The sequence below is a fragment of the Pantoea sp. M_9 genome (genome assembly GCF_008631385.1).
Classification (GTDB): Bacteria; Pseudomonadota; Gammaproteobacteria; order Enterobacterales; family Enterobacteriaceae; genus Pantoea; species Pantoea eucrina.
Genome location: NZ_VWUF01000001.1, coordinates 173,015 through 229,281, shown reverse-complemented (window position 1 = coordinate 229,281; position 56,267 = coordinate 173,015). Strand labels below are relative to the sequence as shown.

At 56.0% G+C, this 56,267-nt stretch carries 54 protein-coding genes, 1 tRNA gene and 1 pseudogene (2 of these 56 running past the window's edge); 29 read left to right on the top strand and 27 right to left on the bottom strand.

Going from position 1 to position 56,267, the window contains the following annotated elements; translation table 11 throughout:
• Positions 1-668 carry the 3' portion of an orotidine-5'-phosphate decarboxylase gene (gene pyrF, locus F3I15_RS01000; RefSeq protein WP_150016223.1) on the top strand. The gene continues 40 nt to the left of window position 1, outside the view, so 668 of the gene's 708 nt are visible here — the last part of the coding sequence; its start codon lies beyond the left edge, outside the window; the stop codon is at positions 666-668.
• On the top strand, positions 668-991 hold the full coding sequence (gene yciH, locus F3I15_RS00995; RefSeq protein ID WP_150016222.1) for a stress response translation initiation inhibitor YciH: 324 nt from the start codon (positions 668-670) through the stop codon (positions 989-991). Before pyrF ends, yciH begins: the two co-directional genes overlap by 1 nt.
• Positions 992-1,053: 62 nt before the next feature.
• Here the strand turns inward: yciH and osmB are convergent, their stop codons facing one another.
• Positions 1,054-1,272 carry an osmotically-inducible lipoprotein OsmB gene (gene osmB / locus F3I15_RS00990; protein WP_039384556.1) on the bottom strand — a complete coding sequence of 73 codons (219 nt, stop codon included), beginning with the start codon at positions 1,270-1,272 and terminating at the stop codon, positions 1,054-1,056.
• A gap of 316 nt (positions 1,273-1,588) precedes the next feature.
• Between osmB and araD the strand changes: the two genes are divergently transcribed.
• Together araD and F3I15_RS00980 are read left to right on the top strand one after the other, a co-directional pair.
• Entirely contained in the window at positions 1,589-2,284 is a 696-nt protein-coding gene (araD, locus tag F3I15_RS00985) for an L-ribulose-5-phosphate 4-epimerase (protein ID WP_150016621.1), read from the top strand.
• Between the two features lie 315 nt (positions 2,285-2,599).
• The gene (locus F3I15_RS00980) at positions 2,600-3,466 is read left to right on the top strand and encodes a crotonase/enoyl-CoA hydratase family protein (protein ID WP_039384553.1); all 867 of its coding nucleotides are present in this window, start codon (positions 2,600-2,602) and stop codon (positions 3,464-3,466) included.
• A gap of 15 nt (positions 3,467-3,481) precedes the next feature.
• On the opposite strand, the gene pdeR is transcribed toward F3I15_RS00980, so the two are convergent.
• The 5 genes from pdeR to F3I15_RS00955 form a co-directional block, all read right to left on the bottom strand.
• Positions 3,482-5,464, bottom strand: coding sequence for a cyclic di-GMP phosphodiesterase (pdeR, locus tag F3I15_RS00975; RefSeq protein WP_150016221.1), 1,983 nt, complete (start codon positions 5,462-5,464; stop codon positions 3,482-3,484).
• A gap of 153 nt (positions 5,465-5,617) precedes the next feature.
• Positions 5,618-5,914 carry a YbdD/YjiX family protein gene (locus tag F3I15_RS00970; protein ID WP_039384547.1) on the bottom strand — a complete coding sequence of 99 codons (297 nt, stop codon included), beginning with the start codon at positions 5,912-5,914 and terminating at the stop codon, positions 5,618-5,620.
• Complete coding sequence (locus F3I15_RS00965) at positions 5,907-7,973, bottom strand: carbon starvation CstA family protein (RefSeq protein ID WP_150016220.1); 2,067 nt, start codon at positions 7,971-7,973, stop codon at positions 5,907-5,909. The genes F3I15_RS00970 and F3I15_RS00965 overlap by 8 nt, the downstream gene beginning before the upstream one ends.
• A 179-nt stretch (positions 7,974-8,152) precedes the next feature.
• Complete coding sequence (locus F3I15_RS00960; protein ID WP_150016219.1) at positions 8,153-10,087, bottom strand: exoribonuclease II; 1,935 nt, start codon at positions 10,085-10,087, stop codon at positions 8,153-8,155.
• 124 nt (positions 10,088-10,211) lie between these two features.
• Positions 10,212-12,521: an FdhF/YdeP family oxidoreductase gene (locus F3I15_RS00955; RefSeq protein WP_150016218.1), complete on the bottom strand. Its 2,310-nt coding sequence runs from the start codon at positions 12,519-12,521 to the stop codon at positions 10,212-10,214.
• A 242-nt stretch (positions 12,522-12,763) separates the two neighbouring features.
• Between F3I15_RS00955 and F3I15_RS00950 the strand changes: the two genes are divergently transcribed.
• The gene (locus F3I15_RS00950; RefSeq protein ID WP_150016217.1) at positions 12,764-14,353 is read left to right on the top strand and encodes a PTS transporter subunit EIIC; all 1,590 of its coding nucleotides are present in this window, start codon (positions 12,764-12,766) and stop codon (positions 14,351-14,353) included.
• 723 nt (positions 14,354-15,076) lie between these two features.
• Positions 15,077-15,151, top strand: a tRNA-Lys gene (locus tag F3I15_RS00945).
• A gap of 435 nt (positions 15,152-15,586) precedes the next feature.
• Here the strand turns inward: F3I15_RS00945 and F3I15_RS00935 are convergent.
• On the bottom strand, positions 15,587-15,955 hold the full coding sequence (locus F3I15_RS00935) for a hypothetical protein (protein ID WP_150016215.1): 369 nt from the start codon (positions 15,953-15,955) through the stop codon (positions 15,587-15,589).
• Between the two features lie 159 nt (positions 15,956-16,114).
• Between F3I15_RS00935 and F3I15_RS00930 the strand changes: the two genes are divergently transcribed.
• The 6 genes and pseudogenes from F3I15_RS00930 to F3I15_RS00905 all read left to right on the top strand — a co-directional run bounded on the left by F3I15_RS00930 (position 16,115) and on the right by F3I15_RS00905 (position 19,548).
• Complete coding sequence (locus tag F3I15_RS00930; RefSeq protein WP_370513320.1) at positions 16,115-16,240, top strand: hypothetical protein; 126 nt, start codon at positions 16,115-16,117, stop codon at positions 16,238-16,240.
• A gap of 32 nt (positions 16,241-16,272) precedes the next feature.
• Positions 16,273-16,524, top strand: coding sequence for a bacteriocin immunity protein (locus tag F3I15_RS00925; RefSeq protein WP_150016213.1), 252 nt, complete (start codon positions 16,273-16,275; stop codon positions 16,522-16,524).
• 151 nt (positions 16,525-16,675) lie between these two features.
• The gene (locus F3I15_RS00920; RefSeq protein ID WP_150016212.1) at positions 16,676-17,191 is read left to right on the top strand and encodes a hypothetical protein; all 516 of its coding nucleotides are present in this window, start codon (positions 16,676-16,678) and stop codon (positions 17,189-17,191) included.
• Positions 17,192-17,445: 254 nt separating this feature from the next.
• Complete coding sequence (locus F3I15_RS00915) at positions 17,446-17,697, top strand: bacteriocin immunity protein (RefSeq protein WP_150016211.1); 252 nt, start codon at positions 17,446-17,448, stop codon at positions 17,695-17,697.
• A 408-nt stretch (positions 17,698-18,105) separates the two neighbouring features.
• Positions 18,106-18,351: pseudogene (locus F3I15_RS00910) on the top strand (terminase); the annotation flags it as partial.
• Between the two features lie 300 nt (positions 18,352-18,651).
• On the top strand, positions 18,652-19,548 hold the full coding sequence (locus F3I15_RS00905; RefSeq protein WP_150016210.1) for a LysR family transcriptional regulator: 897 nt from the start codon (positions 18,652-18,654) through the stop codon (positions 19,546-19,548).
• Here F3I15_RS00905 and F3I15_RS00900 read toward each other — a convergent pair.
• The 10 genes from F3I15_RS00900 to F3I15_RS00850 form a co-directional block, all read right to left on the bottom strand.
• Positions 19,539-20,660 carry an oxidoreductase gene (locus F3I15_RS00900; RefSeq protein ID WP_150016209.1) on the bottom strand — a complete coding sequence of 374 codons (1,122 nt, stop codon included), beginning with the start codon at positions 20,658-20,660 and terminating at the stop codon, positions 19,539-19,541. The two genes, F3I15_RS00905 and F3I15_RS00900, sit on opposite strands and share 10 nt — an antisense overlap.
• A 194-nt stretch (positions 20,661-20,854) precedes the next feature.
• On the bottom strand, positions 20,855-21,643 hold the full coding sequence (fabI, locus tag F3I15_RS00895; protein ID WP_039384517.1) for an enoyl-ACP reductase FabI: 789 nt from the start codon (positions 21,641-21,643) through the stop codon (positions 20,855-20,857).
• Between the two features lie 141 nt (positions 21,644-21,784).
• Positions 21,785-22,588 (bottom strand): putrescine export ABC transporter ATP-binding protein SapF, encoded by an 804-nt coding sequence (sapF, locus tag F3I15_RS00890; RefSeq protein WP_039384515.1) that lies wholly within the window; start codon positions 22,586-22,588, stop codon positions 21,785-21,787.
• The gene (gene sapD, locus F3I15_RS00885; RefSeq protein ID WP_150016208.1) at positions 22,588-23,583 is read right to left on the bottom strand and encodes a putrescine export ABC transporter ATP-binding protein SapD; all 996 of its coding nucleotides are present in this window, start codon (positions 23,581-23,583) and stop codon (positions 22,588-22,590) included. Before sapD ends, sapF begins: the two co-directional genes overlap by 1 nt.
• The gene (sapC, locus tag F3I15_RS00880; protein WP_150016207.1) at positions 23,583-24,473 is read right to left on the bottom strand and encodes a putrescine export ABC transporter permease SapC; all 891 of its coding nucleotides are present in this window, start codon (positions 24,471-24,473) and stop codon (positions 23,583-23,585) included. The genes sapD and sapC overlap by 1 nt, the downstream gene beginning before the upstream one ends.
• Positions 24,460-25,425, bottom strand: a complete 966-nt coding sequence (gene sapB / locus F3I15_RS00875) for a putrescine export ABC transporter permease SapB (RefSeq protein WP_150016206.1) — start codon at positions 25,423-25,425, stop codon at positions 24,460-24,462. Before sapB ends, sapC begins: the two co-directional genes overlap by 14 nt.
• A gap of 3 nt (positions 25,426-25,428) precedes the next feature.
• Positions 25,429-27,045: an ABC transporter substrate-binding protein SapA gene (gene sapA / locus F3I15_RS00870; protein WP_150016205.1), complete on the bottom strand. Its 1,617-nt coding sequence runs from the start codon at positions 27,043-27,045 to the stop codon at positions 25,429-25,431.
• Positions 27,046-27,722: 677 nt separating this feature from the next.
• On the bottom strand, positions 27,723-28,310 hold the full coding sequence (locus F3I15_RS00860) for a hypothetical protein (protein WP_150016203.1): 588 nt from the start codon (positions 28,308-28,310) through the stop codon (positions 27,723-27,725).
• 232 nt (positions 28,311-28,542) lie between these two features.
• Positions 28,543-29,049 (bottom strand): hypothetical protein, encoded by a 507-nt coding sequence (locus tag F3I15_RS00855; RefSeq protein ID WP_150016202.1) that lies wholly within the window; start codon positions 29,047-29,049, stop codon positions 28,543-28,545.
• Positions 29,025-29,756 carry a hypothetical protein gene (locus F3I15_RS00850; RefSeq protein ID WP_150016201.1) on the bottom strand — a complete coding sequence of 244 codons (732 nt, stop codon included), beginning with the start codon at positions 29,754-29,756 and terminating at the stop codon, positions 29,025-29,027. The genes F3I15_RS00855 and F3I15_RS00850 overlap by 25 nt, the downstream gene beginning before the upstream one ends.
• Positions 29,757-30,046: 290 nt before the next feature.
• On the opposite strand from F3I15_RS00850, the gene F3I15_RS00845 reads away from it, so the two are divergent.
• Complete coding sequence (locus F3I15_RS00845; protein ID WP_150016200.1) at positions 30,047-30,409, top strand: hypothetical protein; 363 nt, start codon at positions 30,047-30,049, stop codon at positions 30,407-30,409.
• A gap of 17 nt (positions 30,410-30,426) precedes the next feature.
• On the opposite strand, the gene pspF is transcribed toward F3I15_RS00845, so the two are convergent.
• On the bottom strand, positions 30,427-31,428 hold the full coding sequence (gene pspF, locus F3I15_RS00840) for a phage shock protein operon transcriptional activator (protein WP_150016199.1): 1,002 nt from the start codon (positions 31,426-31,428) through the stop codon (positions 30,427-30,429).
• Positions 31,429-31,592: 164 nt separating this feature from the next.
• Between pspF and pspA the strand changes: the two genes are divergently transcribed.
• The 7 genes from pspA to tyrR all read left to right on the top strand — a co-directional run bounded on the left by pspA (position 31,593) and on the right by tyrR (position 37,403).
• Entirely contained in the window at positions 31,593-32,258 is a 666-nt protein-coding gene (pspA, locus tag F3I15_RS00835) for a phage shock protein PspA (RefSeq protein WP_071668851.1), read from the top strand.
• Between the two features lie 59 nt (positions 32,259-32,317).
• Positions 32,318-32,542, top strand: coding sequence for an envelope stress response membrane protein PspB (pspB, locus tag F3I15_RS00830; protein ID WP_039384488.1), 225 nt, complete (start codon positions 32,318-32,320; stop codon positions 32,540-32,542).
• Positions 32,539-32,886 carry an envelope stress response membrane protein PspC gene (pspC, locus tag F3I15_RS00825; RefSeq protein WP_150016198.1) on the top strand — a complete coding sequence of 116 codons (348 nt, stop codon included), beginning with the start codon at positions 32,539-32,541 and terminating at the stop codon, positions 32,884-32,886. The genes pspB and pspC overlap by 4 nt, the downstream gene beginning before the upstream one ends.
• A 46-nt stretch (positions 32,887-32,932) precedes the next feature.
• Complete coding sequence (gene pspD / locus F3I15_RS00820; protein WP_039384485.1) at positions 32,933-33,181, top strand: phage shock protein PspD; 249 nt, start codon at positions 32,933-32,935, stop codon at positions 33,179-33,181.
• On the top strand, positions 33,162-34,559 hold the full coding sequence (locus F3I15_RS00815; protein ID WP_150016197.1) for a YcjX family protein: 1,398 nt from the start codon (positions 33,162-33,164) through the stop codon (positions 34,557-34,559). Before pspD ends, F3I15_RS00815 begins: the two co-directional genes overlap by 20 nt.
• A complete protein-coding gene (locus F3I15_RS00810; protein WP_150016196.1) occupies positions 34,556-35,626 on the top strand; it encodes a YcjF family protein in 1,071 nt (356 codons plus the stop codon). The genes F3I15_RS00815 and F3I15_RS00810 overlap by 4 nt, the downstream gene beginning before the upstream one ends.
• Positions 35,627-35,837: 211 nt before the next feature.
• A complete protein-coding gene (tyrR, locus tag F3I15_RS00805) occupies positions 35,838-37,403 on the top strand; it encodes a transcriptional regulator TyrR (protein ID WP_150016195.1) in 1,566 nt (521 codons plus the stop codon).
• Between the two features lie 61 nt (positions 37,404-37,464).
• Here tyrR and tpx read toward each other — a convergent pair whose 3' ends face one another.
• Complete coding sequence (gene tpx, locus F3I15_RS00800) at positions 37,465-37,968, bottom strand: thiol peroxidase (RefSeq protein ID WP_039384481.1); 504 nt, start codon at positions 37,966-37,968, stop codon at positions 37,465-37,467.
• A gap of 149 nt (positions 37,969-38,117) precedes the next feature.
• Here tpx and ycjG point away from each other — a divergent pair, with 149 nt between their 5' ends.
• Positions 38,118-39,104 carry an L-Ala-D/L-Glu epimerase gene (gene ycjG, locus F3I15_RS00795; protein WP_150016194.1) on the top strand — a complete coding sequence of 329 codons (987 nt, stop codon included), beginning with the start codon at positions 38,118-38,120 and terminating at the stop codon, positions 39,102-39,104.
• Here the strand turns inward: ycjG and mpaA are convergent.
• Positions 39,073-39,786 carry a murein tripeptide amidase MpaA gene (mpaA, locus tag F3I15_RS00790; RefSeq protein WP_150016193.1) on the bottom strand — a complete coding sequence of 238 codons (714 nt, stop codon included), beginning with the start codon at positions 39,784-39,786 and terminating at the stop codon, positions 39,073-39,075. The two genes, ycjG and mpaA, sit on opposite strands and share 32 nt — an antisense overlap.
• Before the next feature lie 183 nt (positions 39,787-39,969).
• Between mpaA and F3I15_RS00785 the strand changes: the two genes are divergently transcribed.
• The 3 genes from F3I15_RS00785 (at position 39,970) to F3I15_RS18110 (ending at position 43,061) form a co-directional block, all read left to right on the top strand.
• Positions 39,970-41,589: an ABC transporter substrate-binding protein gene (locus tag F3I15_RS00785; protein ID WP_150016192.1), complete on the top strand. Its 1,620-nt coding sequence runs from the start codon at positions 39,970-39,972 to the stop codon at positions 41,587-41,589.
• Between the two features lie 95 nt (positions 41,590-41,684).
• Positions 41,685-42,668: a zinc transporter ZntB gene (gene zntB / locus F3I15_RS00780; RefSeq protein ID WP_039384477.1), complete on the top strand. Its 984-nt coding sequence runs from the start codon at positions 41,685-41,687 to the stop codon at positions 42,666-42,668.
• Positions 42,669-42,914: 246 nt separating this feature from the next.
• Positions 42,915-43,061: a hypothetical protein gene (locus F3I15_RS18110; protein WP_166713867.1), complete on the top strand. Its 147-nt coding sequence runs from the start codon at positions 42,915-42,917 to the stop codon at positions 43,059-43,061.
• A gap of 47 nt (positions 43,062-43,108) precedes the next feature.
• Here the strand turns inward: F3I15_RS18110 and ttcA are convergent, their stop codons facing one another.
• Both ttcA and F3I15_RS00770 read right to left on the bottom strand, forming a co-directional pair.
• On the bottom strand, positions 43,109-44,044 hold the full coding sequence (ttcA, locus tag F3I15_RS00775) for a tRNA 2-thiocytidine(32) synthetase TtcA (protein WP_150016191.1): 936 nt from the start codon (positions 44,042-44,044) through the stop codon (positions 43,109-43,111).
• Positions 44,045-44,223: 179 nt separating this feature from the next.
• Positions 44,224-44,880: an MgtC/SapB family protein gene (locus F3I15_RS00770; protein WP_150016190.1), complete on the bottom strand. Its 657-nt coding sequence runs from the start codon at positions 44,878-44,880 to the stop codon at positions 44,224-44,226.
• 180 nt (positions 44,881-45,060) lie between these two features.
• Between F3I15_RS00770 and F3I15_RS00765 the strand changes: the two genes are divergently transcribed.
• Positions 45,061-45,333, top strand: a complete 273-nt coding sequence (locus tag F3I15_RS00765) for a DUF333 domain-containing protein (protein WP_039384475.1) — start codon at positions 45,061-45,063, stop codon at positions 45,331-45,333.
• A gap of 15 nt (positions 45,334-45,348) precedes the next feature.
• Here the strand turns inward: F3I15_RS00765 and F3I15_RS00760 are convergent, their stop codons facing one another.
• The gene (locus F3I15_RS00760) at positions 45,349-46,341 is read right to left on the bottom strand and encodes a 2-hydroxyacid dehydrogenase (RefSeq protein ID WP_150016189.1); all 993 of its coding nucleotides are present in this window, start codon (positions 46,339-46,341) and stop codon (positions 45,349-45,351) included.
• A 164-nt stretch (positions 46,342-46,505) separates the two neighbouring features.
• Here F3I15_RS00760 and F3I15_RS00755 point away from each other — a divergent pair, with 164 nt between their 5' ends.
• Genes F3I15_RS00755 through F3I15_RS00745 form a run of 3 tightly spaced genes read left to right on the top strand, consistent with a single transcriptional unit; the run spans position 46,506 to position 49,632 of the window.
• Positions 46,506-49,118, top strand: a complete 2,613-nt coding sequence (locus tag F3I15_RS00755; RefSeq protein WP_150016188.1) for a YdbH family protein — start codon at positions 46,506-46,508, stop codon at positions 49,116-49,118.
• A gap of 2 nt (positions 49,119-49,120) precedes the next feature.
• Positions 49,121-49,306: a YnbE family lipoprotein gene (locus F3I15_RS00750; protein WP_370513324.1), complete on the top strand. Its 186-nt coding sequence runs from the start codon at positions 49,121-49,123 to the stop codon at positions 49,304-49,306.
• Positions 49,306-49,632, top strand: a complete 327-nt coding sequence (locus tag F3I15_RS00745; protein WP_150016186.1) for a YdbL family protein — start codon at positions 49,306-49,308, stop codon at positions 49,630-49,632. Before F3I15_RS00750 ends, F3I15_RS00745 begins: the two co-directional genes overlap by 1 nt.
• A gap of 70 nt (positions 49,633-49,702) precedes the next feature.
• Here F3I15_RS00745 and F3I15_RS00740 read toward each other — a convergent pair whose 3' ends face one another.
• From F3I15_RS00740 to F3I15_RS00730, 3 genes are all read right to left on the bottom strand, one after another.
• Complete coding sequence (locus tag F3I15_RS00740) at positions 49,703-50,845, bottom strand: hypothetical protein (RefSeq protein WP_150016185.1); 1,143 nt, start codon at positions 50,843-50,845, stop codon at positions 49,703-49,705.
• Between the two features lie 343 nt (positions 50,846-51,188).
• The gene (gene azoR, locus F3I15_RS00735) at positions 51,189-51,788 is read right to left on the bottom strand and encodes an FMN-dependent NADH-azoreductase (RefSeq protein WP_094110923.1); all 600 of its coding nucleotides are present in this window, start codon (positions 51,786-51,788) and stop codon (positions 51,189-51,191) included.
• Between the two features lie 16 nt (positions 51,789-51,804).
• Positions 51,805-52,053, bottom strand: a complete 249-nt coding sequence (locus F3I15_RS00730) for a hypothetical protein (RefSeq protein ID WP_150016184.1) — start codon at positions 52,051-52,053, stop codon at positions 51,805-51,807.
• On the opposite strand from F3I15_RS00730, the gene hrpA reads away from it, so the two are divergent.
• Positions 52,040-55,936, top strand: coding sequence for an ATP-dependent RNA helicase HrpA (gene hrpA, locus F3I15_RS00725; protein ID WP_150016183.1), 3,897 nt, complete (start codon positions 52,040-52,042; stop codon positions 55,934-55,936). The two genes, F3I15_RS00730 and hrpA, sit on opposite strands and share 14 nt — an antisense overlap.
• 43 nt (positions 55,937-55,979) lie before the next feature.
• Here hrpA and F3I15_RS00720 read toward each other — a convergent pair whose 3' ends face one another.
• Positions 55,980-56,267, bottom strand: the 3' end of a protein-coding gene (locus tag F3I15_RS00720; RefSeq protein ID WP_150016182.1) for a serine protease. Its footprint extends 519 nt past the window's final position; the window shows 288 of its 807 coding nt (coding positions 520-807); its start codon lies off the right edge, out of view — the gene reads right to left on this strand; it ends in the stop codon at positions 55,980-55,982.

Here is a 56,267-nt window from a genome sequence, read left to right as displayed (position 1 = left end):
ACAGTAATCTGGATGACGCACTGCGGTTTGTGGACCGTATTGATCCTGCTCAGTGTCGCCTCAAAGTAGGCAAAGAGATGTTCACGCTGTTTGGTCCGTCAGTGGTCCGGACATTGCAGGCACGCGGATTCGATCTCTTTCTCGATCTGAAATTTCACGATATCCCTAACACCACCGCACATGCCGTAGCCGCTGCCGCAGAACTGGGCGTCTGGATGGTGAACGTGCACGCCAGCGGGGGAGCACGTATGATGCAGGCTGCACGCGAGGCGCTGCTGCCTTTTGGAAAAGATGCACCGCTGCTGATTGCTGTGACCGTGCTGACCAGCATGGATGAAGAGGATTTGCGCGGACTGGGCATCACCCTGTCACCGGCGCAACAGGCAGAGCGGCTGGCGCGCCTCACGCAACAGTGTGGCCTGGATGGCGTCGTCTGCTCAGCGCATGAAGCGGTCGCATTTAAACAGGCGTTCGGCAGCGAGTTTGCGCTGGTCACGCCCGGTATCCGACCGGCAGGCAGCGACGCGGGCGATCAGCGCCGTATTATGACGCCCCTGCAGGCGAAGCAGGCTGGGGTTGATTATATGGTTATCGGACGCCCGGTTACGCAGTCAGTCGATCCCGCTGCCATGCTGCAGCAGATTATTACATCGTTACAGGAGGCGTAATGGCGCAGGACAATCCACTGGTTTACTCCACCGACAGCGGACGTATTGTGCCGGCAGAGGAGAAGCCACAGCGACCGCGCGGCGACGGTATTGTACGCATTCAGCGTCAGACCAGCGGACGCAAAGGCAAGGGCGTCTGTCTGATCACCGGCATCGATCTGGAAGACAGCGCGCTGGCTACTCTGGCCGCAGAACTTAAAAAAAAGTGCGGCTGCGGTGGTTCGGTAAAAGAGGGGGTAATTGAGATCCAAGGGGATAAACGTGACCTGCTCAAAACGCTGCTCGAAGCCAAAGGCATGAAGGTTAAGCTGGCGGGCGGTTAATGAAAGCGGGCCACGCAGCGTGGCCCGGACAAAAGAGTGTCTGCTGTGTAGCCTGCAAAAAATTAACGGTCGATTTGATGGCCGATAATACCGCCCACCGCCGCGCCGCCCACGGTGCCCAGGCCACTGCCGTTGGTCAGGACTGAACCACCAATAGCACCGGCACCGGCACCAATTGCCGTGTTGCGATCGCGTTTAGACCAGTTTGAACAGCCGCTCAGCGCAACAACTAATGTTGCTGCCAGCACGGCAACGGATACACGTTTCACTGTTGTAGTCATAGATATCTCCTTGATAATTGGCTCAGAGGCAACAGCAATAAGTATAGATGCCCGACGGCAAAGTTCTTTATTCCCGCATGGAAAAATTGGGCCAGGCCGCCGGGTTTATGCTGTCTGCCAGAGTAAATATCCTGAAACCGAATGGTCCTGTTTAATAGTAAACACTGCAGAGCGGTCGTCAGACAGACAACGCTGAATCTGCGCCGCATTTATGACAAGACAGCGACTTTCCACTGAGCATTCAGCCATTCTTTCCATAACATCCGATCCCCTCTCTGCGCACAATCTCTCTATCACAGACTGGTGGAGAACAATGATGCTGGAAGCGCTAAAGCAGCAGGTACTGGAAGCGAATCTCGATTTACCACGCTATAACCTGGTCACGTTCACCTGGGGCAACGTCAGCGCCATTGACAGAGAGCAGGGCGTGCTGGTGATTAAACCTTCAGGGGTGCGATATGAAAAGATGCAGCGGGATGACATGGTGGTAGTAGATCTGCAGAGTGGTGCGGTGATAGAAGGCGCGCTGCGACCCTCATCTGATACGGCCACGCATCGTGCGCTCTATCAGGCCTGGCCCGATATTGGCGGTATTGTTCATACGCACTCGCGGCATGCAACCATCTGGGCACAGGCAGGACGCGATATACCCGCCTGGGGCACGACCCACGCGGATGATTTCTACGGCACGATTCCCTGCACCCGCGCCATGCTGCGTATGGAGATCGAGCAGGAGTATGAGTGGAATACCGGACAGGTCATCATTGAAACTTTTGCCCATCGTAATATTCAGCCTGCCGCCATTCCCGCAGCGCTGGTTAACTCTCACGGGCCCTTTGCGTGGGGCAGCGATGCGGCAGCGGCAGTACACAGTGCGGTGGTCCTGGAGGAGGTCGCTTATATGGCGCTGCATACCGAACAGCTGCGAGCTGAACTCCCGCCCATTTCGCAAAATCTGCTGGATCTGCACTACCTGCGTAAGCACGGTAAAAATGCGTGGTATGGACAATAAGGCTCTTCTTTCTGCCTCAGGCGCCTGCGGGCGCTTTTTTTTTATCGCCGCATCAGTAAATTCCTGGCTAATGATGCGTAATTCACTCACGTACAGTGCGCTAAATCGTCTTTAATCACAACGCGTTAGGCGATCTCATGTACTCTGGCTTTCGCTCAGCTATATCATGAAATGGTGCTAATGATTTTTCACCTCCCTGTTCAGGGATACTTCTGGATTTTGCTTTATAAATCAATCTCTCATTTGGTCTGGCCTCACTCTGCATTACGCTGATGTGGCGTTAAACGCATCACATAAATATTAGAGGATGAGACTATGACCGTTATTAACCAACCAACCTGCCGCCTGTTTACCGAAGCGGGACAGACTACCCAACTTGTTGCTTACTACGAGGAAGGGCGTCGCACCATGTGGATGATGTTGCGGGCTCAGCCACGCCCAAGCTTCAACCATGAATTAATCGAGGAGATCATGAACCTGAGCTACACGGCTCAGCGCTCCGGACTGCCGATCGATTTCTGGGTAACCGGCTCTTTAGTTCCACAGATGTTCAACGCCGGTGGCGATCTGCGCTTTTTTGTTGAGTGCATTCGCAACAACCGTCGCGAAGCGCTGCGTGCCTATGCCCGGGCCTGCGTCGACTGCATTCACTCGGCGGCACGCGGGTTTGATACCGGCGCGGTAACGCTGGCGATGATTGAAGGCAGTGCTCTGGGCGGAGGCTTTGAGGCCGCGCTGGCGCACCATTTCATTCTGGCACAGAACAGCGCGCGTCTGGGTTTCCCGGAGATTGCGTTCAATCTGTTCCCGGGAATGGGCGGCTATTCGCTGGTCGCGCGTCGTTCCGGTATGAAGCTGGCAGAAGAGCTGATCTGTGAAGGGGAGTCGCACAGTGCGGAGTGGTATGAGACGCGCGGCCTGGTCGATAAAGTGTTCCAGCCGGGTGAAGCGTACCGCGCGACGCGCACCTTTATCGATACCTTACGGCCTAAGCTGAATGGCGTGCGTGCCATGCTGAAAGCGCGCCAGCGCGTACTGCAGCTGTCACGTGCTGAACTGATGGATATTACGGAGGACTGGGTAGATTATGCCTTTACGCTTGAACCCAAGGATATCGCCTATATGGAGCGCCTGGTGCAGTTGCAAAATCGCCACAGTGCTTCATTACGTAAAGCCGGATAACACTTCCGCGCAGCGTTAAGCACGGGCAGGATGCTTCAGCCAATGCCCGAGCTGTTCTGCGGGCATTGGTTTGGCGTAAAAATAGCCCTGGCGCCCATCCACACCGTTAGTGAGAACAAATTTCTCTTCCGCTTTGGTTTCAATACCCTCTGCAATCACCTGCAGCTCAAGGGCTTTGGCAACCGCCACAATCGCGCGCACTAAAGATTGCGAAACCGGTTGTTTGTTGATATCCCGGACAAAACTCTGATCCAGCTTGATGGCATCAATGGGTACCCGTGCCAGCTGAGAAAGGGAAGAGTAGCCGGTGCCAAAGTCATCAAGATGTACCTGCGCCCCAAGCTCCTGAAACTGTTTCATGAGCTTAAGCGCACCCGCTTCATTCTCAATCAGGCAGCTTTCGGTTAATTCAATATCAATCGGAGATTCGGTCAGCCCCGCTTCGCTCAGCGCATTTTTCAGATCGCTGTAGATGCTCTGATCGATAAGCTGTTTCGCGGAGACGTTGACGGCGACGCGCAGAAAAATGCCTTCACTGCGCCATTTTATAATCTGCTGCAGCACGTTAAGCATGACCCAGCGGCCCAGCGGGACAATCAGACCCGACTCTTCGGCATAGGGGATAAAGTCGCCGGGCGAAACCATGCCGCGTTCCGGGGAGTTCCAGCGTACCAGCGCTTCGGCGCTGCGCACCTCGCCGTCGCGATCGACTTTAGGCTGGTAATAGACCACCAGATGATCCTGCTCCAGCGCTTTACGCAGGTTGGTATCGAGCCAGAGGTATTCAAAGACCCGTTTGTTCATTTCGCTGGTAAAGATGCAGAACTTACCGCGGCCGTTTTCTTTGGCATGGTACATGGCCGTATCCGCATTGCGGATCAGGCTTTCGCGATCTTCGCCATGCAGGGGAGCCAGTGAGATCCCGATAGAGCAGCCGCTGTAAACCTCAATAAGCCCGATGCGAAAGGGCTGCCGCAGCCGCTCAAGGATGCGCGACGACATCGCCTCCAGCGCAGCCTGACTGGTATGCTCAGCCAGCACCACAAATTCATCACCGCCAAGACGCGCCAGCGTCTGATCTTTGCCCAGGCAGCTGAGGATAGCCAGCGATACCGCCTGCAGCAGCTGATCGCCGAACATATGACCGTAAGCGTCATTTACCTTTTTAAAATTGTCGAGATCGAGGTAGACCACGCCGGTCTGAGAGCCGTTCGCCAGCTCCAGTGCCAGGCTAATTTGCTGGTGGATAGCGTTACGATTAGGCAAACCCGTGACCGTATCGGTATTTGCCAGCACCCGAAGCCGCTCCTGTGCCCGTCGCTCTTCGGTGATATCCGTACCGGAACAGATGAGGAAAATTTCATTTTTCCCGCTGCCGCTGTGAACAAACTTATTACGGAACAGAAACAGTCGCTGACCCTTTTTGGTTTTGACCCAGCGCTCAACTTCATACGAATTTCCGTCGCGGAAAAAACCGGTGATGTTACGGCGTGAAGCCTGCGCCTCCTGCCGGGTCATAAATAGCTGAAAGACGTTACGACCGATAACTTCCTGCTCTTTCAGGCCGGTATACTCTTCACTTAAACGATTAAAGCGCTGAATGTTACCGCGCTGGTCGAGAATAACGATAACCGAGTTAGCTTCAGATACCACCTGTTCGGCGAAAGAGAGTCCCTGGGTCAGATCGCGGGCAACCGATGAGGTATCACCCCATGCGGAGGCGGTGCCGGCCCAGGTAGACTGGTTCACTTTACGTCCGACAAAGTGCATTGGCACCGGGGTTCCGTGCAGCGGCAGAGTAAGATTAATGCTGGAGGTGATCACCGTCATCGCCCGTAACAGACTGGCCTGCGCCGGCGTAAGCGAAACGGCCAGGTTAGTATTGGCATTTTCATCTTCGGCAAAATGCAGTGCGTCACTGTCAGAGGTTAACCGCCAATGGGGGCTGGTGGTGCCAAACAAGGCATACAGCAAGGTTTGCCCCTGTTCATCGGTCATTTAAACTTCCTCCGGCCATGTCTCTGGGACTCTATCTCATTATTTTAGCAACAGTATTCAACCTCCTGCGTAAGCACAAGATGCAAACCGAATATATTTTTGTTTTTATTAAAGAATGGCACGAAAAAGCCCCGAAAACGGGGCTTATCATTATCAGCAGGGACATCTGCCGGGGTTTCCGGCCTGGCTCGGAAAGCGGGCATTGAGACAGTGCCGGTGAAAAGTGCGCTCATCCATAGGCGGCGTTTCAGGATGATGGAGGCGCATATGCTTCAGATAAGTTTGATAATCGTGCACGCCAACCATTAAACGAAAGCTCTGCTGCAACCCGCGCCAGATTTGCTGCCAGCGGGAGAGCGGCGGGGTATCAGCGGCACTCACTATCAGTAAGCAGCGCTTTATCTGCCAGCCTGCGCCGGGAGGCGTCCAGCGATAGATGGACTCAGACATGGCGTACCTCCTTAAGCAGTGAAACCTCTGCTTCGCGCACGGTCGGTGCGGTGCTGCGGAGCGCACGACGAATAACAAAGAAGGCGGCAACCAGCATAGTGACTGCAACCAGCATAAAGAAGCCGCACAGCGCCGCGTTGATCTGATTGCTGAAGATAATGGTCTGCATATCCGCCACGCTTTTGGCCGGGGCGATCACGATGCCATTGTCGATGCCCTGCTGAAATTTGCGCGCCTGAGCCAGAAAGCCGATGGCGGGTTTTTCATGGAAAATCTTCTGCCAGCCCGCGGTCATCGAGGTAATAAACAACCATGCGGTAGGGAGAATAGTGACCCACGCGTAACGCTGTTTTTTCATCTTAAACAGCACCACTGTGCCGAGGATCAGCGCCATCGACGCGAGCATCTGGTTACCAATGCCGAACAGCGGCCACAGCGTATTGATCCCGCCCAGCGGATCGACCACCCCCTGGTAGACAAAAAAGCCCCAGCCCGCGACGGCAACGGTGGTGCCGGCCATATTCCCCAGCCAGGAGCGGTTGCTGCCCATTGCCGGAACCACGGTACCCACTAAATCCTGCACCATAAAACGGCAGGCGCGGGTGCCGGCATCCACGGCGGTCAGGATAAATAAGGCCTCAAACAGAATGGCAAAGTGATACCAGAACGCCATCATCGCGCGACTGTTGAATACCTCGGTGATGATGTGTGCCATACCCACGGCGAAGGTAGGTGCACCACCGGCGCGTGAGAGTACCGTACTTTCACCGACATCACGTGCAATGCCACTCAGCATCTCCGGCGTGACAACAAAGCCCCAGCCATTAATCACCTGCGACGCGTTCTCGACGGTGGTTCCAATCAGCGCAGCCGGGGAGTTCATCGCGAAGTAGACGCCCGGATCCAGTACCGAGGCGCAGATCAGCGCCATAATAGCCACGAACGACTCCATCAGCATGGCGCCGTAACCGATAAACCGGATATGGCTTTCGCGCTCTACCAGTTTAGGCGTGGTGCCGCTGGAGACCAGCGCGTGAAACCCGGAGATAGCCCCGCAGGCAATCGTGATAAACAAAAACGGGAAGAGCGCACCGGAGAAGACCGGGCCGGTGCCATCAATGAATTTTGTGACCGCCGGCATTTTCAGCTCTGGCATAGCAAACAGAATACCTATCGCCAGCCCAACAATAACGCCAATCTTCAGGAAGGTGGAGAGGTAGTCGCGCGGTGCCAGCAGCAGCCAGACCGGCAGCGAAGAGGCGACGAAACCGTAGATCACCAGCACCCACGTCAGCTCTGTGCCTTTAAGGGTAAAGAAGGGGCCCCAGTAAGGATCGGCGGCCACATCGCCTCCATAGATAATTGCTGCCATCATCAGTACAAAACCGATAAGGGAAACCTCAGCAATTTTTCCCGGGCGCAGAAAGCGCATATAGACGCCCATAAACAGCGCGATAGGAATAGTGGCTGCGATGGTGAAGAGTCCCCACGGGCTGTTAGCGAGTGCTTTAACCACCACCAGCGCCAGCGCAGAGAGAATAATGATCATCACGCCGAGCGCACCGAGCATCGTCACCACGCCGGCAAAAGAGCCCAGCTCCTGGCGCGCCATTTCACCCAGCGAGCGCCCGTCACGGCGGGTAGAGATAAACAGGATCAGGAAGTCCTGCACCGCGCCGGCGAGCATCACACCCACCAGGATCCAGATAGTGCCCGGCAGAAAGCCCATCTGTGCGGCCAGAATTGGTCCGACCAGCGGTCCTGCACCGGCGATGGCGGCAAAGTGGTGACCAAACAGCACCCATTTGTTGGTCGGTACATAATCCAGACCATCGCTGAGGCGCTCAGCTGGCGTGCGGCGGCGATCGTCAAGTTCGAAGATGCGGCGGGCGATAAACAGGCTATAGAAACGGTAGGCGATGCTGTAGCAGGCGACCGATGCGATAACCAGCCAGACCGCATTGACATGTTCGCCGCGGCTAAGCGCAAGCATGGCAAATGCGCCAGCACCGATTAACGCCACTGCTAACCAGACGATGCCGGTTTTGACGTTGTTCATGAGTTAACTCCTTGTAGAGGCCGGGAAAACAGGCAAGCGAAATACAACGAGTTAAAAGTAAGGTAAAAAAATGTTAACGGAAGGTAGTAAAAGCAGAAGTGTGAAGCGCGATGCAAATTTAAAGCAGAGCAGAAAAGAAGAGGCGGGATAACAGCTGTTATCCCGCACTGTGAGCGCCGTCAGGCTGCCGGGCGGGCAACCACGCTGCGGGTCTCCATGCGCACTTCGGCAATGGTGACATCAATGATATCGGTGACGCGATACACCACTTCACCTTTGATCTGCACCGTACCGCTCTCCTGCGAGCAGACCAGCTCATCGCGTACCGCATGAATAAACGGCGCCGGAATAAAGGCCACCGCACCGTTTTCCTGCAGGCGCACGCGCATACCGCCGCGCGATACATCAATGATCTCGGCGCTGAATTTGCGCTCGCTGCCGGCGAAAGGCGTCAGGAAACGCGCATAAAGCCAGTCACCCACATCGCGCTCGGCCATGCGGTTAAGGCGGCGACGTTCACCCATGGTAACCGTAACGTCACTCTGCGGACGGGCAATGCTCTCACCACGCACAATAGCTTTCAGCAGGCGATGGTTGATCATATCGCCAAACTTACGGATCGGTGAGGTCCAGGTCGCATAGGCATCCAGACCCAGACCAAAGTGCGGGCCGGGTTCGGTGCCAATCTCAGCAAAGCTCTGGAAACGGCGAATGCGGCTGTCGAGATACTGAGTCGGCTGCGCGTCGAGTTCACGACGCATCTGGCGAAAGCCTTCCAGTGTCGTAATGGCCTGCGGATCGACGGTAATACCGTGACCAGCCAGTACGCCGGCTACCTGTTCCGCGTTGGCCAGATCGAAACCGGTATGCAGGTTGTAGATGCCAAAACCCAGTTTTTTCTGCAGCACGTTCGCCGCGCAGATGTTGGCCAGAATCATCGCCTCTTCAACCATGCGGTTAGCGATACGACGATGTTCAGCGATAATATCCAGCACTTCGCCTTTCTCTCCCAGCAGGAAGCGGAAATCGGGGCGATCTTTGAATACCAGCGCATGGGTCTGACGCCATTCACTGCGCGCCAGGCAGAGACGATGCAGCAGACGGATCTGCTCAGCAATCGCCTCACTTTCCGGCTGCCAGCTGCCGCTGTTTTCCAGCCAGTCTGAGACGTTGTCGTAAACCAGTTTGGCTTTGGATTCAATCCAGGCTGCAAAGAAGTGCACGTCGTCAGCGAGTGCGCCATCCGGCTGGACCGTCACACGGCAGGCGAGCACCGGACGTTTTTCATGCGGGCGCAGCGAGCAGATATTATCGGAGAGCTCGCGCGGCAGCATAGGAATGTTAAAGCCGGGAAGGTAGTTGGTAAACGCGCGCCGGGCGGCCAGCTTATCAAGCTCGCTGCCTTCCGCTACGTAAGCGGTAGGATCGGCAATAGCGATAGTCAGCAGCAGGCTGCCATCCGCCTGCGCTTCCGCATAGAGCGCATCGTCCATATCCTGCGTACTGGCGCTGTCGATGGTGACAAAGTTCAGCGCGGTGAGATCTTCACGCGTCAGCTGCTCATCCAGCATCCCGCCGCACTCACTCTCTGGCGCTTCGCGCTCCAGGTTATGGCGCGACAGCGTGACCCACCACGGCGCCAGGTGGTCGTCTGCGGTAACGATAAATTCAGTCAGCTCAGCATAAAAGCCGCGATCGCCTTTCAGCGGATGGCGACGCATTTCAGCCACAGCCCAGTCACCGTTCTGAAAATCGTGCGTCAGACCGCGCACGGCGCGACACTGAATGGCATCTTTCAGCAGCGGATGATCCGGCACGATGGCGAGACGATCGTCTTTTTTCTGCACCCGGCCGACGAAGCGCGTCAGAAACGGCTCAATCAGGGTATCCGGCTCTGCACTTTCACGATCTTTATCGGTGTGGATCACCGCGGTGATACGATCGCCGTGCATCACTTTCTTCATTTGCGGTGGCGGAATGAAGTAGCTTTTCTGAGCATCAACTTCAAGGAAGCCAAAGCCTTTTTCTGTGCCTTTCACAACGCCTTCGGCGCGCGGAGTCTGCGCGTGAAGCTTCTCTTTCAGCTGCGCGAGCAGCGGGTTATCCTGGAACATAATTTAGTCAGTTTCGTGGCCTAAGAGCGGTGGACAGTTTTACGCGAATCAGGGGCGCGCGGCAAGGTTAAAACGGGTTAAAAAGCCGCAGAGCGCGGCTTTTGTTTCAGAGAGTAACGCGTAATCAGGCGATGCGCTGCGTGGGCAGGGCGGCGCTAAGCGTGAGCTTCACCGGCACCGATTTAGAGGTCGGCGTCCCGCTGATATCGCCGTAGCTTGAGAGCGGTACCAGCGGATTAGTTTCCGGATAGTAGGCTGCAAGATTGCCGCGCGGAATATTGTAAGGCACCAGTTTAAAGCCGCTGACGCGGCGGGTCAGGCCATCATTCCAGAGGGTTTCAATATCCACCTGCTGGCCTTCGGTAAAGCCCAGCGCCGCCATATCCTCAGGATGAATAAACACCACTTCACGCTGACCATAGACGCCGCGATAGCGATCGTCGAGACCGTAAATTGTGGTGTTGTACTGGTCATGTGAACGCAGCGTCTGTAGCGTAAACGGTACGGTCACGTCGCTGCCGAGCTGAGGAAACAGCGAGTCGGGCAGCGCGGACGCGCTGAATTCCGCACGCTGTGATGGCGTATTAAAGCGCAGCTCTGCCGCCGCGTTGCCGAGATAAAAACCACCAGGCTGGTCGCACTTTGTATTGAAATCTGCAAAGCCCGGGATCGTCGCGGCGATATGATCGCGGATAATATTGTAGTCTGCCGCCATGCCGAGCCAGTCGATATGCTCACTGCCCAGCGTCGCATGGGCGATACCCGCCACAATGGCGGTTTCTGAACGCTGTGTCTCCGCCAGCGGGATGCCCATGCCTTCTGAAGCGTGAACCATACTGAATGAGTCCTCAACGGTAATGAACTGGTTACCGCCAGCCTGACGATCGCGCTCGGTGCGGCCCAGCGTAGGCAGGATCAGCCCTTCATGACCCGGCACCAGATGACTGCGGTTGAGCTTGGTGCTGATATGCACCGTCAGACCACAGTGCTGCAGCGCGGCTTCCGTAACCGGAGAGTCAGGCGCTGCCGCCGCCAGATTGCCGCCGAGAGCAATCAGCACTTTCACTTCATCACGCAGCATGGCGCCCAGCGCTTCAACGGTATTGTGACCGGCATTGCGTGGGGGTTCAAAACCAAAATGGGCGCCCATGGCATCAAGGAAAGGTTTAGAAGGCTTTTCATCGATGCCCATGGTGCGGTTGCCCTGCACGTTGCTGTGGCCACGCACCGGGCAAAGGCCGGCACCTTTTTTACCCAGCTGACCGAACAGCAGCTGCAGGTTGACGATTTCGCGTACGGTGTCGACGGAGTGCTTATGCTGCGTGATCCCCATCGCCCAGGTGATAATCACCCGTTCCGCGCTCTGATAAATGGCTGCCGCTTCGCGGATCTGCGCTTCGCTCAGGCCCGACTGCTGCACAATCTGCTGCCATGAGGTGTTATCAACCGCATCCAGATAGGCCTCAACGCCCTGCGTGTTTGCGGCGATAAATGTCCGATCGAAAATACCCGGCTCACCGGCGGCAAGACGCGCGCGCTCCACTTCCAGCAGCGCTTTCACCATGCCACGCAGGGCGGCCATATCGCCACCGAGGTTGGGCTGATAGTAGGCAGAACTGATGGTACCAGCTTTGGATGTGACCACTTCCAGCGGCTTTTGCGGATCGGCAAAGCGCTCCAGACCACGTTCACGCAGGGTATTAAATGTCACAATCTTAGCGCCGTGATCGGCAGCGTGACGCAGGCTGTGCAGCATACGCGGATGGTTGGTCCCCGGGTTTTGCCCGAGCACAAAAATGGCGTTAGCGTGATCGAAGTCGTCGAGACGAATAGTGCCTTTTCCGACACCGATGCTGCGTTTCAGGCCGCTGCCGCTGGCTTCATGGCACATGTTGGAGCAGTCAGGGAAGTTATTGGTGCCCATCACACGACCAAACAGCTGGTAGAGCCAAGAGGCTTCATTGCTGGCACGTCCGGAAGTGTAGAGTTCCAGCTGATCGGGATGGTCCATCGCTTTCAGGTGCTGAGCAATCAGCGCAAACGCCGCATCCCAGCTGATGGGTTCATAGTGATCGGTGGTGCTGTTATAGCGCATCGGGTGCGTCAGACGCCCCTGATACTCAAGAAAATAGTCGCTCTGCTGATAGAGCGTGCTGACGCTGTGCTGAGCAAAAAATTCAGGCTCGACCACGCGTCGCGTCGCTTCCCAGGTCACCGCTTTAGCGCCGTTCTCGCAGAAGCTAAACGTACTTTTATTATCATCACCCCAGGCACAGCCGGGGCAGTCGAAGCCGCGCGCTTTGTTCATGCGCATCAGATTACGCATATTTTTCAGGGCAGCTTTGCTGTCAAATACGAAACGGGTGGTCGCTTCCAGTGAACCCCAGCCGCCGGCAGCAGCGCGGTAAGGCTGAATTTTACGTTTAAATTTCATGGTAGTCGCAGGCTTATTGTTTATGAGTTGTTATCAGAATATGTCTTCTGTTGAAAAGAAGTGTGCGACTGAGAACAGAGGTTGTCTAATTGATTGACTTAATTGAGCGATAGGCGGCGTTTATCGCCATGGTGGCAAACTGTGAGCTGCTTCAAATTACCTTAGCTCTGAGAGACACGCTGCTGCGTAAGCAGCGCAATAGTGGCTAATAATTGCTCTTTCACCGTGTGAAGGAGCGCGTCATGAAACAACTCACCAGCCAGATCCACGCGTTTGGTAAAGCGCTGATGATGCCTATCTCGGTTATCGCCGCCGCTGGCATATTTCTCGGACTGGCCGCCGCGCTGCAGAACCCGGCGATCACCGGTGAAGCCTTTGCACAGATGCAGGTGCCACAGCTGATCATCGGCTTTATCCGCAAAGTTGCCGGTGCACTTTTTGCCAACCTGCCGCTGTTCTTTGCCGTTGCCAGCGCAATCGGGCTGGCGAAAGCGGAGAAACCCACGGCCGCTTTTGCCGCCGTCATTGGTTATCTGATGATGAACACAGGCATCAGCGCTACCCTCGCAGCCAAAGGGCTGACCGCCGCAACCACCACGCCGCAGGCGCTGCAGCAGGCGGGAATGGATCAAACCAGCGCGATGATGCTGTCGGCAGAATATATCCAGATGCTGGGCATTTTTACCTACAACATGAGCGTACTGGGCGGGGTGATTGCCGGGCTGCTTACGGTAGTACTGCATAACCGCTTCTATACCCAGCAGCTTCCGGTGGCGATCAGCTTTTTTGGCGGACGCCGCTTTGTGCCGATTATTACCGTGGTTGTGCTGCCGCTGGCGGGCGTGCTGCTGGCGCTCATCTGGCCAACTATCGGAGCCGGTATTGCCTGGGTCGGCGAGATGATTGGTAAAAGCGGGCAGTATGGCGCCTTTCTGCTGGGAGCGTGTGAACGGCTGCTGATCCCGACCGGCCTGCACCATATTCTGAACGAGACGGTGCGCTTTACCCCGATTGGCGGGATGGCCACCGTCGAGGGGCAGAGCGTCGTCGGCGCGCTCAATATCTTTAACAGTTCGCTGACGCATCCGGGGGCGATTCCGGATGATACCGTACGCACCGCCACGCAGTTTCTGGCGCAGGGCAAAATCCCGGTCATGATGTTTGGTCTGCCCGCCGCCGCCCTGGCGATCTACCATACGGCGCGCCCGGAGCATAAGCAGCGGGTAAAAGCGCTGGTGCTGGCAGGGGCGCTGACCTCATTTACTACCGGTATTACTGAGCCGCTGGAGTTCTGTTTTATCTTTGTTTCACCGGTACTTTATGTGCTGCATGCGCTGCTGACCGGCCTCTCGTTTATGCTGATGTCGATGCTGCACCTGATGATTGGCAACGTGCAGGGCGGCGCTATCGATCTGGTGGTGTTCGGCATTCTCGGCGGCAGTAAGACCCACTGGTGGTGGACGCTGGTGCTGGGCGCCTGTTACGCGCCGCTTTATTACTATCTGTTTCGCCTGGTCATCACGCGTATGCGGGTAGAGACGCCGGGACGCGAGAGTGAAGATGAGCAGAAACCGGCGCAGGTCACGGCAGACGAGCGTACCCGAGTCATTATCAGCGGCCTGGGCGGCGAAGCGAATATAGAGGAAGTTGATTGCTGCTTTACCCGCCTGCGGGTACGCGTCAAAGCAATGAATGAGGTCGTTGATCAGACGCTGCTTTCCACCGGGGCTAACGGCGTTAACCGCGTGACGGAACATGATGTGCAGGTGATCTATGGCCCGCAGGTTGAAAAAATTGCGAATGAAGTCAAACAGGCGCTCGGAGTAAGCTGATTTATAAGCCTGCTAATAGTGAGGATCGCAATCATTGTTAAACACGCCGGGCGGATATTTGCGATAGTGGCGCTGCCCTTTCAAGAGCTAAGCCATTGCGAGTGCCGGAGATAAGCGCCGGGTAGGGCATTACCCTGAAGCTGCCTGCGGGCAGCTTTTTTGTGCGTAGCGCTTACCGGTGATAAAGCGCAGAGTGCATAAAAAAACCCACCTGTCGGTGGGCTGGCTGAGAACAACGCTGGCTCTTTATCCTGTCAACGCACTTACAGGAATCAGTAACACGTACCGCCAGCATGGTGCGAGCCGGTACCGCCGTGAGGGTGGGTCCCTTTAGGACAGGCAACCGCTGCCGTTGAAAAAACAAATGCTGCAGTTAAAACCAGAAGCGTGGCGACTTTTTTCATTTTTATAGTCCTTTTGCTGTGTGCAATCTTTGCACACCTAATGTATCAGAATAATCCTATAAGTAAATGTTTATTTATCATGAATGCTTATGATTTATTCCCCGGCCCATATCGCTTACCCGCTCAGGCAGGGTAAGCTGACAGCTTGCCAGACCGCGCTTGCCCCTCTGTTTTGCTCAATCCTGGCGTCACCGGGTAACGAATATGTTATAATCAGATCATGCGTTAAATTGCCTTCGCGGGCAGTATCAGTTTGCCGTTGGGCAAGGCTCACCAGCTGCTTTAACAGCAATCTGAACACATCAGGCACCGCAGTTATCCGCCGTTAGCTCATTGGACAGAGCGCTGGCTACTTAGGGCAGAGAGCGGGGTTAAAATCCCCGACGGCGGTCCAGCCCGATTCTTTGATAACCAAAGTTCTGCATCAGCCGCGCTTTTATATTGCTGCCGGAAACCTCCAAACTGGCTAACAAAGTTGCAGAAGAAGCATTCGGAAAATGCAATTCTGACCTGACTGAACTGCATGACTCAATTGGTTCTGATAAAGATCAGTGGGATGCTTTAAACACGTCACAGCAACAAGCAATCATAAAAGTCAGGGATCAAACATCGGCTAAAGTTCGTGAGCAGCTAACTGCACAGGCTATTAAATACGTAACAGAAGAACGTAACAGTATGTAGCAAATAGCTTTCTGGCGCAGATTCGACATTGCATTTCCTAAACTATTTCATTATTTATCGCAGGCTATTTACTTTTGCGAATCAGCATAATCAATATAACCGCCTGCGGGCGGTTTTTATTGTCATCACAAACTGGATTCGGAAATATTTACTCCCACAGGAATGATGTCTTTTCCTGATTGAACACAATACTGGCGCTATGCCATTCCTTGCCATTAAGCAGCATTTCTACACACTGCGTCGGATAAAGGTCATCGGCAGGTTCAAACCGTTCATATTCTGCGTCAGCACTAAGCATCACATCGTGATTCACACTGACTATCCAGCCATCTGGATTGATGGGATTGGGCTCCCGGACACACAAAAGCCTGGCCTGGAAAAAATTATCAGGCAGGCCATCCAGCATACAGCCTGTTGCCCATTGAAGAAGCTCTTCTGTTGAATGTTCTGGCCTGGAGTCTTGTTGTTTTTGCTGATTATTGATTAGTCGCTTGAGTGTAGTGAGAAAAGAAAACATACCGCCTCCCTGGTTTTGTTAAAGGTAACACATTATTGCCATCACCATGGACTGTCCCATTTTGATAGCAATATATCCGGGGGGATAAAAAGGCTCTTAATGCCCGACATCTGCCGCATCACTGTCACCACAAAGTCAGGTGAAACCCATGAAGGGCTAATGAACCGAGCGCAGCCTGAAATCGTTAACGGCTTTATCGGCATTGCCTGGGAAGATGGTGGCTGGGTCTATCTGGCGCTCGATGATGTTCTCAAGATGGAGTACGTACTGGAGCAAAAAGAGTAAGATGTCCTTCACCACAAAGGAGGAGGTCAGTAATGAAAGTGAAGTTAAGATTTCAAGATTACACGGAAGCTGAGTTCACTCAGCTTGTAAGTGAAATCTGTGGCGCTGAAGGCGGTGAGGCTTATCAGGATAAACTTCTGGAAAATTTCATTGCGGTAAGTGAGCACCCTGAAGGTTCTGACCTGATTTACTATTGCGACGATGAAAATGCAACACCTGAGAGAATTGTGTTCGCTGTGAAGTCCTGGCGCAATGCTAACGGCAAGCCAGGACTCAAAGCCTAATACACTAGCCGCATGCGGGCGGTTTTTTATTGGGCGCCATTTATCAGTGCAGCCATCATTCAGCTCATCACTTCCGGTGGACTAACTAATGGTCAAGATGACCACGCTTAATGCATGAGGTAAAATCCCTTTGTAAAATTAAGGGGATAAAATGGACGCTGATTTCATATCTTTTGAAACTCTGATTGCCACTCGTGACTCTGCGTGGTGGGTAATGTGGGGTGCGATAGCAACTATAGTAACCGCTATTGGTTCATTGCTTACTTTGGCCTATGCTGTGGCAGCTCTGAGCACCTGGAAGAAGCAAGAAAAGACAAAGATCAAAAGTGAATTCAAAAGGTCGCTTCTGGCATTGGACTATGCCGTCCATATGATGCCTGATGACTGGAACAGAAGTATGGCACAATTCATCAGAGTAAAAGGCAGGGTGATCTCTGCTGATACAAGCGAAGCAGAGCTATGCCTTAACGAACTCAAGAAGTGCTGGCATGATGCAATTTCTGCATGGGTTATGTGCGAGGGTTTGTTGAAAAAAACAAATCTTAAGGCCTTATGGCATGACTTGTCGGACATTTATATAGACTATCTAAATGGACGAACTCAAAAGCTGGTAGTTCTGGAGAAGTTAGCTGATATGCACTCAGTCGAGTTTATATTTAAGGATTAAGCCATCAAATAAATCCTCTAATTTTTAAGAGGGTTCATTGGTGTGAATACGCCAGGCGCTTAACTCATCATCTTCATCAACGATTCCGTCGGAGTTTATGAAAGACTGACGAACCGATCACAGTCGGAAGTGGTTAACGGCTTAATTGGGATGGCGAAGGAAGATGGTGCCTGTATATACCTCGCGCCAGATGACGTGCTTAATATGGAGTAANAAAAAGAGTAAGATGTCCTTCACTACAAAGGAAAACAACGATGAAGTTTAAGCCTGGATTTGAGGATTACACGGAAGCTGAATTCACCAGTCTGGTACAGGAGATATTCAATGCCCAGGGTGGCGAAGCATACCAGGACGAACTGATTGAACATGTTTGCTCTCTGTCTGAGCATCCAGAAGGTTCAGACCTGATTTTCTATAATGATGACGATGACCTGACTCCAGAGAAGGTTGTGGCGACGATGAGAGAGTGGCGAAGAGGTCAGGGGCTGGCTGATTTCAAGGCATAGTCATCACAAGGCGGATTTGTGAGTACACCTGATAATAGATTAATATCTCTGCATTTTCTGGAGATAGAACATGCAATGGATTAGCACAGATTCAGATAAGCCAGAGGCATAAAGATTATTAATCGTGTCAATAGATAAAGGTTTAGGGTTTGCAACCTATAATCCGCTCTACAAAAATTTTGAAGTTTTGAAGATAGAAGGCAACTCGCAATATGACAGCTACACGGTATCGCACTGGATGTATCTGCCAGAAATGTTGACTAAATAACAGGCCGCCTGCGGGCGGTTTTTTATTGGAGTAAATATGGCGATAAAATTACCAATGAAATGTCTGGCAAAGACGGTGGCGCCATTCAGCATAAGCATAAGGTCAGCGCAGAGGAGTTAACTGATAAATAGCTTGCCGCAATAATCATGGTTAGGCGCTGCGCGACAGATGATTTGTCGGGGCACGTGGTGGAGATTAATCCTCGCGCTAAGATGCTGGCGTTTCCGGCTATCAATGAGTCAGAAGAGGCGCTGGTGCCAGACCTGCACCCCGAGGATAAGCTACCCGAAACGATAGCGATCCCTGGAGATTACTTCTGGTCAGCCATGTATCAGCAGTTGCCTAAATAAGCCGGCGGCCCATTCGTCAAAGACGAGTGTATGCAGTAGGGTCTGCCTGAAGACCTGCCGGCAAGTTTCAACCTGGATATCCCGGACGGCTTCCTGCGAGTTGACTCAGCTGCGAAGGTAAACCCGGCAACGTTGCGTATCAGTGGAGCGACTATCCAGGGCTGGGGAAGATAACGTGCGAGGCGCGGAACAGAGATGTTTCATTTTGACATTCCTGCTGAGCTACCTGATCATCCGCACACTGTATCTGAGCAATTTTTTATTTATTACGCAGGTTAGTACATAATAATTTCATCAGACGTTTTGTAGTTAATAAGCCATTGATAGGTAATCAAAATAGACATAAAACAATTAATTTACCTGTGTAATCTTGAGCGGGAGCGCCATTTTGGCCGGGCGGCAGAAGCGAGTTTTGTCAGCCAGCCCACGCTCTCAATGCGGCTCAAAAATCTCGAGCGTGAGCTGGGGTTATCGCTGATTAACCGCAGTAATAACTTTGATGGCTTTACCCCGGAAGGTGAGCGGGTGCTGACCTGGGCGCGGGAAATTGTTTCCGTTTATCAGGGGCTGAAGCTGGAAGTTGAATCCCTCAAACATGGCGTAAACGGTACGCTGCGGCTGGGCGTAATGCCGCAGTGCAGCGTGGCGCTGCCGGCGCTGCTTAAAGCGGTCGAGGCGCGCTATCCTCAGCTGGACTATCGCGTCGCAGCGATGAGCGCCGATCAACTACTGGAAGCGCTAAACAGCCATACCGTTGACGGCGGGATCGGCTTTTTTGAGCTGACCGCTCTGCGCGAACTGCACTTTCAGACGGCACTGCTGAACGACGGCGGAGTGGAAGCGATTTTTAACCCGCAGCACTTTCCGGCGCTGCTGAAGCAGCAGCGGCTCTCACTGCATACCCTGGCGGCGCAGCCGCTCTGTCTGGCTGAACCCACGCGCTATTTCCGGCGTTATCTGGACGGGCAGCTGCGCGAAACCGGCCTGCTGCCGCGTGTAATCGTTGAGAGCGCATCTATTATGCAGCTGCTGCAGAGCGCGCAGGTTGGTCTCGGCGTGATGGTTTCACCGTGCGGACATCTGCTGCCAGAGCTGCTGCAGAATCTGGCGCGCCGCCCGATCGATATGGCTCCGATGGGACGGCAGGCTGCGCTGGTGATCGCAGAGCCGGGGCGTGCTTCACCGCTGGCGCAGCACTTTTTTGATGAGGCGCGCCGCCATCTTCATGACTGACGCGTCTCTGCCAGCGCCATAGTAAGCCGGTCCTCCCAGCTGGCCAGCGCCACTCTCTGCAACAGCGTAAACAGGGCGGTATGATCCCAGCCGCTATTGATCAGCGGCTGCAGGTGGGCGGCACTGAACCGATCGGGCTGACGCGTCAGCTGCCCGCTCAGCGCAGCCACTGCGTCGCGATTATGCGCCGCGTCAGCCAGCAACGCTTCACGCCGCTCACCGGCGTAGCGTGTAAAACGCTGACGACAGCCGTGAATACGCGCGCTGACCGCCAGCGCCAGCGCTTCCGCCTCCGGGTTAACCGATATCATCTGCTGTTTCAGGCGCTGCAGGCCGCTCAGAACCGGCGCATCATACATCAGCAGCCAGCTCAGCGGCTCCAGATCGCTATCATTCAGACAGTCAGCCTGCGCGCTCAGCTGCTGCGGGCTGGCGTAGCGTCGCTCCAGCGGCTTCAGCCCGGGCGAGCAGAGATGATCGTCAGCAAACAGCGTGGCGCAGGCGTCGGGCGGCACTGATGCGCCGGGGATCCAGCGTACCGGCTGTGCCAGCAGCGCCTGCACGCCAGCCACCATCCGCGCCTGAAATCCTGTGAAACCGATAATCTGGGTCAGCGTGATGATATCGGGTTCTGTCAGTCCCACCGCCTCCAGTGCACCGAGGCTGTGGGCGTTAATCAGCGCCGGCTGCATCGCCAGCTGACGGGCATACTGCGTCATCTGCGTCAGGCGATTGTTGCTCTCGCGGGAAGAGTCGGGACCGGGGAGCGGGTTAAGGCGCGCTGAGTAGTGATTGCACAGGCGCTGAACGCCCGCTACCTGGGCGACCGTCAGGGCCGCGCTCAGCCGGTCATAGAGTGTCAGCGTATGCGTTTGCGACGCCGTCAGGCTGTCAGGAAACAGCAGCTGGCTGACATCGCGAGCCGCCAGCAGCGCCGGCTGAAAATGACGAAACAGCGGCTGTAAAACCGTTGCTTCCTGCTGCAAACCGAGCAGAAATCTATCGTTAACCAGGGCGGCCTCGGGGACCAGCGGGGCGGTGGTGGAGGTGTATGGGCGAGCCTGGCTTTCATACAGCCAGAGGTTATGGCCGGTAAAACGGCGTTGTTCCATAATCCATCCTTTCGCTAAATTCGGGCTGAGCGTACGACGGGAAATTCTGAAAAGCGTGTCGCCACTCGGGGGCAGGCTTATCGTCGCTGATGGTCAGGCGCAGGCAAAAGAATGAAGGGGAATAATTAATATCGAATGGGTATATAGTGCGGTCAGAGAGGGAGTGGGGCGAGTCAGGCTCGCCCCTGCAGAACTTATTTCAGTTCCAGCTCGTTCATCGCAGCAATGCTAAAGCCGCCATCAACGTGAACAACTTCACCGGTGATACCACCTGCCAGGTCGGAGCACAGGAAGGCCGCAGAGTTACCTACGTCTTCAATGGTCACCGTACGGCGAATCGGGGTAACCGCTTCACAGTGGGAGAGCATCTTACGGAAATCTTTGATGCCGGAGGCTGCCAGGGTACGGATTGGACCCGCAGATACGGCGTTGACGCGCACGCCTTCCGGACCCATTGCGTTAGCCATGTAGCGTACGTTAGCTTCCAGCGACGCTTTCGCCAGACCCATAACGTTGTAGTTTGGAATAGCACGCTCTGCGCCCAGATAAGAGAGGGTCAGCAGGGCTGCATTCGGGTTCAGCATCGCGCGGCACTCTTTGGCCATCGCCACAAAGCTGTAAGCGCTGATGTCGTGCGCGATTTTGAAGCCTTCGCGGGTCACGGCGTTGACGTAGTCACCATCCAGCTGATCGCCCGGGGCAAAGCCGATAGAGTGCACGAAACCGTCAAATTTTGGCCAGGTTTTTGCCAGCTCAGTGAACAGGGCAGTGATGCTCTCATCTTCTGCCACATCGCAAGGCAGAACAATGTCTGAACCCAATTCTTTAGCGAACTCTTCCACACGACCTTTCAGTTTGTCGTTCTGGTAGGTGAAAGCCAGTTCTGCGCCCTGCTTATGCATCGCCTGCGCAATACCGTAGGCGATGGAGAGTTTACTGGCAACGCCAGTAATCAGAATGCGCTTACCGGAAAGAAAACCCATAGCTGTAATCCTTATGGTCATTGTTGTTGGCGGTCGCGATGATTAAAAAGTATACGACCGACGTTAATCGACGTGCGGATTCTAGCACGTCTGTGTCAAATACGGTAAACCGCACCGCGTTTTCCGCGAGACGGGCGCCATTCAGAGCGCGCGCCGCCAGGCTTCAGCGGTCAGCGCTTCACCAAAGTGGCTGGCGATGAGCCTTTTGGTCAGCTCATGCAGCGGCGAGGCTAAAACATCTGCGGTGCCGCCGCGCTCAACCACTTCACCCTGATGCATCACCAGCACCTGATCGCTGATATGTTTCATCATGCCAAGATGCTGCGTGACGTAGATATAGGCGATGCCATGTTTCTCCTGCAGCTCCAGCATCAGGTTAACCAGCTGAGAGCGCATGGTCATATCCAGCGAGGCGAGCGCCTCATCGGCCACGATCACTTTGGGCTGCAGGATCAGCGCCCGCGCCAGCGCCAGGCGCTGCTTCTGGCCCGGCGCCAGCATATGCGGATAGTATCCTGCATGGTCGCGCAGCAGCCCGACCTGACGCAGCGTGCTGATAATACGCTGCTCGCGCGCCTCATCATCCAGCTCCGTGTTCAGACGCAGCGGCAGGTCGAGGATCTGACTGACGCGCTGGCGCGGATTCAGCGAGGTCGACGGGTCCTGAAAAATCATCCGGATGCGCTGGCTGCGATAGCCGTAGTCGCCGTAGCTCAGCGGGTGATCGTCAATCAGCATTTCACCGGCACTGGGAGCCACCATGCCGCTCAGCATCTTGGCCAGCGTTGATTTGCCGGAGCCGTTCTCGCCAATAATTGCCAGCGTCTGCTTTTCACGCAGCGTGAAACTGACATTTTTTACCGCCTCGACGTGCTGGCGACGAAACAGCCCGGTGCGATAGCGATAGGTTTTGCTCAGGTTGCGTACTTCCAGCAGGGTTTCCATTACTGACGCTCCCGGTTAAGCGGAAAGTGACAGGCAAACAGATGCGATTTACTGCCGGTCAGGCGCGGCGTTTCAACGCATTTGCGCTGCGCGTAAGGGCAGCGCGGGCCGAGCCGGCAGCCAATCGGCAGATGCTCCAGCGACGGAATCGCGCCGGAAAGCGTGTTCAGACGGCTTTTGTGCGGCAGCGCGCTGCCAAAATCGGGCATGGCGCGGATCAGCGCCTGGGTGTAGGGGTGGTGCGGCGTGCTCATCAGCTCCTCGCTCTGCGCGGTCTCCACCGTCTGTCCGCAATACATCACGTTAATGCGGTCAGCCCATTTGCTCATGGTGCGCAGATCGTGGCTGATCAGCAGAATCGTGGTGTTGTTATTCTGGTTCAGGCGGCTCAGCAGGCGAAATATCTGCGCCTGGGTAGTAGGCTCCATGGCGTTAGTTGGCTCATCGGCAATCAGCAGGCGCGGCTGATTTGCCAGCGCAATCGCTATCATCACTTTCTGACACTCGCCCTCGGTAAGTTCGTAGGGAAAGCTGCGCATAATATCTTTGTGATCGCGAATACCTACCCGGTGCAGTAATTCAATAGCGCGTGCTTTACGCCAGAACCACAGGCGCTGATACCAGCGGCCCTTATGCGTCCAGCATGGGATCGCCTGCATCAGCTGGCGGCCGACGCTCTCCGAGGGATCGAGACAGGATTGCGGCTCCTGAAAAATCATCGAGACATTGTGCCCCATGATTTTACGCCGTTCGCGCGGGGAAAGACGCTGCAGATCGATGTCGTCAAATACCATGCGATCGGCGGTTACGCGCCAGTTATCTTTCGTTACGCCGCAGATCGCTTTAGCCACCAGGCTTTTTCCGGAACCTGATTCACCCACCAGCCCGCGGATCTCTCCTTCGCTCAGCGTCAGATTAATGCGATCCACCGCCTTGACCGGGCCTTCCGGCGTCATAAATTCAATCGTCAGATTGCGGATATCCAGTAACGGCATTATTCAGCTCCCGCCTCAACCGCGCGACGGATACCGTCGCCCAGCAGATTAACGATCAGGACGCTTATCATCAGCGCCGCACCCGGCAGCATCACCGTCCAGGGCGCAACATAGATCAGCTCCAGCGCATCTCCCAGCATCGCTCCCCATTCCGGCGAAGGGAGCTGCGCGCCCAGGTCCAGGAAGCCCAGCGCGGCGATATCAAGAATGGCCATTGACAGTGAGCGGGTAAACTCACCAATCAGCAGCGGCAGAATGTTGGGCAGCACTGCGTTCCAGAGAATGCTGAGATTGCGGGCGCCGTCCAGACGCAGCGCCACGACATACTCTTTCTCCAGCTCATCGTGCACGGCGGTGTAGATCTCCCGTACCAGCCGCGGGATCAGCGCCAGCAGCACCGCCAGCATGGCGTGCGCCAGCTGCGGCCCGAGAAAAGCAACCACGATAATCGCCAGCAGCAGTGACGGAATTGACAGCAGCGTATCCAGAACGTGGTTCATCACGGCGGAACGCACGCCGCGCGTCATGCCCGCCAGAATACCCAGCAGCAGCGCGGCCAGCGCGGCCAGCAGCGTCACCATCAGCGCGGAACCCACCGTCGGCGCCACGCCGCTCAGCAGGCGGCTCAGCACATCACGGCCCAGGTCATCAGTACCGAGGAAAAATGAGACGTCACCATAGCGTGACCAGGAGGGCGGCAGCAGCTGATAGCCCAGAAACTGCTGATCGATGCCGTACGGCGCGATCAGCCGGCCAAACAGGCAGAGCAGCAGAAGCGTGCCGAAGCCATACAGGCCGATCATCGCGCCCGTATCGCGGTAGAAGTGATGCCAGCTGAGGCGCAGCGTGCTTGGCAGCCGCTTCTCGGCGTAAACGTTATCGATGGGCATACCACTCCTTGTGCTTTAGCGGGTTCAGGGCGGCGCCAAGAATATCAGAGAGAACGCTGACGATAATCACCAGCCCGCCCGCCACCATTACGCCGGCAGAAATGGCCGCATAATCCTGCTGGCGGATGGCGTTAATCAGCCAGCGCCCCAGACCCGGCCAGTTGAAAACGACTTCGGTGATCATCGCCAGCGTCAGCATGGTCGAAAATTGCAGCCCCAGCCGCGGGATCACTGGCGGCAGGGCGTTATGCAGCACGTGACGGCGGATCACGGTGAAGCGCGACAGGCCGCGGGTGGCCGCCGCTTTAACATAGTTTTTATCCATCACTTCACTGGTGCTGATGCGCAGCAGCCGGATCACTTCAGTGGTGGGTGCCACGGCGAGTACGATTACCGGCAGCACCATATGTGACAGCGCGCTCAGCAGCATCTCATGACGCCAGCGCGACGGGCTCAGCCAGGCGTCGATCAGCGCAAACCCGGTGACATTCTGCACCGGATAAAGCAGGTCAAATCGACCCGATACCGGCAGCCAGCCGAGCGTAAGTGAAAAGAACAGGGTAAACAGTAGCGCCAGCCAGAATACCGGCATGGAAAAGCCCAGCAGCGCCAGCGCGCTGATCGCTCTGTCCGGCCATTTTTTACGCATGACGCCGGCGCAGATACCGAGCGGGATCCCGGCCAGCAGCGCGAGCATAAACGCGAGCACGCACAGCTCCAGCGTGGCGGGGAAGACTTCACGCAGCTGCAGATCAACCGGCAGCCCGTTAATGCTGGAGACGCCAAAATCAAACTGCAGCAAACCCTGGGTCCAGAACCACCACGCATCGAGAAGCGACGCGCCTTCCAGCGGCGCATTCGGGGTGAAATAGCTCAGGCTGAAGCTCACCAGCGACAGCAGAAACAGGGTGATCACCAGCAGCAGCATACGACGCAGTAAATAGATAATCATCGGTTACTCTCCGCTCTGCTCATCACGATGTACGCCGGCGAAAGAGGCATTGCCAAACGGGCTCAGTACCAGCCCCTGAATGTCGTGCCGGTATGCCTGCACGCGCAGTGAAGAGGCGAGCGGCAATACCGGCAGCTCCTGAGCGAGCAGCTGCTGGGCACGGTCATAGCTCTCAATCCGTGCGGAGAGCTGCTGAGAGAGCAGGGCGCGCTGCAGAGACTCATCGAATGCCGGAGAACACCAGTGAGCATAGTTGGTCTGCGAACGGATCGCCGCACAGCTGAGCAGCGGACGGAAGAAGCTGTCGGGATCGTTGCTGTCGGTGGCCCAGCCGCTCAGGGTTAAATCGTGGTTCATCGCCATCAGCTGCGCTTCCTGAAAACGGCCTTCAACCGGGGTGATAATAACGTTAACGCCGACCTGCGCCAGATCTGCCTGCAGCAGCTCTGCGGTTTTAAGCGGGCTGGGGTTCCAGGACATGGAGGTGGTTGGCACCACCAGGCGCAGCGTCAGGTTTTCGATGCCGAGGGCTTTCAGCGCCGCGCGCGATTTGTCCGGATTATATTCCGTTACGCGGGCGTCGCTGTCATAAGCCCAGGAGGCGCGCGGCAGGATAGAGGCAGCGGTTTCCGCCGTGCCATAATAAATGGACTCCATCAGGCGCTCATTATTGATTGCCAGCGCCAGCGCGTGCCGCACTTCGGGCCGGTCCAGCGGCGCTTTGCGGGTATTAAACGCCAGATAAGCGATATTCATGCCGGGGCGCAGCGTCATGCGTAAACGCGGATCGTCGCGCAGGATCGAGAGCTGACTCGCCGCCGGATAAGCCAGCACGTCACACTCGCCGGTCAGCAGTTTTGACAGACGACCGGTGCCGCCAACGCCCAGGTCAATCACCACCTGCTGCAGGCGCGGTACGCCTTTCCAGTACCAGGGATTACGCGCCAGGCGCAGATACTGTCCGGTACGATACTCGCTCAGCTGATAGGGCCCGGTGCCCACCGGTTCGCGATCCAGCTTCTCCTGCTGCCCTTTGGCATCCAGCTGCGCGGCATACTCCTGTGACAGCACCGGCGCATAATGGGTGGCGATATGCCATAAAAAGGAGGCGTCGGGCGCGTTCAGGCGGATCTCTACGGTATAGCGATCCAGCTTCCTGACGCTCTGGACAGAGTCGGCAAACTGCAGGCTGTCAAAATAGGGATAGCTGCCGCCGTTAACGTTATGCCACGGATGGTGCCGGTCAAACATCCGCGCAAAACTGAATACCACATCATCGGCGTTCAGCGTGCGGCGGGGCGTAAAGCTGGCGGTATGCTGGAAAGAGACATTTCGCCGCAGATGAAAACGATAGGTTGCGCCGTTATCGCGCACTTCCCAGCTCTGCGCCAGATCGGGTATTAAACGATAAGTATAAGGGTCAACATCCAGCAGTCTGTCATAGAGCTGCGCGGCCAGGGTATCAACCACCAGGCCACTGCTGACCATCTGCGGGTTAAAGGTGTTAACGCTGCCGTTTACACAATAGACAAAGCCGGTCTGACGGATCGATTCCGCAGGCGCAGCAGACGCGCTCAAAGCGCTGAAACTCAGCAGCAGCGAGAAGAGAATTTTTAGCATAGAACTCAACGATTCTGAGGCAATAGCCAGAGTGTATCGCAAACCAGGGAGAGTTCCCAAACTCCCCTGCATACCCGCAGCAATAACAGTCATATTGCCCAAAAAACAGGCGCAATAAGTGTGTGGGAATGAGAAAAATTCTCAATAAAGCTTTACAGATGATAATAGGAATGATTATTATTCTCCTGCGCTTCACCGGTGGCTCTGCCGGAGAAGAGCACGACATTGCTCACATTGCTTCCAGTATTATGTTGCCCGCCCTGTGCGGGCTTTTTTTTCTTCCTGACTGGCGCGGCAGCTGTGTTGGCTGCGTTCAGCAGAACCGGTCACATACTGCTGTATGCTCCCGGTCTCCGCTTCACTTGCCGCCTTGCTGCCACACCAGTCAGTTTGNGGCTGCGTTCAGCAGAACCGGTCACATACTGCTGTATGCTCCCGGTCTCCGCTTCACTTGCCGCCTTGCTGCCACACCAGTCAGTTTGAAAAAAGCCCGTCTGGTCTGCGGCAGCTGTACTGGCTGCGTTCAGCAGAACCGGTCACATACTGATATACACGCAGCTTATATCATGTCAGGCAGAACAGAATGGAGATAAAACAGCAGGTCAAAATAAAGCCGGTCGTTAAAATAAATTTCATGCGTATGACGGTTATTAAAAATCATGTACGGCAGAAAGCAATCAGCCTGGTATATAGTAAGGCTGACTGCTGAAACAGCGCTCCGAAAAACAGCGGCTGCGCCGGATATAACCCGATTCTTCAAGGCGTAAACGGATTATTTCCCGGCAGAAGATCTCCTGCGCACCGGCACGCCAGACCGAAATAGCTTTCAGGTAGGTCGCGTTATTTTTGATGCCCAGTCGGCTAAACGCAGCGTTTTTAAAATTAAACCAGGTTTTATAATCTACTCCCATTCTGCAGCGTGACATCTCCTCACTCATTCCACGGCCGGTATCAAGCAGAACGCGTTTCTGGCCGGTGGAAACTGATATGTGCCAGAAAGCACCGCGCTGAAATTTTTGCAGTAAACCACGCAGACGCTCAATATTCGTATTACGCGGTACAACAATTTTCAGGCGCTCCAGAAACAGTGCAACCGAATCTCCCGTCAGAGAGTGGCCGCCGCTGTTGGGTCTTGCATCAAGAAAGTAAAGGTTACTGATACCATCATCCATGATAAGCAGTGGGAAATGGCTCAGATAATCATTATCGCGGTAGAGTTGTTCAAACCCCCACTGAAAGAAAATATCATCCGTAATCAGAATCATTGCTCAGGCTCGCTATCAACTTATGCCCGGCGTGCAATTCAGGGCATGAAAAATGAATAATCTGCTTGAAAAGAATGATGACGTACGGCGTGTGGCAGCGGAATAAAGGTAAGGTATTTACCTTTTATTACGCATTAAATTCTAGCTGAATCAGATTTCGAAGCATTTAAGTTTGGTATCAGGCCCTGTATCTCATCTTCAGCGCTTAAGTCAGCGTCCGAAAACGATCGGCTTAGTGCGGCTCAGTAACTCTGCAGGCATAAAGCGGGAAAGCGAGACCCGAGAATAACCAGACGCCGGGAGCCACCTGCTCGATTCGGGTGATATGTGTCTGCCTTCCCGCCTCAGGACGCAGGCGATGCATTATTGCATCCGGCACGGCATCATCGAACGCTTTATTTCCCGATGCGAGAGTGAGTCTGAAAGCATCTTCTTCCACCGCTGCAAGGGTAAAAGTATAAAAGCGATTATACCGCCACTGCTTACCGTTTGCGGTTACTGTCCCGGTATCGTGAGCAAACCCCTGCTGATGCAGAATCGTTACCACGCGTGAAAAACGCGCCTGCACGGAAGCCGAAGCCATACTTTCTGTAATCGTGGCAGTGCACTGCTTCATCTCAGGATAGGGATTCGCATTGATGATAAGCCTGACCACAACGCCGGTGGTCAGCAGGAGAAACAGAATCAGCAGGCTGAGATGCAGAGGGGAGCGTATTATTTTTCGATATAGTTGATACATTGCCGATCATCCTGCGGACAAACCGCAATCATAGAATAGCGCTGGCCAGACAGTTTGCTGTCGCGGATACCATCAATAGTCACTGCGGGACGCTGGCAGAGTGCAAAGTCATCCAGTTTCTCTCTGAGGCCGCTGAGGCTGCCCCGATCGCCACGCTCAATCGTAATGCAGCCCGGTCTGGCCGTTAAAAAAGAAGCTGTGACGGCTGTAATAATTATCAGCAGAAGAATCGAGGCCGGCAGCAGAAACCGGCGTCTGTGCGGCGCTGGCATTCTCTTTGCTGACGCAAGAGATTCGGTTGCCGACGCGGGATATTCTGTTACTGCAGCGCTGAAAATAATGCCCTGATGCGGCACGGTGGCAAGCACCTCGCGTTCAGCGCCCAGGTCGCTGAGGTAACGCCGCAGCAGGCTCAGGCTTTTGTTCACATTGGCTTCTGAGCCGGAATAAGGAGAGTGATCGAGTGCCCGCTGACCGAGCTCTGCTTTGGTCCATATCTGATCCGGATAGGAGATGAAAAAATCGAGCAAAATAGCGACAGAGCCGGGTGTAATGCTTATTTTGTTATCGGCATCATCACGGTGAGACAGGGTTTTCGCCTTAGCGTCATAAATTATGGTGTGGTTAATAAGGTAGCGCATGAACAGCGAATGATAATCCTGTGAGGCGGAAAGCGGCGACTGCTTATGATAGCGCATAGAGATCATACAATGCCACTACCTGAAAAGAAAAGCGGCTGGCTGAACCAGGAATAATCTGTCAGCAGAAAGAAAATGAGGTTCCCGTTTATTAATATCAAGAAAATAGTTCGCCGCGAGCTGATTTAAATATTTTCTAAACTGCGTTAAATATTTAATAAATCTCTTTTTTCTTAAAGTGCGGAGAGCTGTTTATCCTGTTTATAGCAGGTGATAAAGTTGCGCTTTCCCTCCTGTATATTTAAAGGAATAATGTCAGCAATTAACGATAACTGTTGCTGCTATTTAATACGTCATTCATGCTTAAACCTGTAAAGTATTTTGTCAGCGATCATGCGCTGAGTGGATTTTTGTTGCATCGCGCTGGTTGCCTGCATTTGCCTGCGGCCAACGCGCGCACTTTTATTGGCAGTTGTTATTCAAAAGAGCAGGCACTTTCCGTTTCACAGACAAATTATCGTGGCGTTAAATTGTGTCTGGACTGCCTGATTCCGATGGAAACAGCGTCATTTCTGCCGCCGGCAGTAAAATCCGGCAGCAAAAAAAAGCAGAAGACTTCGCCTAAAGAGAAAGCTGAAATGATCTATCTGCCTGCTGAACGCAAAAGCCGTAAGCGAATCATGAAAGTGAAAGCGGTCAGACATCTGCCGAAAATGTCCTGAGCCTCCGGTATGGATACTCAGGGCAGCTCTTTCACTTCAACATCATGCTTTTTCATCATTGCCCGCAGCTGATGATAGGTCACACCCAGCAGGCTGGCCGCACGTCGCTGGTTAAACTTTGCCTGCTGCAGGCTCATTTCCAGCAGCGCGCGCTCCTGCTGATACTGCCACTGGCGCAAATCGAGCGGCAGCGCGGGCAGGGCTGCTGATTCGGCAGGGCGCTGCGGCTCTGCGGAATCAGCGGCACATGAAGCAAACGGATTGATGATGATCGTGTCCAGCGGCTCTTCGGTGCTGCGGTGACGGTACACGGAACGCTCTACGACATTCTTCAGTTCGCGCACGTTGCCGGGCCAGCTGTGATCCAGCAACTCCCGCCGCGCACGTTCGCTGAAGCCTGGAAACAGCGGCAGACGCAGCTCGCGACACATCTGAATAGCAAAATGCTCCGCCATAAGCAGAATATCGCTGCGTCGCTGGCGCAGCGGCGGCAGCTGCACCACATCAAAGGCGAGACGATCCAGCAGGTCCGCCCGGAATTTTCCGGCAGCAGCGAGTGCGGGCAGATCTTCATTGGTGGCGCAGACCAGGCGTACATTAACCTGCAGCGCGTGATTACCGCCAACGCGCTCCAGCTGGCCATATTCGATTACGCGCAGCAGCTTCTCCTGAACCAGCATTGGTGCGTTTGCCAGCTCATCAAGAAACAGCGTGCCGCCATCGGCGCGCTCAAAGCGGCCAAGATGACGCTTCTGCGCGCCGGTAAAAGCGCCCGCCTCATGCCCGAAGAGCTCCGAGTCAAGCAGGCTCTCATTAAGCGCGGCACAGTTAAGCGAGATAAAAGGGCCCTGCCAGCGTTCAGACAAATAGTGCAGCCGGCTGGCGATCAGCTCTTTACCGGTGCCGCGCTCACCTATCACCAGCACCGGTTTTTCCAGCGGCGCCAGCTGAGACACCTGCTCCAGCATCTCAAGAAAATTATTCGACTCACCCAGCAGATTATCGTTGCCATTAGCCATGATGAATTTCACCAACAGTTGTGTAATTTACTCATCCTGGCCTTTCACAGCAGGAATGTAAACCCGTTGCAGTCAAGAAAATCAGCTACTTAAAAGTTGGCACGCATCTTGTAAGCAGTACAGGCGTCCCGACCATATACATGACAATATTGAGGAACATCATTATGGGTATTTTTTCTCGTTTCGCTGACATCGTAAACGCTAACATCAACTCGCTGCTTGAGCGCGCAGAAGATCCGCAGAAACTGGTACGCCTGATGATTCAGGAAATGGAAGACACGCTGGTTGAGGTACGTTCAACTTCAGCACGCGCGCTGGCTGAGAAAAAGCAGCTGCTGCGCCGTATTGAACAGGCTGAAGTCCAGCAGTCGGAGTGGCAGGAAAAAGCGGAGCTGGCGATCAGCAAAGAGAAAGAGGATCTGGCACGCTCTGCGCTGATTGAAAAACAGAAACTCACCGATCTGATTAGCCTGCTGCAGCAGGAGTCCACGCAGGTGGATGAGACGCTGGAGCGTATGAAAGGCGAGATCGGCGAGCTGGAAAACAAACTTGGCGAAACCCGCGCCCGCCAGCAGGCGCTGACGCTGCGCCATCAGGCGGCTTCCTCATCACGCGATGTTCGTCGTCAGCTCGACAGCGGTAAAATTGATGATGCGATGGCGCGCTTTGAGTCCTTTGAGCGTCGTATCGACCATATGGAAGCTGAAGCGGAAAGCCAGCGCTTTGGTAAATCAAAAACGCTGGATCAGCAGTTTGCTGAGCTGAAAGCTGATGATGAAATCAGCCAGCAGCTTGCCGCGCTGAAAGCCAGAATGAACCGCGGTGAGTGATCGCGTCCGGGTCCGTTTTCGGGCCCGGCTGAAACAGTGTAGATGATTAAGGAGAGTCAATGAGCGCACTTTTTCTTGCCATACCCCTGACAATTTTTGTGCTGTTTGTCGCGCCCATCTGGTTATGGCTGCATTACAGCAACCGGCGTAGCGCAGGTGAACTGTCGAATAATGATATGCAGCGGCTGCAGCAGCTGACGCAGGAGGCGCAACGTATGCGCGAACGCGTTCAGGCGCTGGAAGCGATTCTTGATGCGGAGCATCCAAACTGGAGGCAGCCATGACAGGCGATCGTAAACTCTGGCGCATTCCGCAGCAGGGTAAAGTACGCGGCGTGTGTGCCGGCCTAGCGGAATATCTCGACATCCCGGTGCGTCTGCTGCGCGTTATCGTCGTGCTGTCACTCTTCTTTGGTCTGTTTATGATCACCGTGACTGCCTATTTTATTCTTGGCTATGTGCTGGATGAGAAACCGGCCACGCTTCCCGATCAAAAGCAGCCCACGGCCCGGGAACTGCTGGATGAACTGGCGCTGAACCTGAGCCAGGATGAGCGGAGCGTTCGTGATGTAGAACGTTACGTAACCTCTGAAACCTTCAGCGTACGCAGCCGTTTCCGTCAGCTCTGATCCCCGGACCCTCGCGGGTCCGCATCTCAACTCATGAGGGGGCTTTATGCACACTCAGCGAATGACTGCTCTGCGCCGTCGCGCAACGCCTGCGTTGAAGTCGGCCGGAAAATTCATCATTATCAGTGCGGTAACATATGGTCCCGGCGGGCTCGCCGGCTGGGCTGTTAAATCGGTGGCGCGCCGTCCGCTGCGCCTGTTGCTGGCGGCCGCCCTGGAACCGCTGCTGAGCAGGGCGTTTCGCCGTCTGTCAGCGCGATTCATCAGGGAGAACGATGAAAAAACTGCAAAATGAACTTGTCGCGTTGATGAACCGCGGCGTGGATCGTCATCTGCGCCTGGCGGTCACCGGACTGAGCCGCAGCGGCAAGACCGCGTTTATTACCTCGCTGGTCAATCAGCTGCTCAACGTCCATCACGGCGCGCGCCTGCCGCTATTTTCAGTGGTACGCGAAGAGCGTTTACTTGGCGTTAAGCGCGTGCCGCAGCGCGAGCTCGGTACGCCGCGCTTTACCTATGATGAAGGGCTGGCTCAGCTCTACGGCGCGCCACCTGCATGGCCCACCCCAACGCGCGGCGTCAGCGAAATGTGCCTCGCGCTGCGCTACCGGCCTGACAACTCGCTGCTGCGCCACTTCAAAGATACCGCCACGCTCTATCTTGAGATCGTTGACTATCCTGGTGAATGGCTGCTCGACCTGCCCATGCTGGCGCAGGATTATGTCAGCTGGTCGCGGCAGATGCGCGGACTGCTGCAGGGCGACAGAGAGAGATGGTCAGCCCGCTGGCGTGAGCTCTGCCATAACTTCGATCCGCTGGCACCCGCTAATGAAAACCAGCTGGCAGAGATTGCCGCCGCCTGGACAGATTATCTGCACCACTGCAAAAGCCAGGGGCTGCACTTTATTCAGCCGGGCCGCTTTGTGCTGCCGGGCGAGATGGCGGGCGCGCCGGCGCTGCAGTTTTTTCCGTGGCCCGATGCGGATGAGCAGGCTGTGAGCAAACTGGCACAGGCGCCGGCCGGCAGTAATTTTGCCGTACTGCAGCAGCGGTATAACTACTATTGTTCGCACGTGGTGAAAGGCTTTTATAAAAATTATTTTCTGCGTTTTGACCGGCAGATTGTGCTGGTGGACTGCCTGCAGCCGCTGAACAGCGGACCGCAGGCGTTTAATGATATGCGTCTGGCGCTGACCCAGCTCATGCAGAGTTTTCATTACGGCCAGCGGACTCTGTTCCGGCGCCTCTTCTCCCCGGTGATAGACAAGCTGCTGTTTGCCGCAACGAAAGCCGATCACATCACCGCCGATCAGCACGCCAATATGGTGTCGCTGCTGCAGCAGCTGGTACAGGATGCCTGGCAGAACGCCGCGTTTGAAGGTATCAGCATGGATTGCCTCGGACTGGCCTCCATACAGGCTACCGAAAGTGGCCTGGTGGATCACCGGGGCGAGAAGCTGCCGGCACTGCGCGGTGAGCGGCTGACAGATGGTGAACCGCTTACTGTTTATCCGGGTGAGGTACCGCCCCGTTTGCCGGGTAACAGCTTCTGGCAGCAGCAGGGGTTTCAGTTTGAGCAATTCCGGCCGCAATCGCTGGATATAGATCGGCCTCTGCCGCATATCCGCATGGATGCCGCGCTGGAATTTTTATTGGGAGATAAATTGCGATGAGTGATGAGACGCCGTTAAAAGCGCGAATCGATTTTGCCCGTCCGCTCAGCAGCGATGCGCAGCCGCCGCTGCGTGCTGCGCAGACTTTTGACGTCAAAACCGCCGATTTTGTCGCGGCGACCGGGGCAGATCCGCTGCCTGAAGGCGCCGGTGAAAAGAGGGTGGAGGCGGCGCTGCGACCCAGGCGCAGCCTGTGGCGTAAAATAGCCGCTGCGGGCGTGGCGGTGTTCGCCGTCAGCGTGCTGGCTCAGGGCGTACAGTTTATGCACGATGCGTGGCAGGCGCGCGACTGGTTTGCCCTGGGCAGCGGCGCGGCAGGCGGGCTGATTGTGCTGGCCGGCGCCGGCGCACTGATTGCGGAGTGGCGGCGTCTGTGGCGGCTGCGCCAGCGCGCAGAATCGCGCGATGTGGCGCGTGACCTGCTGCAGAGTCACGGCATCGGCAAAGCACGCGCCTTTTGTGAAAATCTGGCGCAGCAGGCGCGGCTCGATCAGGCGCATCCGGCGCTGCAGCGCTGGTATGCTGCGCTGCATGAGACGCATAACGATCGCGAAACTGTCACGCTCTACGCACAGCTGGTGCAGCCGGTACTCGATCGCCAGGCGCGCAGTGAAATCAGCCGCCACGCGGCGGAGTCAACCCTGATGATTGCCGTCAGCCCGCTGGCGCTGGTAGATATGGCGTTTATCGCCTGGCGTAACCTGCGGCTGGTGAACCGTATCGCCGCGATTTACGGCATCGAACTGGGCTATTTCAGCCGTATCCGCCTGTTTCGCCTGGTACTGCTCAATATGGCCTTTGCCGGCGCGTCTGAACTGGTGCGCGAAGTGGGGATGGACTGGATGTCGCAGGATATCGCGGCGCGTCTTTCAGCCCGCGCCGCACAGGGTATCGGTGCCGGATTGCTGACCGCGCGATTGGGTATAAAAGCGATGGAGCTGTGCCGCCCGCTGCCGTGGCTGGAGGAGGATAAACCCCGGCTTGGTGACTTCCGTCGCGACCTGGTGAGCCAGCTTAAAACTGCGCTGGCAAAAGGCAGCTCCGCCTCAGAGCAGAGTGCTAAATAATCAGCTTTCCTGTTAATTTCATTCTGCTCTCATACTAAAAGGCAACGTAAACGTTGCCTTTTTCACTTCTTCCCGGCATAAGCAGCTCTTTATTCCCCGGCAGAAAAGGAAATCTGTGCTGTACTGTCAACTTTTCATGACACAGCCCTTCTGAGGTACTGCAAGTTAGCGTATTATCTCTGAAATCAAAACCTGACTAAGGCTTACTGCCATGCGTTTGGAAGTTTTTTGTCATGACCGAATCGGTCTGGCGCGTGAACTGCTCGACCTGCTGGTCGCCCGCAATATCGATTTACGCGGCATCGAAATCGCCCCGCAGGGTCGCATCTATCTCAGCTTCTCTGCGCTGGAGTTTGACGCTTTCAGCAGCCTGATGGCAGAGATCCGGCGTACGCCCGGCGTGACCGACGTGCGCACCGTGGCGTATCTGCCCTCAGAACGTGAGCATCGTGCGCTCAGCGCACTGCTGGTGGCGATGCCGGAACCGGTCTTCTCTATCGATCTCAAAGGCAAGATTGAGCTGGCTAATCCGGCGGCGCAGCATCTGTTTGCGCTGGATGAGCAGAAAATCCGCAATCATAGCGTGGCGTCACTGATTGGCGGCGTGAACTTTCAGCGCTGGCTGGAGAGCGAACGGGTAGAGGCGCAGACCCAGCACGTAGTGATTCAGGGGCGTGATTTTCTGATGGAGGCGCGACCCATCTATCTCGCAAACAGCGATGAGCAGGGCGACAACCCGGTAGGCGCAATGATTACGCTGAAGTCTACGGCACGCATGGGACGTCAGCTGCAGAACCTCAGCGTCACGGATGAGTCAGAGTTTGACCATATCGTGGCGGTGACGCCCAAAATGCGTCAGGTCATTGAGCAGGCGCGTAAACTGGCGATGCACGATGCGCCGCTGCTGATAGTGGGCGATACCGGTACCGGCAAAGATATGCTGGCACGCGCCTGCCACCTGCGCAGCGCGCGCGGTAAAAAACCGTTTCTCGCGCTGAACTGCGGTTCGATTCCGGACGACGTGGCGGAGAGCGAGCTGTTTGGTCACGCTGCCGGCGCCTATCCCAACGCGCTGGAGGGGAAGAAGGGCTTTTTTGAGCAGGCGAGCGGCGGCTCGGTGCTGCTGGACGAGATCGGTGAGATGTCGCCGCGTATGCAGACCAAGCTGCTGCGTTTTCTCAACGACGGGACCTTTCGCCGCGTAGGCGAAGATCATGAAGTGCATGTTGATGTCCGGGTGATCTGCGCCACGCAAAAGAATCTGGTTGAGATGGTACAGCGCGGGGAGTTCCGTGAAGATCTCTTTTACCGGCTTAACGTGCTGACGCTGAATCTGCCGCCGCTGCGCGAGCGTCCGCTCGATATTCTGCCGCTGACGGAGATGTTTGTGGCGCGTTTTGCCGATGAGCAGGGGCTGCCGCGCCCGCGCCTGTCACCACAGCTGCTGCCGTTCCTGACGCGCTACAGCTGGCCGGGCAATGTCCGGCAGCTGAAAAACACGCTTTATCGGGCTATGACGCAGCTCGAAGGTTATGAGCTGCGTCCGCAGGATATCGTGCTGCCGGAGCAGGCGCTGGATGTGTCGCTGGGTGAAGAGGCGCTGGAGGGATCGCTGGATGAGATTACCGGCCGCTTTGAGCGTTCGGTGCTGACCCGGCTCTATCTCTCTTATCCCAGCACGCGTAAGCTGGCCAAACGTCTGGGCGTATCGCACACGGCGATTGCCAATAAACTGCGTGAATATGGGTTAGGGCAGAAGCGCGGAGAGAGTGAATAGCTGCGCTGGCGTGTTCTGAACAGGAAAACCGTCCCGCAGGGACGGTTTTTTTATGGGCAACTTACTTCAGCGCGGCCAGCGCTGCATCGTAATCCGGCTCTTCGGTGATCTCATTGACCAGCTGGCTGTAAAGCACTTTGTCATTCTCATCAAGCACCACTACCGCACGGGCGGTCAGGCCTTTTAACGGGCCGTCAGAGATGGCGACACCATAATTCTCTTTAAACTCTGAGCCGCGCATGGCGGAAAGCGTGACCACATTAGCGACATTCTCCGCGCCGCAGAAACGTGACTGGGCAAACGGCAGGTCAGCTGAAATGCAGAGTACCACGGTGTTGCTGGTATCACCGGAGCGCTCGTTAAACTTGCGAACCGAGGCGGCGCAGACGCCGGTATCGATACTCGGGAAGATGTTCAGCACTTTGCGCTTTCCGGCATAGTCTGCCAGCGAAACATCAGCCAGATCTTTAGTGACCAGCGTAAAAGGCTGCGCCTGCTCGCCTGCCTGCGGGAAGTGGCCGGCAACCGGAACAGGATTACCCTGAAAGTGAACGTTCTGTGACATACAATCTCCTTTTTAAATGAAAAGTCAGCGCAGCGCGCGACTTTACGAAAACCGCTAAAGTTTATGCCATAATTTTTAGGGGTTTACGATGACCTTTCTTGTAATAATCGCTCAGCTTCACATCAGGCGCACAATTTTAAGGTGTAAAAATGAGAACAGTGAAGAGTTATCCTGAAGCCTGGCCACTGCATTCGCCGTTCGTTATCTCGCGCGGCAGCCGGACGGAAGCGCAGGTTGTGGTGGTGGAAATTGAAGAGAACGGCATCAAAGGCACCGGAGAAGCGACCCCGTATGCCCGTTATGGTGAGAGCGAGGCCTCAGTGCTGGCGCAGATTGCCGCTCAGCTGCCTGCGCTGCAGCAGGGCTTAACCCGAAGCGCGCTGCAGCAGGCGATGCCGGCGGGTGCGGCGCGCAATGCCATTGATTGCGCACTCTGGGATCTGGAACGCCAGCAGCGTGGAGAGACGCTGGCCGCGCTGTGCGATCGCCCTCTGGCCGGGCAGGTAGCTACGGTGCGCACCATCAGTATCGATACGCCAGAAGCGATGGCCAGCAGCGCGCTGGCGCTGTGGCAGCACGGTGCAAAGCTGCTCAAAGTGAAAATGGATAATCATCTGATCAGTGAGCGGCTGGTAGCGATTCGCAGCGCGGTACCGGAAGCGACCCTGATTATCGACGCAAATGAATCCTGGGAAGCGGAAGGACTGGCGGCACGCTGTCAGCTGCTGGCGGATCTCAATATTGCGATGCTGGAGCAGCCGCTGCCCGCCGGGCAGGATGCTGCGCTGGCAAATTTTGTCCATCCGCTGCCGATTTGCGCGGATGAGAGTTGTCACACGCGCGACAGCCTGGCGGAACTGGCGGGGCGCTACGAGATGATCAATATCAAGCTGGATAAAACCGGCGGCCTGACAGAGGCGCTGGCGCTGGCTGCTGCCGCACGGGAGCAGGGATTTACGCTGATGCTGGGCTGTATGCTCTGTACCTCGCGCGCTATCCGGGCCGCGCTGCCGCTGGTTTCACAGGCTGCCTTCGCCGATCTCGATGGCCCGACCTGGCTGGCAGCCGATGTCGATCCCGCGCTCTCGTTCAGCTATGGCACGCTTAATGCGGCGCCTGCCAGCGCAGCAGATTAATCATCGCCTCAAGATAGCGTTCGGTCGCCTCATCAACGGAAATCGGCGGCATTTCCGCCGTAATGCACAGCAGCCCTAAATCGGCGCACCAGCTGCCAAAAGAACCCGGCGTAGCGTATCCCACGCTGCTCACCACCGGCAGGGCGGTGTGCTCTCCCAGCCAGCGCGCCAGCGCGCTGTGGTGGGGATCGTCGATACAGGCCAGCGGTTCATGCCATGAGACCACCCAGCGCGGCTGCAGCTGATGGATCAGCTGGCACAGCGCGCTGGTTTCAGGTTCGGAGGCGGGCTTCTCACCGGTGGAGAGCACCACATCGCGCGCGTCAGCCGCGCTGTTCCAGCGGTAGTGGGTGTCGCCCCGCTGCCAGTTAGCGGCGGGAAAGTTACGGTTGAGATCGACGCCGCGCGCGTTGGCGCGTAGCCCGAGCTGACAGCCGTCCGGATTCACGGCCAGAATGACATGATGGCGGCGCAGGGAGGCGGGCAGCGTCCGCAGCGCGGCGGAAAGCGTGGCGATTGCGGCGTTCTCATCGCCGTGAGTGCCGGCGATGATCAGCCCGCTCTCTTCATCAGCTGACTGCGCCGGAAACCAGAGCAGCGGGGCGCCAAGTGCCGAGCGGCCATACTGTTGCCAGGCTGCATCGAGCTGACCGCGCTGCGGTCGCGGGTGATGAAATGACATATCGGGCTCTCCTGTGAGCGGCTCTGCAAACGAGCGGGGCGCGCGCCTGTCCGGCACTACATTAACGGTAAACAGCAAACCGGGAAATAGCTACATACCAATCAGCAATTTGCGTTACAGTTGCCGGAGTTGCTGGCGACATTACCCACTTCAGGTCGCCCTTTTTTCTGCTAAGGAGTGATGATGAAGCCTCTGTTTTCCCTCACGGCGCTGGCGCTGATCGTCAGCAGCACGTTTTTCCCGGCTACTGCTGCTGAAATACCAGCGGGCGCGCAGCTCGCCAGCCAGCAGACAATTGTTCGCCACATCAAAGATGAACCCGCCTCGCTTGATCCCATGAAAGCCGTGGGATTGCCGGAAATTCAGGTCATGCGCGACCTGTTTGAAGGCCTTACCAGTCAGGATGCAAACGGCCAGATTGTGCCCGGCGTCGCTGAGAGCTGGAGCAGTAATGACAATAAAATCTGGCTGTTTACCCTGCGCAAAGATGCGCGCTGGTCAGATGGCAGCCCGGTCACCGCGCAGGATTTTGTCTATAGCTGGCAGCGACTGGTCGATCCAAAAAACAGTTCGCCTTTTGCCTGGTTTGCGGCGCTAAGCGGTATTGAAAATGCGGAAGCGATTACCAAAGGCAGCATGAGTCCGGATAAACTGGGCGTAACGGCCACCGATGCCACTCACCTCAAAGTGACGCTGTCACGACCGGTGCCGTGGCTGCCAGCCATGATGGCTAACGCCGCGCTGTTTCCCGTGCCGCAAAAAATTATCCAGGCTGAAGGTGACGCGTGGACCGCACCGGGCAAGCTGGTGGGAAATGGCGCCTATCAGTTACAAACGCGGGTGGTAAACGAAAAGATTGTCCTGGTGCGCAATAAACATTACTGGGACGACAAGCATTCAGTGCTGACGCAGGTGACCTTTCTGCCCATCAATGAGGAGTCCAGCGCCACCAAGCGCTACCGCGCCGGGGATATCGATATCACCGAATCATTCCCGAAAAATATGTTTGCGCTACTGAAAAAGAGCCTGCCGGGTGAGGTCTATACCCCTGACCAGCTCGGGACCTACTACTACGCCTTTAATACGCAGAAAGGGCCAACGGCTGATGTGCGCGTGCGTAAAGCGCTTTCGTGGAGTATCGATCGCCGCATCATTGCAGAGAAGGTGCTGGGCACCGGCGAGAAGCCGGCGTGGCATTTCACTCCCGATGTGACAGCCGGTTTTACGCCACAGCAGAGCTATCTGCAGCAGCATAGCCAGCAGGAGCTGAATGCGCAGGCGAAAGCGCTGCTCGCAGCTGCGGGCTACGGTCCGGCTAAGCCGCTGCATCTGACGCTGCTCTACAACACCTCAGAGAGCCACCAGAAAATTGCTATCGCCGTCGCCTCGATGTGGAAAAAGAATCTGGGTGCAGAGGTTACGCTGCAAAATCAGGAGTGGAAAACCTATATCGACAGCCGCAACAGCGGAAATTTTGATGTGATCCGCGCCTCGTGGGTGGGTGATTATAACGAACCCTCAACCTTTCTCAGTCTGCTGACGGCCAGCCATAGCGGGAATATTGCGCGTTTCAACAGCGCGGAGTATGACGCACTACTGGCGAAAGCGAGTACTGAAACCAGCGTGCAGGCGCGTAACGCGGATTATAACAAAGCGGAGCAGATCATTGCCGATCAGGCACCCATTGCACCGCTCTATCAATATACAAACGGCCGCCTGATAAAACCGTGGGTAAAAGGGTATCCCATCACTAATCCGGAAGATGTGGCTTACAGCCGCGAATTATGGATTGAAAAGCACTGAGTACCTTGCGTCACGTTTGCATACACCGGCGTGATTGCAACTGAAAGGCGCGGCGCTAGACTGTAGCCTGTTGATTGAGAGCGTGGAGTGGGGACGTGAACGTTATTGAAGGGAAAGCATTACAGGTATCAGATGCGATTATTGCCTGTCAGTTTGATGGCAAAGGTGGCGTTATCGCCATTAAAGATGACGACATCATCCACTGCGAGCGCCACTGCTGGCTGCATCTTAATTACGCACAGCGCCAGAGCGCGGAGTGGCTGCAGAATACGCCGCTGATCCCTGATGCCGTGCGCGATGCGCTGGCAGGCGACAGTATGCGGCCGCGCGTCACGCGGCTTGGCGACGGGTTTATGATTGTGCTACGCAGCGTGAACCACAACGCCGACTCGCGTCCCGATCAGCTGGTGGCGATGCGCGTATTCATTAATGACAAACTGATCGTCTCTACGCGCCGCCGCAAAGTTAACGCGATAGATGAAGTGCTCAACGAGCTGCAGCATGGCAATGGCCCGGCAGACGGTGGCAGCTGGCTGGTGGACGTCTGCGACGCGCTGACCGATCACGCCAGCGAATTTATTGAAGATATGCACGACAAGATTATTGAGCTGGAAGATGCGCTAATGGATCAGCAGGTGCCGGCCAGAGGCGAGCTGGCGCTGCTGCGCAAGCAGCTGATCGTTATGCGCCGCTATATGGCACCACAGCGCGATGTTTATGCGCGACTGGCCAGCGAGAAGCTCCCGTGGATGAGTGACGACGACCGGCGACGCATGCAGGACGTGGCGGACCGTCTGGGGCGCGGCCTGGACGATCTCAACGCCGGCGTGGCGCGCACCGGCATTCTCGCTGATGAGGTCGCCTCGCTGCTGGCGGAGTCGATGAACCGCCGGACGTATACTATGTCACTGATGGCGATGATTTTCCTGCCAGCGACCTTTCTCACCGGACTGTTTGGCGTCAACCTCGGTGGCATTCCGGGCGGTAACTGGCAGCACGGTTTTCTGCTGTTTTGTCTGATCCTGCTGCTGATGGTCGGCGGCGTGGCGGTATGGCTGAAAAAACGCAAATGGCTGTAGCAAACGCGGGAAAAGCTGATCGATATCAACTCATCCTGCGGAAAATCGCGGCACACTCTCTTTCGCAGGTGAATGCAACGTCAAGCGATGGGCGTTGTACTCCATATTGTCTTACTTCCTGTTTGCGAATTACTGCATAGCACAGTTAATTCCTCTGACACCGGCCCCAGGGCCGGTTTTTTTTATGCTGGCTTGTTCAGCAAAGCTTTCCTACGCTTAAAGTACGTTCCGCAACAGGAGAAAGCGATGCAAGCTATCCACGCCAGTGAGCCGATCCCAACCGACCCGGTACCGATTCCGGAGCCTGTTCCGCAGCCGCAGCCCATTCCGGAGCCGGAGCCGCCGCACGATCCCGATGTGCCACCCATCAGCGATCCGCCGCCGCATCAATAAAAAAAGGCGCGTGCCTCGGGGCCGCGCCTTTCTGGTTCTCAGCAGAACTACTTTATCTCTAATACATCCAGCCGCAGCTCTGCGGTTGCTGCTGCATCCTCATCCGGCTGCCAGCCCGCGGGCTGCACCGGCAGCGTCTCGCGATCGAAGCCAATATCACCACCATCAACCACTTCATCGCCATGGCGGATGCCTTTGAAATCGAACAGGCTGATATCCGCCATATGCGAAGGCACAATGTTCTGCATGGCGCTGAACATGGTTTCAATGCGGCCCGGAAAACGTTTATCCCAGTCGCGCAGCATATCGGCCACCACCTGACGCTGCAGGTTGGGCTGTGAACCGCACAGGTTGCAGGGGATGATCGGGTACTGGCGCGCTTCAGCAAAGCGGATAATATCCTTTTCACGACAGTAGGCGAGAGGGCGGATAACAATATGTTTGCCGTCATCACTCATCAGCTTGGGCGGCATGCCTTTCATTTTGCCGCCGTAGAACATATTGAGAAACAGCGTCTGCAGGATATCGTCGCGATGATGGCCGAGCGCAATTTTAGTACAGCCCAGCTCGCTGGCAGTGCGATAGAGAATACCGCGACGCAGACGCGAACAGAGTGAGCAGGTGGTTTTGCCTTCCGGGATCTTCTCTTTAACAATAGAGTAAGTATCTTCGGTGACAATTTTATACTCCACGCCCAGTGTCTCAAGATAAGCGGGCAAAATATGCGCCGGGAAGCCGGGCTGCTTCTGATCGAGATTGACCGCCACCAGCGAAAAATTCACCGGCGCGCTCTGCTGCAGGCTGCGCAGGATCTCCAGCATGGTATAGCTGTCTTTACCGCCTGAGAGACAGACCATGATGCGGTCGCCTTCTTCAATCATGTTGAAGTCAGCAATCGCTTCGCCGACGTTGCGGCGCAGGCGCTTCTGCAGTTTGTTAAAGTTGTATTGCTCTTTTTTTGTTACGTCTTGATTTTCTGACATTATTTTCACGCTTGAGAGTGCCGGCGAACAGAACAGGCGGCTGAAACCCGCATTAGCGGTCATAAACCTGTAGTTATGGATGCGTATGGTACGGATTGCGCGCGCGAATACCAGCCTCGCGTGAACGCTTTTAATCTGTTGCCGCATCCGTGGCTAATAATTTTGCCCGGTCTGCGCCTCTATACCATCTCCAGCGACTGTACTCCTTTAATGTCCATGACCTTCTCATAAAGGGTGTGGCGCGGTGCCCGGCGGGAGAGGGTGACTTCTACGCTGAGTTCACACAGGCCGCTCTCTTCGTCACGGTTGACCACCGCGATATGCCCGTAGCGGATCCCTTCACGCTGCAGCACCAGTAACACCAGCGGGACGCTTTTGGCTTTCAGATGCACGATCAGCGTATGGTGGCGGCCAATCAGCCAGTGGCTGAGGCGGCGAAAAACCTCCAGCACCACCAGCGCCAGCAGCGTGCCATAAATGCCAATTTCATACATGCCGCTACCGATAACCAGGCCGATGGCGGCGGTAACCCACAGACCCGCTGCGGTAGTCAGGCCTTTTACAATCTGCTTCTGAATAATGATGGTCCCGGCCCCGAGAAAGCCCATCCCGCTGACGACCTGCGCCGCGATGCGGCTGGGATCAAGACCCACATGGTCGCTGCTGAGCATATCGGCAAAGCCATATTTTGACACCAGCATAAACAGGGCGCTGCCGATCCCCACCAGAATATGGGTACGCAGACCCGCCTCTTTTGCCCGCATCTGACGCTCAAGTCCGATAAGCCCGCCGAGAACGCCGGCCAGCGCGATGCGTAACAGCATATCGGTTAACATAATTTCCCCTGAGCAATTGAAATAACGGATTATTTTAGAANAAAAATCTTCTCTTCAGGATAATTCTGCTTGCAATGAAAGGTCTGAAATTTTGTAAAAAGCTATGTCCGCACTCGATTCGCAGCGGAGGCTGTCATATGCTGTGAACACTTTTCGTCCCCTGTCCCCGGAGTCCGACTAATGAAAGCTGCCTCTTTACTGCTGGCTGGTGCAGCACTGCTGCTCTCCGCCTGCAGCAGTACCCCTGATAACGAACCGCCGCAGCAGGCGACCGCGGCTCACGTCCAGCCGCACGTGGTGATGTCCGCGATGGCAGAAAGCAGCTGCAGCGGGGCCGGGGGCACGCTGGCATTTTCCCGCCAGCTGGATGGTTCACGTATCGGCATGTGTCAGCTGTCAAACGGCCGCCGCTGCGATGAACAGGCGCTGATGGGTGGCACCTGCGCCCGCTGATGCGGGCACACTATTTCAGGGCTTAACCCGGTTCGGGCACGCCTCGTCCTGATCGAGCTGCTGCAGATTACTCAGCGTGGTTTCTGAGATGGCGGTCAGGGCTTCTGCGGTCAGAAACGCCTGATGTCCGGTGAACAGCACGTTGTGGCAGGCAGAGAGGCGGCGGAAAATGTCGTCCTGAATGACGTCGTTCGATTTGTCCTCAAAAAACAGGTCGCGTTCATTTTCATAGACGTCCATTCCCAGCGAACCAATCTTCTGCTGTTTCAGCGCTTCAATCGCCGCCTGCGAATCGATCAGGCCGCCACGGCTGGTATTGATGATCATCACGCCATCTTTCATTTCGCTGAACGCCTGTGCGTTGAGCAGATGATGATTTTCCGGCGTCATCGGGCAGTGCAGCGTAATCACATCCGAGCGGGCAAACAGCGTTTTCAGATCGACATATTCTGCACCCAGCTCAAGCGCAGCGTCGCTCGGGTAGGGATCATAGGCCAGCAGCTTCATGCCAAAGCCTTTCAGGATGCGCAGCGTAGCCACGCCGATTTTTCCCGTACCGACCACGCCTGCGGTTTTATTATGCATGTTGAAGCCGGTCAGGCCATCGAGCGAAAAGTTTGCGTCACGGGTGCGCTGATAAGCACGATGAATGCGGCGATTCAGCGCCATCATCATACCCACCGTGTGTTCCGCCACCGCTTCCGGGGAGTAGGCGGGCACGCGTACTACCTCCAGGCCCAGCTCAGCAGCCGCCTGCAGATCGACGTTATTGAATCCGGCACAGCGCAGAGCAATATACTTAATGCCCAATGCCGCCAGCTCCTCCAGCACCGCTCTGCCGCCGTCGTCATTTACGAAAATACAGACCGCGTCACAGCCGGCGGCATTTTTTGCCGTATCCTCGCTGAGCAGGAAGTCAAAAAACACCAGCTCAAATCCAAAACGGGCGTTGACCTGCTCTAAATATTTCTGGTCATAGTGCTTGGTGCTGTAAACCGCAACTTTCATTGTTTCGCTCCTGAAAAATGCCATGTCGGTATCATCAAAGGATAACGGTTTCTGCGCGACTTTGCTTTTCTTCACGCAGCAGACCAGGCTAACACCTTCATTTGCGAATGATTACGTGCCATCATTTCGGCAGGAAAATATAAACAACAGGATAGTTACCCGCCATGACGCGTGGCCTTCGCCGACTACTTGCCGCCTTGCTGGCGCTGATTCTGCTGCTGCTGGGCCTGCTGCTGACGCTGACGCAGTGGCTGCCACGGCTGGCCGGCATCTGGCTGCCGGATGAAACGCGCATCGAAATCACGGGCAGGCCGGGCTGGCAGCAGGGTGCAGTGACGCTGCCGCAGCTGCGTTACCTGACGGGCAGCTGTACGCTGGCTGAGGTTGAACAGGTGGCGCTGGGGCGCTCACAGCAGCGCTGGCAGCTTAGCGCGCAGCGCGTCACGCTTAACAGCGCCTGCTGGCAGTCGCTGCCATCGCAGCCAGCTTCCGCCGTACCGCGTACGCTGGCCGACTGGCAGCAGCGCCTGCCGGGAGCCGATGTGCATATCGGCAGGCTGGCCGTTCTGCCGTGGCAGCACTATGCCGGTGAACTTGATCTCACGCTTGCACCGGAACAGCAGCAGCTGCGCTATCGCGGCGATAATCTCAGCCTGAGCGCGCGCCTGCAGGGCCAGACGCTGACGGTAAACGCTTTTAAGTTACAACATACTTTGTTGGCACAACCACTAGCGCTGCATGGCAGCGTGACGCTGCCTGCATTTGCAGATGGCTTACCAGTGACCGGTTCACTGCAGAGTGAGCTGCGCGTGGCTCAGTGGCCGCAGCCGCTGACGCTGGATCTGCAGTGGCAGCAGCAGCAGGGTAAATTAATCGTTCAGGAGCAGGGCGATAAGACACCGCTGCTTGAGCTGCCGTGGCAGAGCGACCGCGACACGTTTCAGATCGCCGGCGGGCGCTGGCGCTGGCCTTTAGCCGGTCAGATGCTGTCAGGCGGCGTGGGGCTGAGGCTGACCGGATGGCAGCAGGGAATGGACAACCTGCGCGTGCAGGGACGGCTGAATCTGCTGACGCAGGGGCGCGGCGGGAAAGGTAATGTAGTACTGAGCGTCGGGCCGGGACCGCTGCGCATAACGGATAACGCGCTGCCGCTGCGCATTACCGGCGAGAGTAAATTTGCCGGGCTGCAGCTCTATGGCAGCCTGCCCGGCGAGCTGCGCGGCGCCCTCAGCGCGCCGACGCTGACGTTCCAGCCGGGTGCGCTGCTGCGCCTGCGCGGTCAGCTGCTGGATCTCCCGGAAGTGGATGAAGCGCGCTGGCCGCTGGCGGGCGTTTCGCTCTCAGCGCAGGGCATTGATGGCCGGCTGCAGGCGATTCTGACGGCGCATAAGCGCGACTATGGTCACTTTACGCTGCATCTGGATGGCCGCGCGGCCGCGTTCTGGCCAGACAGCGGCAGCTGGCGCTGGCGCTACTGGGGCGACGGCAAACTGCAGCCGTTTAATGCAGAGTGGGATGTTACAGGTACCGGCAGCTGGCTGGATCAGCGCATTACGCTGGATACGCTCAATACCGGCCTGAATCAGCTGGCGTGGGGGCCGGTGCAGATTGATCGGCCGCGTATCCGGCTCACTGCACCGCTGAACTGGCAGCGGGATAGCACGCAGCCCGGTTTTACAGGCAGTTTTCGTCTTGATGCAGGGCAAACGCACTTCAGCTACGGCGGCTGGCTGCCGCCTGCAGGGCTGACATTTGATGTAAAAGGGCGCGATCCGGCACGGTTTTTATGGCGTGGTGAACTGCGCGCTGAAGATATCGGCCCGCTGCGCGTGCACGGGCGCTGGGATGGTGAGCGGCTACGCGGTGAGGCCTGGTGGCCGGCACAGTCGCTGCGTGTGTTCCAGCCACTGCTCAATAACGACTTAAAAATGCGTATCCGCAGCGGTGAGCTGCGGGCGCAGGTTGCGTTTTCAGCCGGAGCCCGCCAGGAATTTCAGGCAGGCGGCTTCTTTGCGGTTCAGCAGGGCAGTCTGCTGCTGCCGGACAGTGACATCAACGGCATCGACTTTGCGCTGCCGTTTCGCTATCGCGCTCAGCAGTGGCAGCTGGGGCGGCGCGGACCGGTTTCGCTGCGTATCCGCGAGGTTAACAATCAGTTTGCGCTGCAGAATATCACGGCCGATCTGCAGGGTTACTATCCCTGGCAGGAGAGAGAGCCGCTTACCCTGAGTAACGTGACGCTCGATTTGCTGGGCGGGCACGTCAGTATGCCGGCGCTGCGCATGCCGCAGCGCGAAGCGGCCAGGATTTCGCTACGCCAGATCGATCTCAGCCGGCTGGTGACGGCACTCAAGCCCAAACAGTTTGCCATGTCGGGTAAGGTGAACGGCGAGCTGCCGCTCTGGCTCAGTAATCCGCAGTGGCTGATCAGAAATGGCTGGATCGCTAACAGCGGGCCGCTCACGTTTCGGCTGGATAAGGATACGGCAGACGCGATTGTGAAAGACAATGTCGCCGCCGGGGCGGCGCTGAGCTGGCTGCGCTATCTGGAGATTTCACGCTCCTGGGCCACACTCGATCTGGATAATACCGGTAATCTGGTGATGCAGTCGCAGGTCACCGGCGTCAGCCAGTTCAGTAACCGGCGCCAGACAATCAATCTCAACTATCGTCATCAGGAGAATCTGTTCCAGCTATGGCGCAGCCTGCGCTTTGGCGATAATTTACAATCCTGGGTGGAGCAGAACGCCACCCTGCCATCAAAGAGGGATCCCTGATGATGAGGTTAAGAGGTGCGCTGCTGGCAGGCAGCGTTGTGCTAACAGGATGCGTACCGCGGATTGAAGTGGCCGCTCCCGATGCGCCGATTACGATAAATATGAATGTGAAAATTGAGCATGAGATCCACATCAAGGTGGATAAGGATGTTGAGGCGCTGCTGCAGAACCAGAGCGGGCTGTTCTGATGGTTCGCAACCGAACAATACGCGCTGTTGCGCTGCTGGCTTTGCTGGCCGGTCCGGCGCACGCGCTGACGCTGGATGAGGCGCGGCAGCAGGGTCGGGTCGGGGAAACGCTGAGCGGCTATCTTGCTGCCCGGCAGCAGGATGAGGTCACGCTGGCGCTGGTGAGTCGTATCAATGAGGGCCGCCGAATGGCGTACCAGCGCATTGCCGGGCAAAACAGGCTTACAACCAGCGACGTCGCGCGGATTGCCGGAGAGAAGCTGGTGAACCGGGCCAGCGCAGGGGAATATGTGCGCGGCATCAACGGCCAGTGGCTGCGGAAGTAACCGGTGGCGAGAGGCTCAGGGCTTTCCCGCCACCGGGTGTGGCTTACCAGGGATATGCTGCTGTCAGACATTACGCTGCACTGCTGGTACGTAAGCCTGCCAGCGCTGGCTGCCCTTCAAGCAACGCGGCACGCATTTCGTTTCGGTCGAAGCTGTGGCGTGTACCATAAATATTTCTTTTGTCATTGTGTATATCATTAAACAGTTTTGAATAGGCCTCATTAACCATCCTCTGGGTTATTGACTGTACTGAGTTAGCGCGCTGGCGCCCACTTAAGCTCTGCGAATTGCGACGTAAGGTTGCGGAGGTTGCGTTTTTACTTCTAATGTCTTCCTGTACCCGACTGACGCGCTGCTGCATAGTCGGCACGCCATATTTTATATTGTGCTCAATGGTATTGTTTTTTGATAACGTGAAAAAGCTGGCGTTAGCGCCTGAATTAACCGCATAGCGATTAGCCTGATCGCATAGTTTACGCAGATCGATTTCTTTATTTTCTTTCCCTGCCTGAGCAATGATTTCATTTATAGCATTAAATATTAGCTCCTGTTTTGCTGCGTTATATAGAAAGAGAGCTTTGCAAGGGCTATTGCCATATGCGTTTAATATTTCAATCATCGTTCCGCAGCCTTCAGATTTGTTTCTGGCGACATTTTCAAATCTGGCTTCATTTTTGCTCTGTTGCTGCCGGAATATATCTGTCAGTGATGACATATAATTTTTTAGGGATGACCATATCTGCGTAAACTGATGCTTAATTTGGGTCAGCAATGAGGGCGCGTCTTTATGTCCGGCTGAACTTTTTGCCTGAACGGTTACAGGATCAGGTTTTGCTTCTGCCTGAGAAGATGCTGATACACTCTGGCGGGCGATAGAGATATCCTGTACCACCGCAGCTGGCGCCGCTACAGTCGTCGCTATAACCCGTGCAGCGATGGGGCGTGTTGCGGAAGATGATAGCGTGCGGTTGCCTGTACTATGAAGTTTTTCAAAAGCTGATGTCAGTTGCGAAACCTTCCTTTCCGCTTTCAGGGTAGCGATCCCACTTGCAAATTCAGCATTCGGCTTCAGCTGCGCTCTACAATTACCAGTTGCTTTGACAGGCATCTCAAACATTTTAATTTTTTCGCTAACGCCCGGGAAATGATTAACGTTTGCAGTTTGTCCGGGCAGAGTATTGCTTACAGGGATATAGCATAACAGTAAGGCCATGTTATTCTCCTTGGGAAAAATATTCAGCATTTGAGGTAAAGGTAGAAATCATTTCCAGCCTCTGTGGCTGGATTTGATTGCGAATTAATCGTGCCACGTTACTGACATGAAAACTTTCGTATTTCGATTTTTATCAGAAGTCTGGCAGTGCTGCGCTTTAATTAAAAAGCGGGTGCGGGTTGTCAGTAAGAGAGTTGAAATCGTAAAGCAGAATGAGAGAGCGATGCGGCAGTGTAAATTAAAAAGGCGGGCAGGGGATGGGAAGCAAAGATATATTGACGTTAAAATAAAAAACCGGGCGCTCAGGCCCGGTAAAAAATAAATCAGCAAATCATTTTTCTAATCAGGCAGAGACGCGCTGTTTAATCGCATCTTTCGCATCAGCGGTCGCTTTGGTCGCCACTTCCGGACCGTAGGCGATCCCTTCGGCAAACACAAACTCAACGTCAGTGATACCGATAAAGCCAAGGAACAGCTTCACATACGGCGTCAGCAGATCGGTTGGGGTATCTTTGTGGATACCGCCACGGCTGCTCAGGATCACCGCACGTTTGCCTTTAACCAGACCTTCCGGACCCGCTTCGGTGTAGCGGAAAGTCACGCCCGCGCGGGCAATCAGGTCAAAGTAGTTTTTCAGCTGCGTCGGGATGTTGAAATTGTACATCGGTGCCGCAATAACAATGGTGTCATGCGCCTGCAGCTCAGCGATCAGCGCATCGGAGAGCGCCAGCGCCTCCTGCTGACGCGGAGAAAGCGGCGCATCTGAAGGACGCAGAGCACCCACCAGTTCACCATCCAGTACCGGTACCGGATCGGCAGCCAGGTCGCGTACGGTTACGCTGTCGCCGTTGGCGCGCGCTTCTTCAGCGTAAAAGTCAGCCAGCTGGCCTGACTGGGAATAACCGGCAAGGATACTGGACTTAAGAATTAATACGTGGCTCATAATAGGTTCCTGTGGGTTATGTGGCGGGCTTCCCGCTCAATGCGTCATACTCTACGGCGTTCACCGGTAGCGTAAAAGCGTAATAATTCGAGGCCAATGTTCGAATTAATTGAATAAGCCAGCCGGAGCGTCTCAGCCAGCCGGCTGAGAATATGCTATTATGGCGTCCGGTAATTGATTGAATCTGCCGGGAAAGCGTTCCGGCGCCGCGCGTGTTTCCGCCGTGCTGCACTAACAGGTAATCCATCTCTATGTCATCATCCATTGAATCACCTTTAGCTCCACTCTGGGCCCGGCTTGATGCGCTGACGCTGCGCGATCGCCAGCGCCTGCAGCGACGTCTGCAGGGTGCGGCAAAGGTGAAAAACAGCGCCGCACAACAGACCATTGCCGCAGAGCTGGCGGACGAATTCAGCGCTGCCGAACAGCGCATCGCCCGGCGCGTGGCGGGCACTCCGCGCATCACCTTTCCGGAAAATCTGCCGGTCAGCCAGAAGCAGCAGGCGATTTCAGACGCGATTCGCGATCATCAGGTGGTGATTGTTGCCGGTGAAACCGGATCGGGTAAAACCACCCAGCTGCCGAAAATCTGCCTCGCGCTGGGACGCGGCGTAAAAGGCCTGATCGGGCACACGCAGCCGCGTCGTCTGGCAGCCCGCACCGTGGCGAACCGCATCGCGGAAGAGCTGGAGACCGCGCCGGGAAGTACCATCGGCTATAAAGTCCGTTTTACCGATCAGGTCAGCGACAGCACGCAGGTCAAACTGATGACCGACGGTATCCTGCTGGCGGAGATCCAGCAGGACCGGCTGCTGCTGCAGTACGACACCATCATTATTGATGAGGCGCATGAGCGCAGCCTTAACATCGATTTTCTGCTGGGCTACCTGCGTGAGCTGCTGCCGCGCCGCCCCGATCTCAAAGTAATCATCACCTCCGCCACCATCGATCCGCAGCGCTTCTCGCGTCACTTTAACAACGCGCCGGTTATTGAAGTGTCAGGTCGCACCTACCCGGTAGAGGTGCGCTACCGGCCCATCGCGGAAGAGGCGGACGAGAGCGATCGCGATCAGCTGCAGGCTATTTTTGATGCGGTGGATGAGCTGGGGCAGGAGAGCCGTGGCGATATATTGATCTTTATGAGCGGGGAGCGTGAGATCCGCGATACGGCTGATGCGCTGATGAAGCGTGATTTGCCGCATACCGAGATCCTGCCGCTCTACGCGCGTCTCTCTAACGCGGAGCAGAATCGCGTGTTTCAGTCCCACAGCGGACGGCGCATTGTTCTGGCGACCAACGTAGCAGAGACCTCGCTTACCGTGCCGGGCATCAAATATGTCATCGATCCCGGTACCGCGCGAATCAGCCGCTACAGCTATCGCACCAAGGTGCAGCGCCTGCCGATTGAGCCGGTTTCACAGGCTTCGGCAAACCAGCGTAAAGGGCGCTGCGGCCGCGTGTCGGAAGGGATCTGTATCCGGCTCTACTCCGAGGATGATTTCCTCAGCCGGCCCGCCTTTACCGATCCGGAGATCCTGCGCACCAATCTCGCGTCGGTGATCCTGCAGATGACCGCGCTGGGGCTGGGGGATATTGCGGCGTTCCCGTTTGTGGAAGCGCCTGACAAACGGAATATTCAGGATGGCGTACGGCTGCTGGAAGAGCTGGGCGCCATCACTCTCAATGAAAATAAGCACTACCGGCTGACGCCTTCTGGTCGTACCCTGGCGCAGCTGCCGGTGGATCCGCGGCTGGCGCGGATGGTGCTGGAGGCGCAGCGCTTTGGCTGCGTGCGCGAGGTGATGATCATCGCGGCGGCGCTCTCAATTCAGGACCCGCGCGAGCGGCCGGCTGAGAAGCAGCAGGCGTCGGATGAGAAACATCGCCGCTTTGCTGATAAAGAGTCTGACTTTCTCACTTTTGTTAATCTCTGGAACTATATTCAGGAGCAGCAGAAGGCGCTGTCGGGCAACCAGTTCCGTCGCCAGTGTAAAAGCGACTATCTCAACTATCTGCGCGTGCGCGAATGGCAGGATATCTACACGCAGCTGCGTCAGGTTGTGCGTGAACAGGGGATGCCCGTCAACAGCGAGCCGGCACCTTATCGTGAGGTGCACTGTGCGCTGCTGACCGGCCTGCTGTCGCATATCGGACAGAAAGATGCGGAGAAGCAGGAGTTTACCGGCGCGCGCAACGCCCGCTTTGCCCTATTCCCCGGCTCCGGCCTGTTTAAAAAACCGCCCAAATGGACCATGGTGGCAGAACTGGTAGAAACCAGCCGCCTGTGGGGCCGGGTGGCGGCACGCATCGATCCGGAGTGGATTGAGCCGCTGGCTCAGCACCTTATCAGGCGCAGCTACAGCGAACCGCACTGGGAGAAAGCGCAGGGCGCGGTGATGGCTACAGAAAAAGTGACGCTCTACGGGCTGCCCATCGTGCCGGCGCGCAAAGTGAATTACAGCCGTATCGATCCGCAGCTGAGCCGCGAGCTGTTTATTCGCCACGCGCTGGTTGAGGGCGACTGGCAGACGCGCCACGCTTTTTTCCGCACCAATCTGAAGCTGCGCAGTGAAGTTGAGGACCTGGAGCATAAATCACGGCGGCGCGACATTCTGGTGGATGACGAAACGCTGTTTGCGTTTTACGATCGCCGTCTGGGCAAAGAGGTGGTCTCTGCCCGTCACTTTGACAGCTGGTGGAAGCAGGCCAGTAAAGAGAATCCGGACCTGCTCAACTTTGACAAGCAGATGCTGATCAAAGAGGGAGCAGATAAGGTCAGCCAGCTCGACTACCCCAATGTCTGGCAGCAGGGCAATCTGAAGCTGCGGCTCACCTATCAGTTTGAGCCAGGCGCCGATGCGGATGGCGTGACCGTCCATATCCCGCTGCCGCTGCTGAACCAGGTGGATGAAGCGGGTTTTGAGTGGCAGATCCCCGGCGTGCGGCGTGAGCTTATCATCGCGCTGATTAAATCGCTGCCCAAACCGCTGCGCCGCAATTTTGTACCGGCTCCCAATTACGCGGAAGCGTTTCTCGGTCGCGTCCAGCCGCTGGCACAGCCGCTGCTGGATGCGCTGGAGCGTGAGTTCCGGCGCATGTCAGGCGTGACGATTGAGCGTGATGCCTGGCACTGGGATCAAGTGCCCGATCACCTTAAAATGACGTTCCGCATTGTGGATGAGCACAACCGCAAGCTGCAGGAAGGGAAAGATCTGCATCAGCTGAAACAGGCGCTGAAAGGCAAAGTGCAGGAGACGCTGTCGAAGGTTGCCGATGATGGTCTGGAGCAGAGCGGCCTGCACATCTGGAGTTTTGGCGACCTGCCACAGAGTTATGAGCAGAAGCGCGGCAGCTATCAGGTCAAAGCCTGGCCGGCGCTGGTGGATGAAAAAGATAGCGTGGCGATCCGCCTGTTTGACAGTGAAGAGGAGCAGCAGAAGATGATGTGGCGCGGTCAGCGTCGCCTGCTGCTGCTAAATATTCCTTCACCGGTTAAATATCTGCATGAAAAGCTGCCGAATAAAGCCAAGCTCGGGCTCTACTTTAACCCGTATGGCAAAGTGCTGGAGCTGATAGACGACTGTATCGCCTGCGGCGTGGATAAGCTGATGGCGGAGGCGGGCGGACCCGCGTGGCAGCAGCAGAATTTTGAGCAACTGCGCGATAAAGTGCGGGCGGAGCTGAACGACACCGTGGTGACGATTGCGCAGCAGGTTGAGCAGATCCTGACCTGCGTGTTCAATATCAACAAGTTTCTGAAAGGCCGCGTGGATATGACGCTGGCGCTGGCGCTGGCAGATATCAAACAGCAGATGAGCGGTCTGGTCTATCGCGGATTTGTCACCGGCAACGGCTACGATCGGCTGGCGGATACGCTGCGCTATCTGCAGGGAATTGAGCGCCGTCTGGAGAAGCTGCCCGCCGATCCGCACAGCGATCGCGCCCGCATGCTGAAGGTACAGGCGGTGGAACAGGCGTGGAACGTCTGGCGCAGCAAGCTGCCGCCGCAGCGCCGGGACGATGCTGATGTAGTGGCGATCCGCTGGATGATTGAAGAGCTGCGCATCAGCTACTTTGCTCAGCAGCTGGGTACCCCCTATCCGGTTTCAGATAAGCGGGTGCTGCAGGCGATGGAGCAGCTGAGCTGAATGCATAACGCGCGCAGGCGTGCGTGACCGCACGCCTGCCTGCTTACTCAGCCAGCTCTTCGAGTTTATCTTTAAACGAGGTGACGGCAATAGCCCGGTTGTCAGCGCGATAGCGATCGACCGGCGCCGGTGCCGAACTCTGTACGGCGATGAGCTGCCAGCCATCATCTTTTTTCAGCAGCAGCGGGGAGCCGCTGTCGCCAGGCAGCGTGTCGCACTGGTGCGAAAGCACGGCGCGCTGCGCCCAGCCGGTGACTATACAGTCGCTATGCGAATAGAGTGAATCAAGGTGATCGGCCGGATAACCCGCCTGGGTGACTTTGCGTCCGCT

Coding starts and splice junctions, on each gene's coding strand:
- fabI (WP_039384517.1), bottom strand. CDS start 21,643: ATGGGTTTTCTTTCCGGTAAGCGCATTCTGATTACTGGCGTTGCCAGT.
- F3I15_RS00730 (WP_150016184.1), bottom strand. CDS start 52,053: ATGGATGATGACATAGAGATGGATTACCTGTTAGTGCAGCACGGCGGA.
- F3I15_RS00980 (WP_039384553.1), top strand. CDS start 2,600: ATGACCGTTATTAACCAACCAACCTGCCGCCTGTTTACCGAAGCGGGA.
- F3I15_RS00935 (WP_150016215.1), bottom strand. CDS start 15,955: ATGTTTTCTTTTCTCACTACACTCAAGCGACTAATCAATAATCAGCAA.
- osmB (WP_039384556.1), bottom strand. CDS start 1,272: ATGACTACAACAGTGAAACGTGTATCCGTTGCCGTGCTGGCAGCAACA.
- F3I15_RS00845 (WP_150016200.1), top strand. CDS start 30,047: ATGCTTAAACCTGTAAAGTATTTTGTCAGCGATCATGCGCTGAGTGGA.
- F3I15_RS00965 (WP_150016220.1), bottom strand. CDS start 7,973: ATGAACAACGTCAAAACCGGCATCGTCTGGTTAGCAGTGGCGTTAATC.
- F3I15_RS00915 (WP_150016211.1), top strand. CDS start 17,446: ATGAAGTTTAAGCCTGGATTTGAGGATTACACGGAAGCTGAATTCACC.
- F3I15_RS00785 (WP_150016192.1), top strand. CDS start 39,970: ATGAAGCCTCTGTTTTCCCTCACGGCGCTGGCGCTGATCGTCAGCAGC.
- F3I15_RS00760 (WP_150016189.1), bottom strand. CDS start 46,341: ATGAAAGTTGCGGTTTACAGCACCAAGCACTATGACCAGAAATATTTA.
- F3I15_RS00860 (WP_150016203.1), bottom strand. CDS start 28,310: ATGATTCTGATTACGGATGATATTTTCTTTCAGTGGGGGTTTGAACAA.
- F3I15_RS00960 (WP_150016219.1), bottom strand. CDS start 10,087: ATGTTCCAGGATAACCCGCTGCTCGCGCAGCTGAAAGAGAAGCTTCAC.
- F3I15_RS00925 (WP_150016213.1), top strand. CDS start 16,273: ATGAAAGTGAAGTTAAGATTTCAAGATTACACGGAAGCTGAGTTCACT.
- F3I15_RS00900 (WP_150016209.1), bottom strand. CDS start 20,660: ATGGAACAACGCCGTTTTACCGGCCATAACCTCTGGCTGTATGAAAGC.
- sapF (WP_039384515.1), bottom strand. CDS start 22,588: ATGGAAACCCTGCTGGAAGTACGCAACCTGAGCAAAACCTATCGCTAT.
- F3I15_RS00950 (WP_150016217.1), top strand. CDS start 12,764: ATGAAACAACTCACCAGCCAGATCCACGCGTTTGGTAAAGCGCTGATG.
- F3I15_RS00765 (WP_039384475.1), top strand. CDS start 45,061: ATGAAAGCTGCCTCTTTACTGCTGGCTGGTGCAGCACTGCTGCTCTCC.
- sapD (WP_150016208.1), bottom strand. CDS start 23,583: ATGCCGTTACTGGATATCCGCAATCTGACGATTGAATTTATGACGCCG.
- sapA (WP_150016205.1), bottom strand. CDS start 27,045: ATGCTAAAAATTCTCTTCTCGCTGCTGCTGAGTTTCAGCGCTTTGAGC.
- F3I15_RS00740 (WP_150016185.1), bottom strand. CDS start 50,845: ATGGCCTTACTGTTATGCTATATCCCTGTAAGCAATACTCTGCCCGGA.
- pspD (WP_039384485.1), top strand. CDS start 32,933: ATGCACACTCAGCGAATGACTGCTCTGCGCCGTCGCGCAACGCCTGCG.
- F3I15_RS00815 (WP_150016197.1), top strand. CDS start 33,162: ATGAAAAAACTGCAAAATGAACTTGTCGCGTTGATGAACCGCGGCGTG.
- pspF (WP_150016199.1), bottom strand. CDS start 31,428: ATGGCTAATGGCAACGATAATCTGCTGGGTGAGTCGAATAATTTTCTT.
- F3I15_RS00920 (WP_150016212.1), top strand. CDS start 16,676: ATGGACGCTGATTTCATATCTTTTGAAACTCTGATTGCCACTCGTGAC.
- F3I15_RS00955 (WP_150016218.1), bottom strand. CDS start 12,521: ATGAAATTTAAACGTAAAATTCAGCCTTACCGCGCTGCTGCCGGCGGC.
- ycjG (WP_150016194.1), top strand. CDS start 38,118: ATGAGAACAGTGAAGAGTTATCCTGAAGCCTGGCCACTGCATTCGCCG.
- F3I15_RS00810 (WP_150016196.1), top strand. CDS start 34,556: ATGAGTGATGAGACGCCGTTAAAAGCGCGAATCGATTTTGCCCGTCCG.
- F3I15_RS18110 (WP_166713867.1), top strand. CDS start 42,915: ATGCAAGCTATCCACGCCAGTGAGCCGATCCCAACCGACCCGGTACCG.
- F3I15_RS00755 (WP_150016188.1), top strand. CDS start 46,506: ATGACGCGTGGCCTTCGCCGACTACTTGCCGCCTTGCTGGCGCTGATT.
- tyrR (WP_150016195.1), top strand. CDS start 35,838: ATGCGTTTGGAAGTTTTTTGTCATGACCGAATCGGTCTGGCGCGTGAA.
- araD (WP_150016621.1), top strand. CDS start 1,589: ATGCTGGAAGCGCTAAAGCAGCAGGTACTGGAAGCGAATCTCGATTTA.
- azoR (WP_094110923.1), bottom strand. CDS start 51,788: ATGAGCCACGTATTAATTCTTAAGTCCAGTATCCTTGCCGGTTATTCC.
- pspA (WP_071668851.1), top strand. CDS start 31,593: ATGGGTATTTTTTCTCGTTTCGCTGACATCGTAAACGCTAACATCAAC.
- sapC (WP_150016207.1), bottom strand. CDS start 24,473: ATGCCCATCGATAACGTTTACGCCGAGAAGCGGCTGCCAAGCACGCTG.
- tpx (WP_039384481.1), bottom strand. CDS start 37,968: ATGTCACAGAACGTTCACTTTCAGGGTAATCCTGTTCCGGTTGCCGGC.
- F3I15_RS00930 (WP_370513320.1), top strand. CDS start 16,115: ATGAACCGAGCGCAGCCTGAAATCGTTAACGGCTTTATCGGCATTGCC.
- pspC (WP_150016198.1), top strand. CDS start 32,539: ATGACAGGCGATCGTAAACTCTGGCGCATTCCGCAGCAGGGTAAAGTA.
- F3I15_RS00750 (WP_370513324.1), top strand. CDS start 49,121: ATGAGGTTAAGAGGTGCGCTGCTGGCAGGCAGCGTTGTGCTAACAGGA.
- F3I15_RS00855 (WP_150016202.1), bottom strand. CDS start 29,049: ATGTATCAACTATATCGAAAAATAATACGCTCCCCTCTGCATCTCAGC.
- F3I15_RS00850 (WP_150016201.1), bottom strand. CDS start 29,756: ATGATCTCTATGCGCTATCATAAGCAGTCGCCGCTTTCCGCCTCACAG.
- pdeR (WP_150016221.1), bottom strand. CDS start 5,464: ATGACCGATGAACAGGGGCAAACCTTGCTGTATGCCTTGTTTGGCACC.
- ttcA (WP_150016191.1), bottom strand. CDS start 44,044: ATGTCAGAAAATCAAGACGTAACAAAAAAAGAGCAATACAACTTTAAC.
- F3I15_RS00970 (WP_039384547.1), bottom strand. CDS start 5,914: ATGTCTGAGTCCATCTATCGCTGGACGCCTCCCGGCGCAGGCTGGCAG.
- F3I15_RS00770 (WP_150016190.1), bottom strand. CDS start 44,880: ATGTTAACCGATATGCTGTTACGCATCGCGCTGGCCGGCGTTCTCGGC.
- pspB (WP_039384488.1), top strand. CDS start 32,318: ATGAGCGCACTTTTTCTTGCCATACCCCTGACAATTTTTGTGCTGTTT.
- yciH (WP_150016222.1), top strand. CDS start 668: ATGGCGCAGGACAATCCACTGGTTTACTCCACCGACAGCGGACGTATT.
- F3I15_RS00745 (WP_150016186.1), top strand. CDS start 49,306: ATGGTTCGCAACCGAACAATACGCGCTGTTGCGCTGCTGGCTTTGCTG.
- mpaA (WP_150016193.1), bottom strand. CDS start 39,786: ATGTCATTTCATCACCCGCGACCGCAGCGCGGTCAGCTCGATGCAGCC.
- hrpA (WP_150016183.1), top strand. CDS start 52,040: ATGTCATCATCCATTGAATCACCTTTAGCTCCACTCTGGGCCCGGCTT.
- sapB (WP_150016206.1), bottom strand. CDS start 25,425: ATGATTATCTATTTACTGCGTCGTATGCTGCTGCTGGTGATCACCCTG.